54 protein-coding genes, 1 tRNA gene, 1 other RNA gene and 3 pseudogenes (1 of these 59 cut by a window edge) are annotated in these 56197 nt (G+C 66.9%); 29 read left to right on the forward strand and 30 right to left on the reverse strand.

The genetic code is table 11. The features are described from left to right. Positions 1–239: 239 nt before the first annotated feature. The gene (locus B4F19_RS13955; protein WP_228178050.1) at positions 240–866 is read right to left on the reverse strand and encodes a hypothetical protein; all 627 of its coding nucleotides are present in this window, start codon (positions 864–866) and stop codon (positions 240–242) included. A gap of 134 nt (positions 867–1000) precedes the next feature. Between B4F19_RS13955 and B4F19_RS13960 the strand changes: the two genes are divergently transcribed. After that, positions 1001–1180 (forward strand): excisionase family DNA-binding protein, encoded by a 180-nt coding sequence (locus tag B4F19_RS13960; protein WP_228178049.1) that lies wholly within the window; start codon positions 1001–1003, stop codon positions 1178–1180. Between the two features lie 9 nt (positions 1181–1189). Here the strand turns inward: B4F19_RS13960 and rhuM are convergent, their stop codons facing one another. From rhuM to cmtR, 4 genes are all read right to left on the reverse strand, one after another. Then, complete coding sequence (gene rhuM / locus B4F19_RS13965; RefSeq protein WP_228178048.1) at positions 1190–2119, reverse strand: virulence protein RhuM/Fic/DOC family protein; 930 nt, start codon at positions 2117–2119, stop codon at positions 1190–1192. A gap of 112 nt (positions 2120–2231) precedes the next feature. Next, positions 2232–4976: an AAA family ATPase gene (locus tag B4F19_RS13970; RefSeq protein WP_228178047.1), complete on the reverse strand. Its 2745-nt coding sequence runs from the start codon at positions 4974–4976 to the stop codon at positions 2232–2234. A 251-nt stretch (positions 4977–5227) separates the two neighbouring features. After that, on the reverse strand, positions 5228–5983 hold the full coding sequence (locus B4F19_RS13975; protein WP_228178046.1) for a cation transporter: 756 nt from the start codon (positions 5981–5983) through the stop codon (positions 5228–5230). Then, positions 5980–6336, reverse strand: a complete 357-nt coding sequence (gene cmtR, locus B4F19_RS13980) for a Cd(II)/Pb(II)-sensing metalloregulatory transcriptional regulator CmtR (RefSeq protein WP_195691741.1) — start codon at positions 6334–6336, stop codon at positions 5980–5982. The genes B4F19_RS13975 and cmtR overlap by 4 nt, the downstream gene beginning before the upstream one ends. A 109-nt stretch (positions 6337–6445) precedes the next feature. On the opposite strand from cmtR, the gene B4F19_RS13985 reads away from it, so the two are divergent. The 10 genes and pseudogenes from B4F19_RS13985 to B4F19_RS14025 all read left to right on the forward strand — a co-directional run bounded on the left by B4F19_RS13985 (position 6446) and on the right by B4F19_RS14025 (position 15999). Then, positions 6446–6751, forward strand: coding sequence for a transposase (locus B4F19_RS13985; protein ID WP_228178045.1), 306 nt, complete (start codon positions 6446–6448; stop codon positions 6749–6751). A gap of 803 nt (positions 6752–7554) precedes the next feature. After that, positions 7555–7911: an SHOCT domain-containing protein gene (locus tag B4F19_RS13990; protein WP_228178044.1), complete on the forward strand. Its 357-nt coding sequence runs from the start codon at positions 7555–7557 to the stop codon at positions 7909–7911. After that, the gene (locus tag B4F19_RS13995; RefSeq protein WP_228178043.1) at positions 7908–9368 is read left to right on the forward strand and encodes a multicopper oxidase family protein; all 1461 of its coding nucleotides are present in this window, start codon (positions 7908–7910) and stop codon (positions 9366–9368) included. Before B4F19_RS13990 ends, B4F19_RS13995 begins: the two co-directional genes overlap by 4 nt. A 55-nt stretch (positions 9369–9423) precedes the next feature. After that, positions 9424–9909 (forward strand): DUF6153 family protein, encoded by a 486-nt coding sequence (locus B4F19_RS14000; RefSeq protein WP_292727951.1) that lies wholly within the window; start codon positions 9424–9426, stop codon positions 9907–9909. 79 nt (positions 9910–9988) lie between these two features. Next, positions 9989–10825 (forward strand): F510_1955 family glycosylhydrolase, encoded by an 837-nt coding sequence (locus B4F19_RS14005; RefSeq protein WP_228178041.1) that lies wholly within the window; start codon positions 9989–9991, stop codon positions 10823–10825. A gap of 28 nt (positions 10826–10853) precedes the next feature. After that, on the forward strand, positions 10854–12152 hold the full coding sequence (locus B4F19_RS14010; protein WP_228178040.1) for an APC family permease: 1299 nt from the start codon (positions 10854–10856) through the stop codon (positions 12150–12152). Beyond that, a pseudogene (locus tag B4F19_RS15925) lies at positions 12149–12274 on the forward strand (TlpA family protein disulfide reductase); the annotation flags it as partial. The gene B4F19_RS14010 and the pseudogene B4F19_RS15925, both read left to right, overlap by 4 nt. Positions 12275–12313: 39 nt before the next feature. Next, positions 12314–12763: a TlpA family protein disulfide reductase gene (locus tag B4F19_RS14015; protein WP_414683131.1), complete on the forward strand. Its 450-nt coding sequence runs from the start codon at positions 12314–12316 to the stop codon at positions 12761–12763. Positions 12764–12792: 29 nt separating this feature from the next. After that, the gene (locus tag B4F19_RS14020) at positions 12793–13617 is read left to right on the forward strand and encodes a cytochrome c biogenesis CcdA family protein (protein ID WP_228178228.1); all 825 of its coding nucleotides are present in this window, start codon (positions 12793–12795) and stop codon (positions 13615–13617) included. A gap of 137 nt (positions 13618–13754) precedes the next feature. Then, positions 13755–15999 (forward strand): annotated as a pseudogene (locus B4F19_RS14025) (heavy metal translocating P-type ATPase). Between the two features lie 156 nt (positions 16000–16155). Here B4F19_RS14025 and B4F19_RS14030 read toward each other — a convergent pair. Beyond that, positions 16156–16512 carry a heavy-metal-associated domain-containing protein gene (locus B4F19_RS14030; protein WP_195691743.1) on the reverse strand — a complete coding sequence of 119 codons (357 nt, stop codon included), beginning with the start codon at positions 16510–16512 and terminating at the stop codon, positions 16156–16158. Positions 16513–16558: 46 nt separating this feature from the next. Further along, complete coding sequence (locus tag B4F19_RS14035) at positions 16559–16843, reverse strand: metal-sensitive transcriptional regulator (RefSeq protein ID WP_228178038.1); 285 nt, start codon at positions 16841–16843, stop codon at positions 16559–16561. A gap of 183 nt (positions 16844–17026) precedes the next feature. On the opposite strand from B4F19_RS14035, the gene B4F19_RS14040 reads away from it, so the two are divergent. From B4F19_RS14040 to B4F19_RS14055, 4 genes and pseudogenes are all read left to right on the forward strand, one after another. Further along, positions 17027–17353: an ArsR/SmtB family transcription factor gene (locus tag B4F19_RS14040; RefSeq protein ID WP_194385022.1), complete on the forward strand. Its 327-nt coding sequence runs from the start codon at positions 17027–17029 to the stop codon at positions 17351–17353. 53 nt (positions 17354–17406) lie between these two features. Further along, positions 17407–17676: a hypothetical protein gene (locus B4F19_RS14045; RefSeq protein ID WP_194385021.1), complete on the forward strand. Its 270-nt coding sequence runs from the start codon at positions 17407–17409 to the stop codon at positions 17674–17676. Positions 17677–17878: 202 nt separating this feature from the next. Further along, a pseudogene (locus B4F19_RS14050) lies at positions 17879–19160 on the forward strand (MFS transporter). Between the two features lie 232 nt (positions 19161–19392). Further along, a complete protein-coding gene (locus tag B4F19_RS14055; protein WP_194385019.1) occupies positions 19393–20559 on the forward strand; it encodes a tyrosine-type recombinase/integrase in 1167 nt (388 codons plus the stop codon). A 213-nt stretch (positions 20560–20772) separates the two neighbouring features. On the opposite strand, the gene ssrA is transcribed toward B4F19_RS14055, so the two are convergent. Continuing rightward, positions 20773–21144, reverse strand: a transfer-messenger RNA (tmRNA) gene (ssrA, locus tag B4F19_RS14060). A 143-nt stretch (positions 21145–21287) separates the two neighbouring features. Here ssrA and B4F19_RS14065 point away from each other — a divergent pair. Further along, a complete protein-coding gene (locus tag B4F19_RS14065) occupies positions 21288–21953 on the forward strand; it encodes an SIMPL domain-containing protein (RefSeq protein WP_228177169.1) in 666 nt (221 codons plus the stop codon). A gap of 12 nt (positions 21954–21965) precedes the next feature. Here the strand turns inward: B4F19_RS14065 and smpB are convergent, their stop codons facing one another. The 5 genes from smpB to prfB form a co-directional block, all read right to left on the reverse strand. After that, the gene (gene smpB / locus B4F19_RS14070; protein WP_228177168.1) at positions 21966–22442 is read right to left on the reverse strand and encodes an SsrA-binding protein SmpB; all 477 of its coding nucleotides are present in this window, start codon (positions 22440–22442) and stop codon (positions 21966–21968) included. A 64-nt stretch (positions 22443–22506) separates the two neighbouring features. Next, positions 22507–22839: a hypothetical protein gene (locus tag B4F19_RS14075; RefSeq protein WP_228177167.1), complete on the reverse strand. Its 333-nt coding sequence runs from the start codon at positions 22837–22839 to the stop codon at positions 22507–22509. 25 nt (positions 22840–22864) lie between these two features. Next, positions 22865–23779, reverse strand: a complete 915-nt coding sequence (ftsX, locus tag B4F19_RS14080) for a permease-like cell division protein FtsX (protein ID WP_228177166.1) — start codon at positions 23777–23779, stop codon at positions 22865–22867. Further along, on the reverse strand, positions 23776–24993 hold the full coding sequence (gene ftsE / locus B4F19_RS14085) for a cell division ATP-binding protein FtsE (protein WP_292735753.1): 1218 nt from the start codon (positions 24991–24993) through the stop codon (positions 23776–23778). Before ftsE ends, ftsX begins: the two co-directional genes overlap by 4 nt. Before the next feature lie 108 nt (positions 24994–25101). Then, positions 25102–26214 carry a peptide chain release factor 2 gene (gene prfB / locus B4F19_RS14090; RefSeq protein WP_292728420.1) on the reverse strand — a complete coding sequence of 371 codons (1113 nt, stop codon included), beginning with the start codon at positions 26212–26214 and terminating at the stop codon, positions 25102–25104. A 25-nt stretch (positions 26215–26239) separates the two neighbouring features. Here prfB and B4F19_RS14095 point away from each other — a divergent pair, with 25 nt between their 5' ends. Next, entirely contained in the window at positions 26240–27559 is a 1320-nt protein-coding gene (locus B4F19_RS14095; RefSeq protein WP_292735756.1) for an MFS transporter, read from the forward strand. Positions 27560–27564: 5 nt separating this feature from the next. Here the strand turns inward: B4F19_RS14095 and B4F19_RS14100 are convergent, their stop codons facing one another. Next, on the reverse strand, positions 27565–27933 hold the full coding sequence (locus B4F19_RS14100) for a rhodanese-like domain-containing protein (RefSeq protein ID WP_292728424.1): 369 nt from the start codon (positions 27931–27933) through the stop codon (positions 27565–27567). A gap of 92 nt (positions 27934–28025) precedes the next feature. Between B4F19_RS14100 and B4F19_RS14105 the strand changes: the two genes are divergently transcribed. Together B4F19_RS14105 and B4F19_RS14110 are read left to right on the forward strand one after the other, a co-directional pair. Then, entirely contained in the window at positions 28026–28412 is a 387-nt protein-coding gene (locus B4F19_RS14105; protein WP_228177161.1) for a thioredoxin family protein, read from the forward strand. Then, complete coding sequence (locus B4F19_RS14110; RefSeq protein WP_228177160.1) at positions 28409–28672, forward strand: hypothetical protein; 264 nt, start codon at positions 28409–28411, stop codon at positions 28670–28672. The genes B4F19_RS14105 and B4F19_RS14110 overlap by 4 nt, the downstream gene beginning before the upstream one ends. Before the next feature lie 17 nt (positions 28673–28689). On the opposite strand, the gene B4F19_RS14115 is transcribed toward B4F19_RS14110, so the two are convergent. Continuing rightward, positions 28690–29421, reverse strand: coding sequence for an alpha/beta fold hydrolase (locus B4F19_RS14115; RefSeq protein WP_228177159.1), 732 nt, complete (start codon positions 29419–29421; stop codon positions 28690–28692). Positions 29422–29565: 144 nt separating this feature from the next. On the opposite strand from B4F19_RS14115, the gene B4F19_RS14120 reads away from it, so the two are divergent. Further along, positions 29566–32304 carry a cation-translocating P-type ATPase gene (locus B4F19_RS14120; RefSeq protein WP_292735759.1) on the forward strand — a complete coding sequence of 913 codons (2739 nt, stop codon included), beginning with the start codon at positions 29566–29568 and terminating at the stop codon, positions 32302–32304. Between the two features lie 541 nt (positions 32305–32845). On the opposite strand, the gene B4F19_RS14125 is transcribed toward B4F19_RS14120, so the two are convergent. From B4F19_RS14125 to B4F19_RS14160, 8 genes are all read right to left on the reverse strand, one after another. Next, entirely contained in the window at positions 32846–33259 is a 414-nt protein-coding gene (locus B4F19_RS14125; RefSeq protein WP_347424523.1) for a pilus assembly protein TadG-related protein, read from the reverse strand. A 29-nt stretch (positions 33260–33288) separates the two neighbouring features. Continuing rightward, positions 33289–33780, reverse strand: coding sequence for a TadE family protein (locus B4F19_RS14130; protein ID WP_292735765.1), 492 nt, complete (start codon positions 33778–33780; stop codon positions 33289–33291). Further along, on the reverse strand, positions 33752–34150 hold the full coding sequence (locus B4F19_RS14135) for a TadE/TadG family type IV pilus assembly protein (RefSeq protein WP_292735768.1): 399 nt from the start codon (positions 34148–34150) through the stop codon (positions 33752–33754). The genes B4F19_RS14130 and B4F19_RS14135 overlap by 29 nt, the downstream gene beginning before the upstream one ends. Before the next feature lie 11 nt (positions 34151–34161). Continuing rightward, entirely contained in the window at positions 34162–34392 is a 231-nt protein-coding gene (locus tag B4F19_RS14140; RefSeq protein WP_228177149.1) for a hypothetical protein, read from the reverse strand. A gap of 37 nt (positions 34393–34429) precedes the next feature. Then, complete coding sequence (locus B4F19_RS14145; RefSeq protein ID WP_292735771.1) at positions 34430–35302, reverse strand: type II secretion system F family protein; 873 nt, start codon at positions 35300–35302, stop codon at positions 34430–34432. Next, entirely contained in the window at positions 35299–36159 is an 861-nt protein-coding gene (locus B4F19_RS14150) for a type II secretion system F family protein (protein ID WP_292735773.1), read from the reverse strand. Before B4F19_RS14150 ends, B4F19_RS14145 begins: the two co-directional genes overlap by 4 nt. After that, the gene (locus B4F19_RS14155) at positions 36156–37331 is read right to left on the reverse strand and encodes a CpaF family protein (protein ID WP_292735776.1); all 1176 of its coding nucleotides are present in this window, start codon (positions 37329–37331) and stop codon (positions 36156–36158) included. Before B4F19_RS14155 ends, B4F19_RS14150 begins: the two co-directional genes overlap by 4 nt. A gap of 66 nt (positions 37332–37397) precedes the next feature. Then, positions 37398–39272, reverse strand: coding sequence for a heavy metal translocating P-type ATPase (locus tag B4F19_RS14160; RefSeq protein WP_292735779.1), 1875 nt, complete (start codon positions 39270–39272; stop codon positions 37398–37400). A 162-nt stretch (positions 39273–39434) separates the two neighbouring features. Between B4F19_RS14160 and B4F19_RS14165 the strand changes: the two genes are divergently transcribed. Next, positions 39435–39659 carry a PLDc N-terminal domain-containing protein gene (locus tag B4F19_RS14165; protein WP_228177144.1) on the forward strand — a complete coding sequence of 75 codons (225 nt, stop codon included), beginning with the start codon at positions 39435–39437 and terminating at the stop codon, positions 39657–39659. A gap of 13 nt (positions 39660–39672) precedes the next feature. On the opposite strand, the gene B4F19_RS14170 is transcribed toward B4F19_RS14165, so the two are convergent. The 4 genes from B4F19_RS14170 to B4F19_RS14185 form a co-directional block, all read right to left on the reverse strand. After that, on the reverse strand, positions 39673–40683 hold the full coding sequence (locus B4F19_RS14170) for an ABC transporter permease (RefSeq protein WP_292735782.1): 1011 nt from the start codon (positions 40681–40683) through the stop codon (positions 39673–39675). Then, on the reverse strand, positions 40680–42236 hold the full coding sequence (locus tag B4F19_RS14175) for a sugar ABC transporter ATP-binding protein (RefSeq protein ID WP_292735785.1): 1557 nt from the start codon (positions 42234–42236) through the stop codon (positions 40680–40682). The genes B4F19_RS14170 and B4F19_RS14175 overlap by 4 nt, the downstream gene beginning before the upstream one ends. A 3-nt stretch (positions 42237–42239) precedes the next feature. After that, the gene (locus B4F19_RS14180; protein WP_292735788.1) at positions 42240–43292 is read right to left on the reverse strand and encodes a sugar ABC transporter substrate-binding protein; all 1053 of its coding nucleotides are present in this window, start codon (positions 43290–43292) and stop codon (positions 42240–42242) included. Positions 43293–43462: 170 nt separating this feature from the next. Continuing rightward, positions 43463–43858: a nuclear transport factor 2 family protein gene (locus B4F19_RS14185; protein ID WP_292735791.1), complete on the reverse strand. Its 396-nt coding sequence runs from the start codon at positions 43856–43858 to the stop codon at positions 43463–43465. 181 nt (positions 43859–44039) lie between these two features. Between B4F19_RS14185 and B4F19_RS14190 the strand changes: the two genes are divergently transcribed. Then, positions 44040–44121: transfer RNA gene (locus B4F19_RS14190), tRNA-Leu, on the forward strand. A 49-nt stretch (positions 44122–44170) separates the two neighbouring features. Further along, entirely contained in the window at positions 44171–44917 is a 747-nt protein-coding gene (locus tag B4F19_RS14195) for a DedA family protein (protein ID WP_228177189.1), read from the forward strand. Between the two features lie 14 nt (positions 44918–44931). Here the strand turns inward: B4F19_RS14195 and B4F19_RS14200 are convergent, their stop codons facing one another. Continuing rightward, positions 44932–45756, reverse strand: a complete 825-nt coding sequence (locus tag B4F19_RS14200; protein ID WP_292735794.1) for a Ku protein — start codon at positions 45754–45756, stop codon at positions 44932–44934. Positions 45757–45832: 76 nt separating this feature from the next. On the opposite strand from B4F19_RS14200, the gene B4F19_RS14205 reads away from it, so the two are divergent. After that, entirely contained in the window at positions 45833–48271 is a 2439-nt protein-coding gene (locus tag B4F19_RS14205; RefSeq protein ID WP_292735797.1) for an ATP-dependent DNA ligase, read from the forward strand. Here the strand turns inward: B4F19_RS14205 and B4F19_RS14210 are convergent. Further along, on the reverse strand, positions 48268–49182 hold the full coding sequence (locus tag B4F19_RS14210) for a cation diffusion facilitator family transporter (RefSeq protein ID WP_292728824.1): 915 nt from the start codon (positions 49180–49182) through the stop codon (positions 48268–48270). The two genes, B4F19_RS14205 and B4F19_RS14210, sit on opposite strands and share 4 nt — an antisense overlap. 200 nt (positions 49183–49382) lie before the next feature. Here B4F19_RS14210 and B4F19_RS14215 point away from each other — a divergent pair, with 200 nt between their 5' ends. The 5 genes from B4F19_RS14215 (at position 49383) to B4F19_RS14230 (ending at position 54846) form a co-directional block, all read left to right on the forward strand. Then, positions 49383–50465 (forward strand): tyrosine-type recombinase/integrase, encoded by a 1083-nt coding sequence (locus B4F19_RS14215; protein WP_292735800.1) that lies wholly within the window; start codon positions 49383–49385, stop codon positions 50463–50465. A gap of 1492 nt (positions 50466–51957) precedes the next feature. Further along, a complete protein-coding gene (locus B4F19_RS14220) occupies positions 51958–52470 on the forward strand; it encodes a hypothetical protein (RefSeq protein WP_292735803.1) in 513 nt (170 codons plus the stop codon). Next, positions 52467–52997: a hypothetical protein gene (locus tag B4F19_RS14225; protein WP_292735805.1), complete on the forward strand. Its 531-nt coding sequence runs from the start codon at positions 52467–52469 to the stop codon at positions 52995–52997. Before B4F19_RS14220 ends, B4F19_RS14225 begins: the two co-directional genes overlap by 4 nt. Positions 52998–53598: 601 nt before the next feature. Continuing rightward, positions 53599–53856 (forward strand): WhiB family transcriptional regulator, encoded by a 258-nt coding sequence (locus tag B4F19_RS15930; RefSeq protein WP_366767789.1) that lies wholly within the window; start codon positions 53599–53601, stop codon positions 53854–53856. Positions 53857–53910: 54 nt separating this feature from the next. Next, complete coding sequence (locus tag B4F19_RS14230; RefSeq protein WP_292735808.1) at positions 53911–54846, forward strand: tyrosine-type recombinase/integrase; 936 nt, start codon at positions 53911–53913, stop codon at positions 54844–54846. Between the two features lie 3 nt (positions 54847–54849). Here the strand turns inward: B4F19_RS14230 and B4F19_RS14235 are convergent, their stop codons facing one another. Then, a protein-coding gene (locus B4F19_RS14235) for a Fic family protein (RefSeq protein WP_292735810.1) crosses the window boundary here: on the reverse strand, positions 54850–56197 show its 3' portion. 20 nt of this gene lie beyond the right edge of the window; 1348 of the gene's 1368 nt are visible here — the last part of the coding sequence; its start codon lies beyond the right edge, outside the window; it ends in the stop codon at positions 54850–54852.

Raw genomic sequence — 56197 nt, forward strand, 5'->3', positions numbered from 1 at the left:
CGGGGACCTCGACCCCTACCCGCCGAACCTCACCCGGCGAGCCTCACCCCCACCGAATGTCCGAAGAGCCGCAAATGCGGGCGATATGTGGGCGATCCGACGGAGGAGATTCTCAACATCGAATCTGTGGAGATCGGGGAGTCAACCGGGCCGCAAACGCCGCCGCGTGGCTGTTCCTCGCTCAGTCAAGGCTACGCCGCTCACGCTCGTGGATCCAGCAGGTCGCCGCGACGCAGAGGTCACATGCCCATCGAGGGGCCAGAGGAACGCGAGGGACTCGAGCCCGGCACGCGGTGGGGTCCCGTCATCCGTCGCTGCTCGTCCTGCTGCATGCGGTTGTAGGTCTCACGGGTGATCAGATCTGCAGCCAGCCCCTGCTGGCGCGCCCGAGCCATCATCCGGGTCGCAGTGCTGACGCTCACGTTGAGGTAGTCCGAGACGAACTTGAGCGGAGCGAGATTGATGGTGGATGCAATCCGGTAGAGGACGATCGCCTGGTCGCGAGCTTCGGTCGGCGTGCGATCGCTGTGTGCTCTCACGTCTGCGAGATAGGACGACAGCGGTTGGAACTCGCCGCCCTCTCGTGCGACCGTGACAATCCGGAACGCGGATGCCGCGACGAGCCACTGGACCCGCGCTTCGCGCAGCACCTGCGCCGTGACCTCATCGCCCTCGCCGACGCGGTCGACACGAACTGTCGCGGCTACCGCGCGACGCAGGGCGTCGTCATATTCGCCGTGGAGTCGGATGGCGCCAGGCACGCCGGGCTCACCCGTCACGATGACGTCCCAGGCAGTCGGGATGCTGATGCCATCGCCCACCTCGACTCTCTCGGGCGCGATCGACTCGACGACAAGTTCGGTCATGCGGCGAGTCTGCCATGCACAATTCTGGAGGGCAATGCGTGACGTGAAGAATTCATGTCGCGCATTGCTCAGTTTGGGTGTACGGTGTGCGCAAGTGCTGTCACACACTGCGCACAACCATGGGAGATGGAACGATGAACCAGACATCGACGTCGCTCGCGTTGACGATGAAGGCTGCTGCAGAACTCGTCGGCGTGGACTACCCCACGATCAAGCTCGGCATCGACAGCGGGACGATCCCGACTGTCCAGCTGGGTCCCCGACGGATGATCCCGAGAGCCGCGCTGCTGCGGATCTTCGGCGTCGAGCCCTGACTACTTGGGTCAGCCTTCGCCGGCGAGCATACTCACCAGAAGGGCGATCATCAGTTCCTTCTCTTTCGGGTCGCTCATCGCGACCATGAGCGTGATCGCTGCCAGCGCGTTGTTGGAGATCCGCGCCACGCCGCGCGCGTCGTCGAGCACCTGGTTGCGGGCAAGGAAGTGCACGAACAGCGCCGCCGCGCTGCGCTTGTTCCCGTCGGTGAGCGGGTGGTCCTTCACGACGAGGTAGAGCAGATTCGCCGCCTTCTCCTGCACCGTCGGGTATAGGTCCACTCCCCCGAATCCCTGATAGATCGTCGCCACCACACCGCGCAACGCGTCGCCCCGTTCGCCGCCGAACAGCGCGTCGGCCGGAAACTCCGCCCCGACTTCGTCGATCACCGCCCGCGCCTCGTCATAGGTCAGCGTCCAGGTCGGCACATCGCCGTCAACAACGGGTATCTCGCCCTCGTCGTAGTCGCGGAGCGCGCGCAGGCTCGGCAGGTAACGCGCGACGACTTCTGCGACGCCAGCAACAAGCTGGTCCGTCGAGCGTGACAGCACCTTCACAAGCGAGTCGAGCTCCAGGAGCCGGCGCTCGTTGGTCGCGATTCCCTTCAGCATGTACCGCTTGAGCACATCGGTCGACCAGCGACGAAACTCGACAGCTCGCGCCGAGTTCGCCCGGTACCCGACGGCCAGCACCACGTCGAGGCTGTACAGCGTCACGGGACGGTCGGAGGAAGCAATTTGCACTTTCTGCAAATTGCTTTCGGCATCGACCTCGGCATCGCGGATGATGTTGCTGATGTGACGTGAGACGCTCGATCGCGCGATCCCGAACAGCTGCTCGATATCGGCCTGCGAAGCCCACACGGTCTCGCCCTCCGTGCGCAGCTCGAGGGACACCACACCATCCGTGGACTCGAAGATCTCGATCGCCGACCTCATTCGCCTAGTTCACCACGAGCGGCCGACAACGCAGAACGATCGCACCGGGTCTGTCGCTCCGACATCTGACGCCCCGTGGTCGGCGTCAGCGCGACAATCAGGACCAGCACCGTCAGATCGACATCCCGCGCCCCGCGCTCGGCGCAACGTGAGGCCCGCGCGCGAAGGCATCGTGTCGATCTCGAACCTGCGCAGCCCGTTGCATCTCTGCCCGGGCTGCACGCACGGCATCCTGCATCGTCAACTCCGTGCTGCCGCGCAGCATGCAAGTCGCGACGTTCGCGCGCGCGGCGCGGCCGGTGTGTGCGACAGCGACCACCTCGTTGTGCTCGCGTCCACGGGTAAGGCCGACGTAGAGGCCGGCGGCGTCCACGTCAGGGCCGACGATCGAAGCATCCACCGTCTCGCCCTGTATGCCGTGCACGGTCGACGCGTACGCGAGTTGCACGTGCTCGAACGCGTAGTCGCGTGTGACCTTGCGCACATCCCCGCTGTCGTTGACGGATCGCAGCAGCAGCGAGTCTTCGGCGATCTTGCTGACGACCCAGGTGGCGCGATTCTCCACCCCCACACGACGATCGTTGCGGCGCGTCTGAACGGTGTCGCCGACGAGGATGCGCTGCTCCCCCATGCCCCACGCGAGAACGGTCGGGTCCAGTTCCCCGCGATCGACCCGCCGCTGCTGGATCTCGTCGTTGAGTGCGCCGGCGTCGCTATTGGCGCCGGTGACGAGCGCGACACGCTTGCCGCGCGCCTGCCATGCGAAGTAGGCGTCGATCATGTGCCGATGGGCATCCTCCGCATGGTCGACTCGTGTCAGGTGCCCGCGTTCGTCCAGTCGGCTCGCGATACGCGCCGCGTGCTCGGCATCGTCGGGATGCCGCAGCTCGAGCGTGAGGGCCGCGTACTCGGCATCCGCGAATCGGTGCACCGCGTCCAGCTCGACCGCGGCGCAAGCGTGCCGGACGGCGGCAGCCATGGCACCCACGTGTCCGACGGGGAGGGCTTGATAAGGGTCGCCGACCATGGCGACGCCGACACCGCGCTCGTGGGCGAGTTCTGCGAGCGCGTTCGCGACCTGCAGGTCGACCATGCCGGCCTCGTCGACGACAATGCGGTCCCGCGCGCGCAGGACGAAGCTCGTCGGGCCGTCGTAGATCGCTCCGGTAGCAGCATCCACGTCGCCGATCGACAGTCGATGCCAGGTCGTGGCACCCGCGGCATCCGTGCCCCACCGGAATCCGTGATCCGCGAGGAGCGCGTGGATGCTGGTTGCGGCCGCGCCGACCTCGCGCGCTGCAACCGAAGCCGCCTTGCGCGTGGGCGCGACGATGAGCATGCGTCGGCGTTGCGCGCTCAGCGCGCGAAAGACGACCCGCAGCATGGTCGTCTTGCCTGCACCGGCCGGCCCGGTGACGGCGACCAGGCCGTCGCTTCCGGCGATCGCGGCTGCGGCGACGAATTGCGCCGAGTCCAGTTGGCCGCACTCCCCACCGGCCTGCTTTCGCAGTTCGGTGGGGAGGAGGGAGCGTCCGGGCGTTGCGATTCGGTCGAGCCGGTGCGAGAGGAAGATCTTCGACCTCATCGTTTCGGTCGCCATGAAGACCTTGACGTGCGCGGGGGCGTCGGCCCCGCCTCCGAGGTCGACCGACTCGCGCAGCGCTCGTGCGGTGACGTCGTCGATCACCTGATCGAGGTCGGCACGCGCGGCGACGATTCCACTGCGTGAGAGCGCGCGGATGGCGCCGGCGCGCACGTCGAAAGCACTGAATCGCCCACTGGAGCCCACAGAGCGCCCGTCCGCGTCGACGATCGCCATCGCCGCGAGCAGGTCACGATCGAGCACCGCAGGATCGACGTGATCGAGTTCGACCGTGGCGCGCTCCTGGCGCAGGGTCTGATCGATCTCGGCGATCTCGTCGCGCACGACTGCTTCCCACGAGCCTTCATCGAGGCCCTGGGGCTTGTTCGGCCTCGACACCGCCCACGCGCGCCGATCGATCTGCGTCAGCGCGTCCATGCTGGGCGCGGACCCGCCGTGAGCAGACGTCCATTCAGCGATCAGGCGTGCACGGTTGGCTTCGATCTGCGCGGACCGACGAGACAGCGGGCGCACGGTAGCGGCCAGCTCAGCGATCTCGCCGTCGATCCCGATCGTGTAGCCGTGGCGGGCCAGCGCTGCGATCCACTCAGGATCGGTGCGCGCAGCAAGCTCACCTTCGGCATTCACAACGGTGTGCAGCTTCATCGCGACTCGGGAGTCGACGTTCGACCACCTGCCGTCGGCGCCGAGCACCTTCACGTTGAGCCACAGATGACGATGGATGTGCGGGTCAAGCGCGCGCGAACGGCGGTGCTGCAACTCGACAACCTCGAGCCGGGTGCTGTCTTCGCGGATGAGCCCGTTGTGTCCACGTCGGGCATTGAGTTGCCGCTGCCAGGTGAGGAGCACTTGGTCTCTCAGCCGGTCCTGCAGCGCTTCGAACTCTCGTGCGAGCCCAGGATGCAGAAGCGCGGCGATGCTGTAGGACTTCGGGTGATTGATCGTCCCGTCGAGCACCAAGTCAGCGTCGGGACTCAACCGCTGACGGCCTCGTTCCTCCCCCGTGATCGGATCGTGGCCGGTCAGCCATACGCGGAGTCCACCGGCGGTCAACTCGTCGCTCGAGATGGCACCGTTCTCCACGATGAATCTCGATACGGTCGCACCTGAGACATCGCTGTAGTTCTCGAGCGCTTCGACACCGTAAAGGTGCGGGAGGTGAGCATCGCAGGTGCCCTCCATCGCGTACGCGATCGCGTGGCGGACCCCGCGCGAATTAGCACCCCGTTTCCAACGCTCCAGGCCACCTCTCATGGCGCCAGGGTACGACCGGTTTTCTCGATTATCCAGGGATTTTTCCGAAGTGTAGCCAAGTGGCGGCGGATGCAGATTTGTGCATGCGGACCGGCCGCGGTCATCCCGTGATGCCTGCGTGCATCGTCATTCGCCAGGTGATCAGTTCGATGCTCGTCTTCGCCGTTCGGTCACCTCGTCGCGGCACTGCGTCGCGATGTGTCGGAGCCCCCTGTCTCGCAGCGGCGAGTCCGTTCGGAAGCCTAGAGCGATCATCTCGCGGTCGCGTTTCGGTAGCTCGGCAGCGGGGAGGCCCACTCATTGCTCCAGCGAGGTGCCCGCAGTCGCCCGGAGCAGGGCGGGCACTCCATCGGCCGGGCAATAGCAACGCGGCACTGGGACGACGCGGATTCGAACGGTGATTCGATGTCGCCGCGCCAGGCCTCGATTCCCTCGCGCATCGCGAGCGCAGCGATGATCAGTGCGGCGATCGAGTCGGCCCACGTCCAGCCGAAGAGCGAGTTCAGCAGCAGGCCGATCAGCACGGTGCCGGACAGGTAGATGCACAGCAGCAGTTGCTTGGCGTCTGCCTGGACGCTCTTGGACCCGAGTTCGCGGCCGGTCCGGAATTGGAACCACGCGAGTGCGGGCATGACGACAAGGCTCGCGACCGCGATACCGATGCCAAGCGGGCTGTGCTCAACCGGTTCGACGCCGGCGAGGGCGATGATCGCGTCGACGGTGACGTACACGGCAAGCGCGAAGAACGCGATGCCGATCGCCCGGACGGTCGGCTTCTCCCACCGTTCGGGATTCTTCCGGGTGAACTGCCATGCCACCGCCACGGCCGAGAGGACCTCGATGAATGAGTCCAGACCGAACCCGATCAGCGCAGCCGACGACGCGGCCGCACCCGCAGCGACCGCGATAATGCCCTCGAGGATGTTGTAGGTGATCGTGAACGCGACGATCAGTCGCACCCGCCGGTGCAGCGTCACGCGGCGATCAGCCGTGATCGCCGCGCTCATTGGACATCCTGCACACAGCAGCCAGGAACGGTACAGGCCGGGTCGATACACGGTGCGCTCTCGTCCACCGCGAGCGTCACTTCGAGCAACGAGGTCAGCGCGTGGGAAAGATGCGGATCGGCGATCTCGTACCGGGTCTGCCGGCCCTCAGGCTCGGCGACCACGATGCCACAGTCACGCAAACACGCCAGGTGGTTGGACACATTTGACCGGGTCAGCTCAAGCTCCCGCGCAAGCACAGCCGTGTAGCTTGGCCCATTCAGCAGAGTCATCAGGATCCGTGAACGCGTCGGGTCCGCCATGGCCCTGCCGAGCCGGTTCATCACATCCACTCGCGTGGCAATAGTCAGCACGCGATGACTATACAGTTTGTGCTGACCTATCACGTAGTCGCACTTCAGCCGGCTGGCAGAGTGAATCGGCTGCACTTTCGTTCCGTTCTTCAAGCAAGGATGGAACTCGATGAACAGGAAGTACTCGCCGGAGATGCGTGAGCGTGCGTTGCGGGTGTTCGCCGAGGCGCGGCCGGAGCACCCGAACATGATGAGCGCGGTCCGTCATGTCGCCGGTCTGCTCGGGATGAGCCCGGAGACGCTGCGCCTCTGGCGGCGCCGCTACGAGGTCGACGCCTGCACCAAGCCAGGCGTCTCGACCGACGCCGCTCAACGGATCAAGCAGCTGGAGAAGGAAGTCTCGGAGTTGCGGAAGGCGAACGAGATCCTCAAGGCTGCGAGCGTGTTTTTCGCGAAGGAGCTCGACCGCCCCTGACCGAGATGATCCGGTTCATCGACGAGTACCGGGATCGCTTCGGGTCGAGCTCATCTGCCGTGTCCTGCGACCGGCAGTGCAGGGCTTCCTCACCTCCCGCGGCTACCGCGCGGCGCGAAAGACCGCGCCCCGTCGGCCCGACAGCTGAAGGACGAACTGCTGGTGCCGGAGGTCGCGAGGCTGCATGCGGAGAACTACGGCGTCTATGGGCGCCGTTCACCACGCGGTCCGACAAGACGACGCCGCTGCCGAGTGATCTCGTGAACCGAGGGTCCAGACACCTCCGTCTCCAGCTCTTCCCAAACTCTTCCCAAGCGGCCGCTGGAACAGCAAGAACTGCGGAATCTCGCGGGAGAGCTCCCGATTGAGAAGCGCGATCCCTTCGTCTTTGAAATCTCAAACGGCCAGATTAGCGCTAGTTTCCGTCGTCGAGCGTGACCGAGCAATGCTCTGAAATGTCGGAAAGGGCTTTCATGGCGGAGACGGAGGGATTTGAACTCTGAAGGTTCGACATTTCCAACATTTCGACGGCCACAGTCCCGCATGATTCCGCGGAATCACTGCATTCCACGCTGTGCTCAGTGACGGTCGTTTGCGGTCGATTCTTCCCAAACGTTTCCCACGTGCCGGAGCCGTTCGGGCGAGCGATCCCGGGGATGTGCGGCCAGGCTACCACCCGCGTCGATCACGTCTCCGGCCACTCAGTGTTAGCCCGTGCGCGGCCGCAGGTCGGGACGTTCGTCCCGACCTGCGCCGTCCGTATCGGACGTAGGGTGGACGTGTCCTCGATACCCACACAGGGTATGCGCGAGGTCATCGCAGGTCTTGGTGACCTGTCCAGAAGGAGTGGTGTTCTGATGATGTGGGATGACGGCGACGGCGGCTACGACATGGGCTTCGGGATGGGCATGGGCTGGGGCTGGGGTTGGCTGTGGGGCATCCTCATCCTGATCGGGATCGGGCTGCTGGTGTTCGTGGCGATCCGGCTGAGCACGCGCACGAACGCGGCCCCGCCCGCCGCCGCACCTCCCGCGGTCGGCACGCCGGCCCCAGGGGCTGAGGTGTCGTCGGCGCGGCGGATCCTCGAGGAGCGGTACGCGCGCGGTGAGATCGACACGGATGAGTTCAACGAACGTATGCGTACTCTCAACGGCGCATGAGCGGGGGGATCACACGCCGGCAGGCTCTGACGATCGGCGCTCTCGGTGTGGGCGCGCTCGGCATCGGCGCGACCGGGTTGGTGTGGACGACGGTCGGATCGCAGACCTCCGGGAGCGGAACGGCGACCGCGACGTCGGGGGCGGCCGGGTGGGTCGAGCCGTCGGTGCTGGAGTCGGTCGACGGTGTGCTCGATGTCACGTTGCAGGCGGCCGAGCGGGAGGTGGAGGTCGGTGGCGCGTCGGTGCGGATGCTGACCTACAACGGCACCGTTCCCGGACCCACGCTTCACCTCCGTCCCGGTGATCTCCTGCGGGTGCGGCTGCAGAACGACCTCACCGACCCGACGAATCTGCACACGCACGGTCTGCTGGTGTCGGCATCCGACAACAGCGACAACCCGTTCCTGCGCATCGGTGCCGGGGAGAGCTTCGACTACGAGATCCAGCTCCCGGACGATCACCCGGCCGGAGTGTTCTGGTACCACCCGCATCATCACGAGCTGGTCGCCGATCAGGTGTTCGCCGGCCTGTACGGTGCGATCATCGTGGACGAGGAGGACTGGTCCCAGGCGCCGCCGCGGGTCGTGGTCGTCTCGGACGTGACGATCACAGATGGTGCGGTCGCGTCGGTGTCGGGAGTCGAGCGGATGCTGGGACGCACCGGCGAGGTGCTGCTGGTCAACGGCCAGCCCTCCCCGACGCTTCCCGCGCCCGCGGAATCGGAGCAGCGACTCCTGATCGTCAACGCGTGCACGAGCCGCTACCTCGACCTGCGACTGGGCGACCTGGACGCCCGGGTGCGCGGGATCGACTCACACCGCCGCACCCCACAGTCCGCGGATCGGCTGGTCCTCGCCCCGGGGAACCGCGCCGATGTCGTGATCACCACTCCCACAGCGGCGACGGACCTGGTGGCTGCCGCCTACGACCGAGGACAGGCGGGGATGGGGATGATGGGCGGCGGTTCCACGACGTCGCCCGAGGCTGTCGTGCTCACCGTGGTCCCGGATGCCGGAGCGACGCCCCCCGTGGTCGCCGACCCGGTCGTGAGTACCCGCCGCGACCTTCGCGAGACTGCGGTCGACGGCACGCGGACGCTCACGATGAGCATGGGCATGGGCGGCGGCGCGGGCATGCGGTTCCTGATCGACGGGCGCGCGTTCGATGCGGGCCGGACCGATCAGAGTGTGACGATCGGGACCGTCGAGGACTGGACGATCGTGAACGTGTCGCCGATGGACCACCCGTTCCACCTGCACGTCTGGCCGATGCAGGTCCTCCGCGCGGGAAGCGCCGACGTTACCGGTGTGGACGTCCGAGACGTCGTCGACGTGCCCGCGGGGACGTCGGTCACGGTGCGGATCGCGTTCGACCGGTTCCCCGGCCAGACCGTCTACCACTGCCACATCCTCGACCACGAAGACCTCGGCATGATGGGTGTCGTCGACGCCGCGTAACCCCGCGCTCGCCCCGCGGGCTCGCCCGCCGGGCGAGCCCGGCTACGATGGCTGGGTGCCGAAGGGGCAGCGGATGAACGAGTGGTCGAACGCAGCGGGTGGCGGCAGCGCCTCCCGCCGGTGGTTCGCCGTGATCGTGGTGTCGCTGCTGATGGCCGGGCTGGTCGGCATGCACGCATTGTGGACCGGGTCCTCGACAGCACACACCGAAACGACGTCGACGCTGATCGCGGCCGACTCGACAGGGGGAGGCCATGACGCCGCTGCCGTGTCGGCATCCGTGGCCGCGTCGGCACCGTTGTCGGCGCCGGCCGATCTCAGCGCCGACTGCGCGGGGTGTGCGACGGTCGGCAGCCATGATGTCGCGGCGATGTGCGTGACCGCGCTGATCCTCATCGTTCTGCTCGCCGTTCGAGCTCTGCCCAGAGAGGTGCGCATCGGCGTCGCTGCGATGGCCCTCAGCCGACTTGTGGGCGCGATGCGCGCGAGTGCGCGCCCCTCCTCGCCGGATCTGACGGCGCTTTCGATCAGTCGCACGTGAGGGGTGCGCCCGACTTGTCGGGCTCGCCTGGTCTTCGCCGTTTCGGCGCCACCCCTTCACCTTGATCGAGAGAACCCTCATGCACTTCCGCGTTCGCGCGGCGGTGGCCATTGCCGCTGTCGCCACCCTCAGCCTCACCGCCTGCACCGCACAGACCACCACCGCGGGCGACGACCACTCGTCCGCCCTGTCCACCCACGTCCACGCGATCATCACCGACCCGGCAACCGGCACCACGATCCTCGGCACCCACGACGGTCTCCTCCCGGTCGATGCCGACGGCGGCATCGGGGACCCGATCGGCGGGTACGAATTCGACGCGATGGGGCTCGCCGTCACCGGCGACGCCTTCGTCGCGTCCGGCCACCCCGGCGCGAACACCCCCGCAGAGTGGGGATCCCCGCACCTCGGCATCATCCGCAGCGACGACGCCGGCCAGACCTGGTCCCCCATCGCGTACACGAGCGAGAAGGACTTCCACGCCCTGACCGCCGGACCCGACGGCACCCTGTACGGGCTCTCGACCGACGAGCCGGCCGTTCTGACCAGCACAGACGGCGGTTCGACCTGGACAGCAGCGGGCGCGAACATTTCCGCGTACGCGCTCACCGTCGACGACACCGGCACCGTCTACGCCACCACCCCCGGCGGGGTTCTGTTCAGCGTGGACGGCGCAGTCACCTTCGCGCCCGTCCCGGATGCGCCGACACTTTATCTACTGTCGGCATCCCCCGACCACTCGACGCTGGTCGGAGTCGACGTCGAAGGCACGATCTGGACGAGCGCGGACGCCGCCGTATCGTGGGTCGAAGCGGGCAGCGCGGACGGCCAGGCGCAGGCGATCGCTCTCACCTCGTCGGGAGAGATCGCCGTGGCCGACGACAGCGGGCTCCGGCTCCTCGGCGGCGACCAGTGATCCGGGGCCTGCGATTCGGGAGGCGCACGTGAGCGAGCAGGACACGAAGATCAGTCTCGTCGGCTCGGTGGCGCTGGGCACCGGGGTGATGATCGGCGCGGGCATCTTCGCGCTGGTCGGGCAGGTCGCCGGACTCGCCGGCGACTGGTTCCCGGTGGCGTTCATCGCCGGCGCCGCCGTAGCCGGTGTCAGCTCGTACGCCTACGCGCGGTACTCGAGCGTGAACCCGTCGGCGGGCGGCATCGCCATGCTGCTGAAAGACGCCTACGGCCCGGGCGTGGTCGCGGGGTCGTTCTCGCTGTTCATGTACGTGTCGATGGTGGTCGCCGAGAGCCTCCTCGCCCGCACCTTCGGCACCTACCTGCTGCGACCCTTCGGGCTCCAGGACTCCGTCGTGCTGGTGCCGCTGCTGGGGGTCATCGCGATCGCGGCCGCGGCGGTGGTCAACCTCGTCAGCAACCAGCTCGTCGAACGCTCCGCGCTGGTCACCGCTGTCCTGAAGATCGTCGGGATCGCAGTACTCGCGGCGGCCGGGCTCATCGGCGCAGCCGCCACCGGCGCGGGGTTCTTCTCGGACGGCTCGGACAGCGGAGACGGCTTGCTCGGGGTGGTGGCTGCCGTCGCGCTGTGTGTCCTCGCATACAAGGGCTTCACGACGATCACCAATCAGGGCGATGACCTGAAGGACGCCAAACGGAACATCGCCCGGTCCATCATGATCTCGATCGCGATCTGCGCGGTGCTGTACCTGCTGATCACCCTGTCGGTCGGGGCAAGCATCGGAGCATCCGGCGCGATCGATGCCCGCGACTACGCCCTCGCCGAAGCAGCCCACCCGCTGTTCGGCGCGTGGGGCGTCGGCATCACCGTGGCCGTCGCGGTGATCGCGACCCTCTCCGGACTGCTCGCCAGCCTGTTCTCCGTGTCGCGCCTGTACGGGATGCTGCAGGACATGAAGCAGGCACCCGCGCTTCCCGCGCGGGTGCCCCACCAGCCCCTGCTGATCACTGCCGGGGCCGCGATCGTCCTCACCGCGGTGTTCGACCTAGGCCGTATCGCAGCGCTGGGCGTGTTCCTCTACCTCACGATGGACATCGCCGTGCAATGGGGAGTGCTCCGTCGCCTGCGCGACAAGATCATTGCGCACCGCTGGCTGCCCATCGCCACCATCGTGCTGGACGTCGCGATCCTCGCCGCGTTCACGATCAGCAAGGTGCAGTCCGACCTGCTCACCGTCGGCGTCGCGGCGGGCCTCGCCGCGGTGATCTTCGCCGCACAGGCATGGGTCGTCACCCGTCGGCACCGAACCGAGACGAGCGGCCGATGACCCGACGCACAACGACGACACTGCGGCGCCTCACCGCGGCCGGCGCGGCGCTCGCCCTCACAGCTTCGTTGGCATCCTGCTCCGACAACCCCCTCTCCGACCAGTACCGGGCGGGCGACAACAAGGGGTTCATCGCCGCCGACGGCTTCCGGGTCGTCGAGATCCCCACAGCAGACCGCGGTCAACCCGTCACGTTCCAGGGAGTGCTCGACACCGGCGACGCCGTCACCAGCGACGAGTACGCCGGCGATGTCCTCGTCGTGAACTTCTGGTACGCCGCATGCGCGCCGTGCCGTGTCGAGGCGCCGGAGCTCGAAGCCGCGCACGAGGCGTTCGCAGACGAAGACGTGTCCTTCCTCGGCGTGAACATCTACGACGGCGCTGCCGCCGCGACCGCGTTCGCGGACACCTACGGAGTCACCTACCCCAGTGCCCTGGCGACCGTCGACGCGTCCGTGAAACTCGCGTTCGCGGAGAGGACTCCGTTGAACGCCGTGCCGACAACGATTGTGCTGGACCGGCAGGGCAGGGTCGCCGCCCGAGTCATCGGCCAGCTCAGCAGCGCCTCGGTCCTCAAGACGATCATCTCCGAGACTCTGGACGAATCGTGAGCCTCGTCGACGCCGTCGCCGGCGGGTCCCTGCTCGTCGCCATCCCGATCGCCGTGCTCGCCGGGCTGGTATCGTTCCTCTCCCCCTGCGTCCTTCCCCTGGTGCCCGGCTACCTCGGCTACATCGGCGCCGCCGCAGCACCCCGCACGACACACACACCCGCGCCTCGAGCACACCTCGACGAGCCGGACAGCACCAGCGACGCGGAGTGCCACGGCCCGACCGCGGCCGCCCCGGTATCCGCCGCTCCGACTCCGACCGCGGCTCTCACGACCGGTCGGCACCGTGTCGTGATCGGCGTGGTGCTGTTCATCGCCGGATTCACCGTCGTGTTCATCAGCGTGGCTATGCTCGGCGGCACCGCCGGAAGGCTCCTCCTGGAATACGCCGACCCGATCACCCGCGTCCTCGGCGCGTTCATCATCATCATGGGCGTGGTCTTCATCGGCGGCCTCCGGTTCGCGCAACGCACCATGCGGCCACGCGTGCGCGGAAGGATCGGATTGGCGGGAGCCCCCCTGCTGGGCATCGCTCTCGGCATAGGTTGGACACCCTGCATCGGCCCCACCCTCGCCGTCATCCTCGGGATGTCCTTCGATCAGGCATCCGCTGCACGCGGCGCGCTCCTCGGCCTCGCATACTCGCTCGGTCTCGGCATCCCGTTCATCCTCCTCACCTTCGGATTCGGCTGGGCGACCCGATCCGTCGGAGTGATGCGCCGCCACATCCGCCTGATCAACATCATCGGCGGAACACTCCTCATCGCGCTCGGCACGCTCATGGTCACGGGCCTGTGGACCGCGCTGATGTCGAACCTGCAAGGCGTGTTCTTGAGCGTCCCCCTCCCCATCTGACGACACAGCAGTCCCCGCACCCGACGTGGATCCCCTCCCGAGGGAATACCCCTAGGGGGTATCGTGGTTGGGGTGAGCAAGTCTTGTGAGGGACGAGTGGGCATCACCCATCCCACTCCACAGCGAGGGAGCACACCATGATCGACCCACACGCGCACCACCACCACGCGCGCACCACCACCGACCACCCAGACCCGGCGGCCAAGCCGACCGACGCGGCCGTCCACGACGAGCACGCCCGACACGGCGGCCATGAGGCGCACGCCGACCACGGTGCGCACGCCGACCACGACGCGCACGCCGACCACGGTGCACATGACAGCCACGGGGAGCATGCCGGTCATGACAGCCACGCCGACCACGGGGAGCATGCGGGCCATGGCGGGCACGCCGGACATGGCGCACATCATGTCGCCCAGTTCCGGCGGCTGTTCTGGATCAACCTGATCCTCGCCGTCCCGGTCGTGGCGTTCTCCGGCATGTTCGGGATGGTCCTGGGCTACTCGGTTCCCTCGTTCCCCGGAGCACAGCTGATCTCTCCCGTGCTGGGCACCGTGATGTACTTCTGGGGCGGCTGGCCGTTCCTCAGCGGCGCGGTCAGCGAACTCCGAGCCCGCAAACCCGCGATGATGCTCCTCATCGGTCTCGCGATCACCGTCGCATTCTTCGCATCCTGGGGCGCCACCCTCGGACTCCTCCACCGTGAGCTCGAGTTCTGGTGGGAGCTCGCGCTGCTGATCGTGATCATGCTGCTCGGCCACTGGATCGAGATGCGGTCCCTCGCGCAGACCACCTCCGCACTGGACTCCCTCGCCGCGCTCCTGCCCGACGAAGCGGAACGCGTCGAAGGCGACCAGGTCGTCACCGTCTCCCCCGCCGACCTCCGACTCGGCGATGTGGTCGTCGTCCGCCCCGGCGGCAGCGTCCCCGCGGACGGCAGGGTCGTGGAGGGCCGCGCCGACATGGACGAATCCATTGGTCACCGGCGAATCCCGCCCCGTCAGCCGGACCGCGGGCGACACGGTGACCGCCGGAACCGTCGCAACAGATTCAGGCTTGCGGGTCGAGGTCACCGCTACGGGCGATGACACCACCCTCGCCGGCATCCAGCGGTTGGTCGCCGACGCGCAGAACTCGACCTCGAGGGCGCAGCGGATCGCCGACCGCGCCGCCGGCTGGCTGTTCTGGTTCGCGCTGGGTGCCGCCGCACTCACCGCGCTCGTCTGGACGCTCGTCGGAGACCCGGACACCGCGGTGATCCGGACGATCACCGTGCTGGTGATCGCGTGCCCCCACGCGCGGGGTCTGGCCATCCCCCTGGTCGTGTCGATCGCCACCGAGCGCGCGGCCCGCGGCGGTGTTCTCGTCAAGGACCGCCTCGCCCTGGAGAGCATGCGGACCATCGACGCGGTCCTGTTCGACAAGACCGGCACCCTCACCAAGGGCGAGCCGACCGTCACCGGCATCTCCACCGCCGATTCCGACTCCGCCGAGACCGTTCTGGCACTCGCGGCCGCCACCGAAGCCGACAGCGAACACCCCCTCGCCAAGGCCATCGTGCGAGCTGCCCGCGAGAAGGATCTGACCATCCCGTCCGCTGCCGGCTTCACCTCGTCCCCCGCGGTCGGGGTGACCGCGACCGTCGAGAACCATGAAGTCCGCGTCGGCGGCCCCGCTCTCCTCGAAGAGCTCGGCCTCAACGAGATCGAGGATGCCGACGCGTGGCGAGCGGAAGGCGCGATCATCCTCCACGTCGTCCGAGACGGTCGGGCCATCGGCGGCCTCAAGCTCGCCGACGAGGTCCGTCCCGAGTCGCGCGATGCCGTCGACGCGCTCCATGCCCTCGGCATCGAGGTCGTGATGATCACCGGCGACGCCGAAGCCGTCGCCCACGCGGTCGGCGAGGACCTCTGCATCGACCGGGTGTTCGCGCGCGTGCGCCCCGAGGACAAGTCCGCCAAGATCGCCGAGCTGCAGGCCGAAGGCAAGCGCGTCGCGATGGTCGGAGACGGCGTCAACGACGCGCCCGCCCTCGCCCGAGCGGACGTCGGCATCGCGATCGGCGCCGGCACCGACGTCGCCATCGCCTCCGCGGGCGTGATCCTCGCCAGCGACGATCCCCGGTCCGTGCTGTCGGTGATCGAGCTGTCCCGAGCGAGCTACCGGAAGATGAAGCAGAACCTGTGGTGGGCGGCCGGCTACAACCTCATCTCCGTGCCCCTCGCCGCCGGCGTCCTCGCTCCCATCGGATTCGTCCTCCCCGTGTCCGTCGGGGCGATCCTGATGTCGCTGTCCACGGTGGTGGTCGCCCTCAACGCGCAGCTGCTGCGGAGCCTCGACCTCACCCCGGCGAACAGCGCCCGCACGATCCTCGGCCGCTGACGCCACCCGGCGAATCACCACGCAGACGGCAACGGCGCTCCCCTCAGGCAAAGATCCCGGGGGGAGCGCCGTTCGTCGAGTCAGCCCGTGGTCGCCATCACTGAACAGCCCGCGGAGTCACCCCGTTGCTGTGGAGACCGCATCACCGACCCGTGCTCATGACGTGGACGCAAGGCTGTACCCGGCCTCCTCGACCGCATGCCGCACCTGCACCGCATCCACCGGCGCCGTGCTGGTCACGGTCACCGTCGATACGCCGCCCGCCTTCAGATCGACGTCGACACCGGAGACACCATCGATCGCGGACACCTCCTCGGTGACGCTGCGCACGCAGTGCGAGCAGGTCATGCCCTCGACCAGGAACTGAGCCGACACCTCGTCGCCCTCGATCGGCTCCGCAACGAGGGCGGCCGCGTCCTTGGTCGCAGTGCTGTGGGAGGTGGGGCTGCAGCACGCGCAGCCGCCACCGTTGGTCGACCGCAGTCCGAGGTCCCGCAATCCCTGTCCGGCCATGATGTGCTCCCTTCGCGAGCGTTGAGTGAATGTGAAATGCGCGCTTCTATGAGCGCACCAGGCGCGCGATGGCCGCGTTCGCCTCACGCAGCTTCTCCTGCGCGACCGGCCCGCCTTCGCCGACGGCTTCCGCGACGCAATGTCCGAGGTGGTCTTCCAGCAGAGTCAGCGCAACCGACTCCAACGCCTTCGTGACCGCGGAGACCTGGGTGAGGACGTCGATACAGTAGGCCTCCTCGTCGACCATTCGCGCGATCCCGCGCACCTGGCCCTCGGCCCGACGCAACCTCATCAGCAGCGCCTGCTTGTCGCCCGAATATCCGTGTGCCATCCCGCACCTCCGTCGCACCATCCAATATACCCGCTAGGGGTATGGGGTATAAAGAGGCGCGACTGGGCGGATCCGAGTCAGTGCCTGTTGTCGACGGAAACAGCCATTGCCGCATCCCACCCACGATGTGGGTATATCTAGATAGGTAGATATACATATGCCCTTGAGGAGCACACTGTGACGATGAAGACGACGCCCGTTCGCGGGAACGAGCCGATGGCGGCGGGCCAGGCGTCCGCCCTGGCCGAGTTCCTGCGCACCCTGGGCGACGCGACCCGGTTGCGGATCCTGACCGCCTTGGACGGCGTGTGCGTGCCGGTCACCGCGATCGTCGAGGCCACCGGGGAACGCCAGCCGACCGTGTCTCACCACCTGCGCATCCTGCGCGACCGCGGTCTCGTGGTCGGGGAGCGGCGCGGCGGCTACGTCTACTACTGCCTCGCGACCGAGGGCATCCGCGACGCTCTTGACGTCCTCCAAGGTCTGGCCGGCGGCGAGCCAGCCGAGTGATCTCGATCTCCCCCACCGCCGACCCCGAACACCAGCCGAAAGGGAACCATCCGATGACCGCCCAGATCTCGCCGACTGCTCTCACCGTCGACGGAGGCGTCGACCTGCTCCTCCCCCGTGAGACACCGCTGGAGGTACTGGACGCGTTCGTGGCCTCGTGCAACGTCGGCGCGTGCGGGTGCGGCGACACCTTCGTCTCGCGCATCACCAATGTGGAACTGCACGACGAACCCGGACGCCGCAGGGTTCGGATCAGCGGCGACATCACCCCCGACGAGGTCCTCAGCGAGCTTGCCACCACCTCGCTGTCGCAACAGTCCTGACGACCCGACTGCGACTCGAGACCACCCCTCAGAAGCAACCCACGAGGCCCCCCTTGTTCGACTACGCCCAGCCTCCCCGCACAACAGGCGCCTCCCCCGCCGCATCCCGCTCCGCAGCTGACTGCTCGCCCATCATGGCGGACTCCGCGCGCCGAGCACCCAGCGGGAAGCCCGCGGGCAGACGAGTGCCGCGACGAATCGCATGACCGCCGCTACGCCGCCGCCGCGCCTCGGATTGCGGGAGAACGCTCCGCAGTTCGCGCTGCTCGTCGCCGTGAACGCACTCGTCGGGGGCATGGTCGGTCAAGAGCAGACCGTCCTGCCGTTGCTCGCGCGCGACGTGTTCGGGATCACCGGATACACCATGGTGCTCAGCTACGTCGCCGTGTTCGGAGTCACCAAGGCGATCTCGAACTGGTTCGCCGGCACCCTCTCGGACAGATTCGGACGCAAACCGGTGCTCCTGGCCGGGTGGCTCGTCGCAGTGCCCGTCCCGCTGATGCTGATCTGGGCACCCGACTGGGGATGGGTCGTCGCCGCGAACGCGCTCCTCGGGGTGAGCCAGGGCCTGACCTGGTCCACGCGACCGTGGTCATGAAGATCGACCTCGTCGGCCCCCGCCAGCGCGGTCTCGCGATGGGACTGAACGAAGCCGCCGGCTACGGCGCCGTCGCCGTCTCATCCCTCCTGGCCGGGTACCTCGCCACCGAATACGGGCTGCGCCCCGCACCGTTCCTGCTCGGCATCGCCTACACCGCCCTCGCGCTCATCATCACCGGCATCTTCGTACGGGAAACCCACGGACACGCCCACGCCGAGGCCGCACAACTCACACCCGCCACCACCCGGCCCAGCCAGGACGCCGGCCTGACGCACCGGCGGACCTGGTTCCTCGCGAGCATCGGCGAACCCGCGCTCGCCTCGGCCAGCCTCGCCGGGCTCGTGAACAACCTGAACTTCGGCCCCTCATGGGGACTGTTCCCCCTGCTGTTCGCCACCCGCGACCTCCCCACCGCGCAGATCGCGATCCTGTTCGCGCTGTACCCGGGCGTGTGGGGCATCGGGCAGCTGTTCACCGGAGCCCTGTCGGACCGCATCGGCCGCAAGCACCTCGTCACCGGCGGCATGGCCCTCCAGGCCATCGCCCTGGTCATCATCGGCGCCGGCAGCAGCCTCACCGTCTGGGCGACCGGGACGATCCTTCTCGGCCTGGGCACCGCGATGTCTACCCCACCCTCCTCGCCGTCGTCGGAGACGTCGCCCACCCCACCTGGCGTGCACGTGCCGTCGGGGTCTACCGCGTCTGGCGGGACCTCGGCTACGCCGTCGGCGCAATCATCGGCGGAATCGTCGCCGACCTCCTCGGCCTGCAGGCCGCGCTGTGGGTCGCCGCAGCGATCTCCGCGGTCGTCGCCGCGATCGTCGCCGGGAGGATGTACGAGACTCTCTCCACACAACACCGCAACGGAGCATCGGCCACCTGAGCCCTCTGCGGTGCTCCCAACGCGCCCTCTCCGACGCCGATCCGAGCGCGCACGACGGAGCCTCAATCGTGCACCATCCTGGCCGTACCCCACCCACCTCTTCCGGGCACTACCCGAGGTCACCGGTCGCCCATCATGCAAATACCGACAGTTGTCCGCAAGACACGCTGGTGCAGCTCGAGCGCACCCGCCAGCGTCCGCGGTCGGCGCTACCCTGACCCCGAGGTCACCCATGGGAAGCATCACGGCGTACGAGATCGCGGCGGGCAAGCGCTACCGCGTGCGCTGGCGCGATGACCAGCAGAAGCAGGTCGAGAAGAAGGGCTTCCGCACCAAGAAGGACGCCGAGCTCTACCTCGCGCACACCGAGGTCTCGCGCTCGAACGGCTCCTATACCGACCCCGGTGAGGCGCGTATCACTGTCGGAGCGCTGGGCGTCGAGTGGCTGCGCAACAAGAAGCACGCACTCAAGGCTTCCTCGTTCAGCTCCTTGAACACGTCGTGGCGGGTGTATGTCCTCCCCCGCTGGGGCGACGTTCGGATCGGAGACATTCGCGCGTCGCACGTGGAGCAATGGATCCGAGAGCTGTCGGAGGGCACCGCGACGACGACGCGGACGAAGAGCGCGAAGGCCGGCGCAAGCCCCCGGTCTGCAAGCGTCGTCTATCGCGCGCTCGGCGTGCTCGCCGGCATCCTTGACACAGCTGTGCGCGACGGACGCATCCCTCGAAACGTCGCTCGCGGCGCTCAGAATCTGCCCCCGAAACAGTCCCAGAAGCCGCGTCGCTACCTGACCCACAGCGAGGTCGTTCGCCTCGCCGAGGCGACCAACAACGACACGCATAGGACGCTGATCCTTCTGCTCTCGTACTGCGGCCTCCGGTGGAGCGAAGCGATCGGCATGCACGTGAGCGACATCATCTTCCCGAGACACCGAATTCAGGTGCAGCGAGCGGCGGTCGAGGTCGAAGGCAAGATCGTGCTCGGCACACCGAAGAACTGGGAGCGCCGGCTGGTGCCATTCCCGGCCTTCCTGGAAGAGCCGCTGGAGCAGCTGTGTCGCGGCAAGCGCGCCGACGATCTGGTCTTCACCGATCTGCAGGGCAAGCATCTGCGCCGCGCGAAGACGCAGCACGGCGTGAACTCGTGGTTCACCACGGCGCTCGACCTCGCCGACATCGAGCGGCTGACTCCGCACGACCTGCGTCACACCGCCGCGAGCCTCGCGATCTCGTCGGGTGCGAACGTCAAGGCCGTGCAGCGGATGCTGGGACACAAGTCGGCGGCGATGACGCTCGACACCTACGCCGACCTCTTCGACGACGACCTCGCCGACGTGGCCGAACGGATGAATCAGGGTGGGCTCAACGCGAACGTCGCGCGGCTCTGGGAGACCTGACGGGGCGTTTCGTCTCGCTGCGCTCGCTCAACGACCGACGGCGCATGAACTGCAACTAGCGGCTTTCGGACACGCTTTTCGACCTATATGCGCCAGAAGCTTGTGGGCGATTTGTGGGCGACTCGGTATCGCGCCGCTCATCCACGGGCGAAGAAAAGCCCCGCGATCCCTACTCTCGTAAGGGATCGCGGGGCTTCAACTCCGTGACAGCGGCAGTGGAGATGGGGGGAATCGAACCCCCGTCCATCGCTGGGTCATCGCGCCTTCTCCGGGCGCATTCTGTGAAAGCGTTCTGCTCGGCTCCGACCTTTGTCACAGACACCTAAGTCGACAAGCCCAGCCTGGGAGAAGTCCCGCGTGACGTCCAGGCGCCGTCACGCAGCAAGATCCCTTAGATGACGCTAGGAACCGTAGCGGGATCGCCTACGGGCTAACGGACTCGGGCTCGCTGCTCAGGCAGCGAGGGCGAAGTCAGACTGCTTCTTATTGGCAGTTATTTGTTTGCAGGGGGCGTTTACGAGATAACCCCGCATCCTCGGCCCGCTTCTCGCGAATTCGCAGACGATGTCGAAACCGATCATCCCCGTGAGTCCTTCTTGCGAAGGGCCGCTGTCACACTGTGGAGTTTCGAAGGTTCAGGATGCAAAGCACCCGAGCGTTACAGGATACAACGGATGCCGCATCCCGCGCATTCCCGGTGCTCAGCCACACGACGTAGAGTCGCACTCATGCGCGATGTCATCATCACCGTCCGCGGCGAACACGAGACCCGGGTCGCTCCCGAAGAGGCTGTGGCACGGCTCACGATCAGGACCGAGGGCGGCGAACGAACCGACGTCATGGGCAGAGCGACGGATGCCGCAAGCATGCTGCGCGCCGCGCTGACCGCCCGACAGGATGCGGGCGAGATCCGCGAGTGGTCCACCGGTCGGCTGGCCGTCCGCTCCGAGCGCCCGTGGAACTCCGAAGGCAAGCCGCTGCCGCTCGTTCACCATGCTTCGCTCGACGTGTCGGCCACATTCGCCGATCTCGATGCGCTCTCGGGATGGCTCGGTGAGATCGCCGAGCTCGACACGATCCAGATCGATGGGGTGCAGTGGATGCTCACCGACGCGACCCGCAAGGCCGTCGAGGCTGATGTCGCCGCCCAGGCTGTCCGTGTCGCGATGACCCGAGCGACCGCCTATGCCGCCGCCCTCGGACTTGCCGAGGTCACTGCCGTCGAAGTGGCAGACGTGGGCCTGCTCGGTGGCGGATCGCCGGCTGCGGCATCCGGCCCGTCGCCCCGGATGATGATGGCGGCGAGCCCGATGGACTCCGCGAGCGCCCTGGAACTGCAGCCCGCCGACATCGTGGTCAGCGCAGCCGTCGAAGCACGCTTCAGCGCCCGCTGACCGGGCGCGCGGCTACTCCCCCAGGCGGTTGCGGGTGCGCATGGCGCGTTCGGCCTCGCGCTTGTCTTGGCGCTCCCGCAGCGTCTGGCGCTTGTCGTACTCGGCCTTACCCTTGGCCACCGCGATCTCGACCTTGGCGCGCCCGTCCGAGAAGTAGAGCTTCATGGGGATGAGCGTGTATCCGCCCGCCGAGACAGCGTGACTGAGCTTGATGATCTCGTCTTTGTGCAGCAGCAGCTTGCGCACCCGCTTGGCAGCGTGATTGGTCCAGTGGCCCTGCGAGTACTCCGGGATGTGGACCGCGTCCAGGAACGCCTGACCGCCGTCGATGTACGCATAACCGTCGGTGAGGTTGGCGCGTCCCTGACGCAGGGACTTCACCTCGGTGCCGGTGAGCACGAGGCCCGCTTCGTATGTCTTCTCGATGGAGTAGTCGTGGCGCGCACGACGATTGGTCGCGATGACCTTCTCTCCGCGTTCGCGTGGCATGACTCCTCCTTTCGACGGCAGCCCACCAGTGTATCAAGCGCTGGCCGCGCGGCAGTCAGCGGGGTCAGGCCGGCCCGTTGCCGAACTGGATCGCCAGCAGTGCGAGGAAGAACCAGAGGACGTATCCGATAACACCGGCAAAGATCGTGACCGCAGCCACCGTGTAGCCCCACCCGATCTCTCGCGCGCGCAACAGGCGACGGATGACGAGCACGGCGAACACGGTGGTTACAACCACGGGCAGCCCGAACACGGCTACCGAAATGAGGGGGCCACCGAGGTTCGCGGCAGCGGCCACACCGAAAAGCAGCAGCGGGCCGAGCCCGAGGATGATGCCCGCAATGCCCCACGCCGGCGCGGAACCTACCGGCTGCGGTGCTCGGGGATCCTGCGCCATCGCTGTTCTCCTCGCTCCCGCCGGCTCAGGCTCGGAGCCAACGCCGGATCGCGAAGCCCGCCGAGAACGCGGCGAGCACGATTCCGATTCCGATGAGGACGGGGATGACGATCAGTATGTCGGCGGTATCGACCCAGGTCGCGATGAATGGAATACGCGAGCGCAGATAGTCCTGCACGCCGAACTGCACTCCCGCAACGACGGCCACGCTTGCCAGCACCGATCCGATGAGGGCTGCGAACACGCCCTCGAGAATGAACGGCGTCTGGATGAACCGGTTGGATGCTCCGACCAGCCGCATGATGCCGAGCTCGCGTCTTCGGGCGTATGCCGAGAGGCGGATCGTCGTCGAGATGAGCAGGACTGCGGCGATGAGCATGAGCCCCGCGATCCCGACTGCGACATATGTTGCAACAGTCAGCGCAGAAAACAGCGGCTCAAGGTACTGCAGTTGGTCTTTGACCTCTTCCACCCCGTCGGTTCCCCCGAAAGCTTCGGAGATCACGGCTGACTTCGTCGGGTCCGCGAGTGTGATGCGGAATTGCGCACCGATCTGGTCGGCGGTGAGGATGCCGTCGTACTCGTCACCGAGCAGATCGATCGCCTCCTGGTAGGCCTGCTCTGCGCTGTCGAACTGAAGGTCACTGATCAGGGGAGCAAGCGAATCCGAATCCAGTTCGGCCTGGACACCGTCGATCTGCTCCTGCGTGGCAACGCCGTTCGCACAGGTGGGCACCTGCGACAACGAGCTGCACATATAGATCTGCACTTGGGCGCGATCGGCCCAGAAGGTGCGCATCGTGCCGATCTGTAGCTGCATGAGCATGGCGGCGCCCACGAAGGTCAGCGAGACGAAGGTGACGAGCACGACCGAGATCACCATCGACGCATTGCGGCGCAGCCCGCTGAACGCCTCACCGAGAACGAGTCCGACCCTCATGAGGTGGGCCCGACTTCATCATCGCGACGCTCGGCATCCAGCCCCAGCCGCTCCGCCAGTCCCAGCTCCTCGACCTCGACCTCGGGGATGTCGATGACCGGTACCGGCTGTGTCGTGGGGCGCGGAGCGGGTGCGGGCTGCGCTGCAGGCACCTGCCACTCGGGCGGAACTGACGGTGCACTGGGCGCGGGTTGCTCTGCGGGAGCAGGTCGATCCGCGGGCGCGAGTCGCTCCGCCGGAGCGGGTCGCTGGGCCGGAGCGTGTGCTGGCGCCTCGTCCGTCGGCGCCTCGGCGACCGCCGGGGCCGGAACATCGGGCGAAACCGGGGCCGGACGCACCTCAGCGAGAGCAGAGACCAATGATGCTGTCGACGGATCGTCGGCGACATCGACTGCAGCGGCGACCGCGATTTCGGCATCCGTCACCGTCGGCTCGATGCCGACCTCACGCTGCAGTTCGAGGACCGCGGTGAGCGCAGCTGCAGCAGCGGCACCGCGCACTTGCTCGGGCTGAAGCCGGGGCAGACCCGACGTGTCGCCGTAGCCACCGTGACGCTCATCACGCATCATCTGGCCGCCGCGCAGCTCGATCACGCGCCGCTTCATCTGATCGACGAAGCCCGCCTCGTGGGTTGCCATGACGATCGTGGTGCCGCCGGCGTTGATCCGCGCGAGCAGCTGCATGATGTCGATGGATGTCGCAGGGTCGAGGTTTCCGGTGGGCTCGTCGGCCAGCAGCACCTGGGGGCGGTTCACCAACGCGCGGGCGATCGCAACCCGCTGCTGCTCACCACCCGAGAGCTCGTGCGGCATCCGCTTCTGCTTGTCGGCGAGTCCGACGAGGGCGAGCGCCTCGGGAACCGCCTGCTTGATGAACCCTCGTGAGGAGCCGATGACCTGCAGCGTGAAGGCGACGTTCTGAAAGACCGTCTTGTTCGGCAGCAGCCGGAAGTCTTGGAAGACGGCGCCGACGTGGCGGCGGAAGTAGGGCACCTTGCGGTTGGCGAGGGTGCGCAGGTCGCGCCCGAGCACGAGGACGTTGCCGGAGGTGGCGATGTCCTCTCGCAGAATGAGGCGCAGACAGGATGACTTACCCGATCCCGACGCACCCACGAGGAACACGAACTCGCCGCGGAGCACTTCGAAGCTCACCTGGTCGAGGGCGGGTTTCGCGGTGCCCCGGTATCGCTTGGTGACGTTCTCGAACCGGATCATGGCCATCTGAGCCTAAGCGCGAGGGCGATCACTGCCCGGTGCGACACCCGAAGCGGGCTCAGTCTTCATCGAGAACGTTCAGGCTCCCCTCGAGGCGGGGACAGAGCGTCAGTCGTCGTCATCCTTGCGCTTGCGCCACCGGATGCCCGCGGCAATGAACCCGTCGAGGTCTCCGTCGAATACGACCGCGGGGTTCCCGACCTCGTGACCGGTGCGTAGGTCTTTCACGAGCTGCTGGCCGTAGAGGAAGTAGGAGCGCATCTGGTCGCCCCAGCTGGCCGTGATCGTGCCGGCGAGTTCCTTCTTCTTTGCCGCCTCTTCTTCGCGCTTGAGCAGCAGCAGGCGGGTCTGCAGAACGCGCATGGCAGCGGCGCGGTTCTGGATCTGGCTCTTCTCGTTCTGCATCGAGACCACGATCCCGGTCGGGATGTGGGTGATGCGAACCGCCGAGTCCGTGGTGTTGACCGACTGACCGCCGGGACCCGAGGATCGGAAGACGTCGACACGGATGTCGCCCTCGGGGATGTCAACCTCGACGGCCTCTTCCATGACAGGAATGACCTCGACAGCCGCGAACGAGGTCTGACGCTTGTCGGCGGCGCCGAAGGGGCTGATCCGGGCGAGACGGTGGGTTCCGGCTTCGACCGAGAGCGTGCCGTAGGCGTAGGGCGCGTCGATCTCGAACGTCGCCGATTTGATCCCCGCACCCTCGGCGTAGGAGGTGTCCATGACCTTCACGGGGTACTTGTGGCGCTCGGCCCACCGCAGGTACATGCGCATGAGCATCTCAGCGAAGTCGGTGGCATCGTCGCCACCGGCGCCCGAGCGGATCGTCACGACGGCAGACCGATCGTCGTATTCGCCGTCGAGCAGCGTCTGCACCTCGAGATCGCCGATGACCTTCTCGAGCTCGGCGAGCTCGCGGCGCGCTTCGGCTGCCGACTCCTCGTCATCCATCTCGTTGGCAAGCTCGACGAGCACTTCGAGGTCATCGAGGCGCTGTGCGACTGCCGTGATGCGAGACATCTCCGACTGCCGGTGGCTCAGGGCGCTCGTGACCTTCTGCGCCTGCTCGGGGTCGTCCCAGAGGTCGGGCGCGCCGGCCTCGTCGCTCAGTCGCGCAATCTCTGCGGCGAGCGCGTCGACGTCGACAACGGACTGGATGTCGTTGAATGTGGAGCGCAGGGCCTGGATGTCGGCGGACAGATCGAGTTCGAGCATGACAGTCCAGACTAACGTGGAACCGATGTCCGATCCCCCCGCCCCGATCCGCGCGCGGGACGTGCTGTGGAGATTCGGACCGATGGTCTACGTGCCGACGGTGCTGTTCGCGCTTGGCGAGGGCGCCGTCATCCCCCTCATTCCGGTGATCGCAGCCCAGTTGGGCGCGGACGTCGCAGGAGCAGCCCTCGTCGCGTCGGCCCTCGTGGTAGGCCAACTGGCGGGAAATCTGCCGGCGGGCTGGGCTGTCGCCCGTTTCGGTGAGCGGGTCACGATGGGAGTTGCCGGCGCGTTGGCCATGGTGGGAGTGGCAGGCATGATCGTCGCGCCCGTGCTCGGCGTTTTCGCGGCGGCAGTCCTGCTCATCGGGCTGTGCGCGGCAGCGTTCGGTCTCGCCCGCCACTCGTTCATGACCACCCGAGTCCCACTGTCGTTCCGCTCGCGCGCCATGTCGCTGCTGGGTGGCACGTTCCGGCTGGGGATGTTCGTGGGCCCGTTCATCGCTGCAGCGCTGCTGGCGATCTTCGGCGACGAACACGCGGCGATCTGGTTCTTCGGCGTGTGCCTTCTCGCCACCGTCCTGCTGGTGGTCTTCGGGCCCGACCCCGAGCAACAGTTCGCTCCGATCACGGCACGCGCAGGATCTGATGCGACCGCAAAGAAGACCGCAGACGAGCTCGATGAAGAGGACACTGGCGAGGCGATCACGGGCAGCATCCGGGTTCCGGGGAGCCGCCAGAGCGTCTTCGTCGTCGCCTGGCGGTATCGCGCGGTGCTGTCTCGGCTCGGCATTGCTGCGGCATCCCTCGCTGCCGTGAGATCGGCCCGACAGGTGGTTCTACCTCTGTGGGGCGTGTCGATCGGGCTGGACGCGCAGACGATCGCGCTAGTCGTCGGAATCTCGGGGGCGATCGATTTTGCCCTGTTCTATGCGAGCGGACAGGTCATGGACCGCTTCGGACGGCTGTGGGCAGCCCTGCCAGCGATGCTGCTCATGGGCCTCGGGTTCCTCGCGCTCGCGTTCACGCACGACCTCGACTCATCAGCGATGTGGTTCGCCATGTTCGCGGCAGTCCTCGGCGTCGGCAACGGACTATCCAGCGGCATCCTGCTCACCCTCGGCGCCGACGTCGCTCCGCGCACGGACCCGGCCCCGTTCCTCGGGTCCTGGCGCATGTTCACCGACGCCGGCGGGGCTGCGGCGCCGCTGCTCGTCTCGGGCATCGCAGCACTCTCGACCCTGTCGGTGGCAACCGGCGCGGTCGGCGTGCTCGGGCTCCTGGGCGCGGTGGCCTTCGTGCGCTGGGTCCCCCGGTTCGTTCCGCGGTCGGGTCGCGCCGACTGAGCCGGTCAGTCCGTGACGATCGGGATGCCGGTCGCCGCGGATGCGTCGCTGACGCCGCCGGCATCCGTGACATCGCCAAAGCCGAGCTCGGTCATGATCGCCACAGCCTGCGCTGAGCGGTTGCCAGTGCGGCAGTAGACGATGTAGGTGCCATCGAGGGGCTGCTCGGCGATCTCCTGCTCGAACGAGCCCGACTGCAGGTTGACGTTGATCGCACCTTCGAGGTGACCCTCGGCATACTCCTCAGGCGTGCGCACGTCGATGATCACGGCACCGTCGGGAACCTCGACCGACGGCGTCGCCGAGCACGCGGCGAGACTCGTGGCGAGAACGGCGGCGGCCAGTGCGGCCAGGATCAGACGGATGCGTCGCATGAGGTGTCCTTTCTGAGCGGCGCGGGCGGCATCCCGATGTGAGCGCACGGGAGAAGCCCTCGGGGTATACCCCCTAGGGTATGATACAGATCATGGCAACACGAGAGATCACCCTCGAAACGATAGAGACGACCATCAACGACTCCGGCATCGTGCTGCTCGACTTCTGGGCGGCGTGGTGCGGACCGTGCCGCATGTTCGGCCCCGTCTTCGAGAAGTCCTCAGAGGCTCACCCCGACATCGTCTTCGGGAAGATCGACACCGAAGCCCAGCAGCAGCTCGCGGCGGGCTTCCGCATCACCTCGATCCCGACGCTCATGGCCTTCCGCGACGGTATCCTCGTCTTCTCACAACCCGGCGCGCTGGCCGCTCCCCAGCTCGAGCAGGTGATAACCGCGGTCGAAGGACTCGACATGGATGACGTGCGACGCCAGATCGCGGAGCAGAACGCGGCCCAGGACGCCCCGAGCGCACCGTGAGCCTGCTCCGGGTTTGCACGATTACGCGCGGCGAGCGCATCGCGCGATGGGCGGCTGCCGTCTTCGTCGCAGCCATCGCCGGGAGCGCGGCGACCACGGGTGTGTGGGCTCTGGCTATTCCCGCGTTGCTTGGCGCGCTCTTGCTCGCGGCGATGGCGATCACCGGCTGGTGCCCCGGGGGTGCGGCTACCGAGTCAGCGGATGACGGCCCGAACGCATGGGATATTCCCGAGGCGCGTCAACGCATCGACCTCGATTGAGGCCTGGCAGCGAAGACTCAGACCGCGCTCAGCGCTCGCGTCGGCGCGCGCAGTACGTCTTCGAGGGCGTCGAGCAACGCCTCGGGCTTGAGAAGCTGCATTTCGTGGCGGCTGAGGAATTCCCGCACATCCCAGCCGTAGGCCTTGAGTCGCTCGAGGTAGCGCCCGCGAAGAAGCCGGGACTTCGTCGCCTTCACGATCGTCGACGGCACCGGCGGCGCAGCGGGTTCAACCCGGTGTGCATCCAGCTCCTGCACGACCGACAGCGCCATGAACCTGTCCCAGCGGCGGGTGCTGGCCCGAAGGCGTCGACGCAGGGGCGCCGGTACAGCGGGGTCGACGACCGACAGCATCCGCGCCACGACCGGACCGGCCATCCGGTAAGTCAGCAGGCGACGACCGGCAACTCCCGCGTCGACGTCGAGTGCCGGGTCGAGGTAGATCGCACGGTGCGGCTGCAGCCGCTCGGCGGCGTCGGCAAGGGCCCGCCCGCCCAGGGAGTGCCCGATAGCGAGGTCGAGGTCTGTCGGCAGCGTCTCGACGAGATCGTCGGTGAAATCCCGGAGGCGGTAGTGCTCAGAACGGGGGCTGGATCCGTGACCACGCAGATCAACGGCGAGCACTCGCATGCCGTGTCGCCGCGAGAGTCGCTCGGCGAAGTCCTGCCACAGCAAACCCGATCCGCTGATGCCGTGGACGATCGCTGCGGTACGGTCGCCGCTGCCGAACTCGTGTACTGCCAAACGCACACTTCGACGGTACGACTGCCAGTTATGAGGAGGCTCGGAGACCACCCGTGAGAATCCTGGGCATTCGACCCGCGATGAGGGACCGACGGCACCGTCCGCGACGGCGCTCGCCTCGATAGGATCAGGCCCGGCGAAGGGACCGGCATGACCGAGCAGACCAGAGCACAATCCACCCAGGCCACGCCCGTGCGGGCATCCGATACCACCGCGTGGTGGACCCTCGATACGGATGCTGTCGTCCGCAGTCTCGGGACGGATGCCGCGAACGGCCTGACCTCGGCCGATGCAGCGCGTCGCCTCGCAACCGGCGGCCCGAACACGATCGCCGCTCCCCCGGCTCCGAGCGCCTGGACGATCGCGCTGCGGATGCTCGCCGACCCCATGAACCTCATGCTGGTCGCGGTGGTCGTGGTGAGCCTCATCATCGCCCAGTTCGCCGTGGCGTTCATCGTCGCGGCCCTCATCGTGCTGAACGTCGTGCTCGGCACGCGGCAGGAACTCGCCGCCCGCGCGAGTGTCGACGGCCTCTCAAAGCTGCAGATCCCGCACGTGAAGGTCGTGCGCGACGGGTCGCTGCGCGAGGTTCCGGCTCCCGAGATCGTGCCCGGCGACCTCGTGCAGCTTGAGGCCGGCGATCTCGTGCCGGCCGATGGCCGCATCCTGCGCTCGGCGAACCTGCAGACCCAAGAAGCAGCGCTGACCGGTGAAAGCGCGCCGGTCGATAAGGATGTCGCGACGATCGATGGACACGATGTCGCGCTCGGCGATCGCGCGAACATGCTGTGGCAGAACACCACTGTCACCCGCGGAACCGCCGCGATGGTCATCACCGGAACCGGGATGTCGACCCAGATGGGGCAGATCGCGGCGATGCTCACCGCCGTCGCGCCCTCGAAGTCGCCCCTGCAGCGAGAACTCGACGGACTCACCAAGGTGCTCGGGTTCGTCGCATGGGGCGCCGTGGCGATCATGATCATCCTCGGGCTCTTGCGCGGCGAGACGATGGCGACAGTACTGCTCGTCGGAATCGCGATGGCTGTCTCGGCGATCCCATCTGCGCTCCCCACCTTCGTGCAGGGGATGCTCGCGTACGGCGCCCGGCAGCTAGCCGAACACCGGGCTGTCGTGAAGAACCTCAGCGACGTCGAGACGCTGGGCGCGACATCCGCCATCAACTCCGACAAGACCGGAACGCTGACCCTCAACCAGATGACCGCCACCAAGCTCTACGCGCTCGGGCAGTGGTTCACCGTCGAGGGCGAGGGCTACCGCAAGACCGGTGCCCTTCGTCACGCCGCCGGCAAGGAGGTTCCTGACTTCACGCCGCTCGCCTACGGCCTATGCCTGAACTCCGATGCGACGGTCTCGGATGCCGGTGTTGTCGTCGGCGACCCCACCGAGGCTGCGCTCGTGGTCTTGGCCGCGAAGCTTGGCGTGGATGCCGAAGAGAGCCGCCGCGCCTACCCTCGCGAAGCCGAGGTGCCGTTCGACTCTGCATACAAGTTCATGGTGACCTTCCACCACGCGCCGCTCCAGGGAGCCGAAACGTTCCTGGCGACGATGAAGGGCGGCCCGGATGTCGTGATCGACCGCTGCTCGCACGTTGTCACCGCCGACGGCGTCGTCCCGATCGCGGACGCGAAAGACAGCATCCTGGAGGCGAACGCCGAGCTCAGTCGCAACGGGCTGCGGGTCCTCGCGATCGCCGTGCGAGACCTCGCCGGGCAGGAGGCTGCGGCGCAGGCCGACCCGATGTCCCTTGCCGAAGACTTCACGTTCGTGGCTCTGGTCGGCATCATCGATCCGCTGCGCCCCGAAGCCATCGAGGCGGTGCGCATTGCGGGCGAGGCGGGCATCGAGGTGCGGATGATCACCGGTGACCACGCCGTGACGGCAGCCGCAATCGGGCGAGAGCTGGGCCTCGGCCCGGGCGCGATCAGCGGCCCTGAACTGCGAGCGCTCAGCGACGAAGAGCTCACCGCGCGCCTGCCCGAACTCCACGTGTTCGGCCGCGTCACTCCCGAAGACAAGCTGCGGATCGCCCGCCTCATGCAGGAGCGCGGCGATGTCGTCGCGATGACCGGGGATGCCGTCAACGACGCCGCTGCCCTCAAGCAGGCCGACATCGGCGTCGCGATGGGATCGGGAAGCGAGGTGACCAAGCAGGCCGGCAAGATGATACTCACCGACGACAACTTCGGCACGCTCGTCGAGGCGATCCGGCTCGGCCGCACGATCTACGACAAGATCGTCAGCTACGTCCGCTACCAGATGGCAACGCTGTTCTCGCTTGTGCTGTTGTTCCTCGTCTCCAGCATCCTCGACATCAACAACGGCACGCCGATCACGCCGCTCATGGTGCTGTTCCTGAGCTTCTTCATCACGTTCTTCCCCGTGATCGTCATTACCCTGGACCCGAGCCCCGCGGGACTCATGAGCCAGCCGCCGCGAGACACGAAGGTGCCGCTCGCGAACGCCCGGTCGATCGGCCAGTGGCTGCTCTACGGCGTCGCCATCTTCGGGGTGGCCCTGGCGGCGATGCTCCTCTCCCCCGGCACACCGAGCCAGACCGAGCCGTCGGTCCCCGTCACGATGACGTTCGTCGTCCTGAGCCTCGGGTCGGTGCTCGCTGGCTTCGCGATGCGTCGCGACCCCGGGTCGGGCCTTGCCGCACCGATCAGCAACGCCCTGAAGTGGATGTGGATCCCGATCGTGCTCACAGTGCTTTCAGTCGAGCTGGACTTCATGAACGCGCTGCTCATGACCACGCCGCTGGATGCCGCGCAATGGTGGCTCGCGATCGGCCTTGCCCTCATCCCTCCGATCGTGGTCGAAGTCGACAAGCTGATCCGCCGGTCCCTCGCGAGCAGGGCTGCGGCATGAGCGGCCTGGTCCCCTCCCTCCACTTCGACGGCATGGTCCGCGACCGTTTCGGCATCCGCTGACCCATCGGCTTCCAGGGCTGAACGCGATCCGCAGCTACGAATGAGGAATCCAGCCTCACAACTCCGTAGCCCGCAATGATGAGAATCCGTTCCGGCGCCGCCGAATAGGTCGCCTGACTGAATTCTCGGCGCCGGAACGGATTTTCACTCCACGATCAGCCGATCACGTCGGCGAACAAGACGGATCGTGGTGCTGCTCGCAGGCGGCTGCTGCCCCACCAACCTGCCAACCGATGAGTGACTCTGCCGGCACGGCCCGGGTCGCTCATAGCTTCCGCGTGCGCCATGCGACATCAAGCGCCGCGCTCGCACCGCTCGGTTCGATCCGTTCGACGAAGAAGCCCTCGCGCTCACAAGATCATCCCTGCGCCCGCGCCGACTCCCGACAAGGGACCCGGAGTCATCGGAACCGACGGGCGAATCGTCCTCGAGGTGAACGATTCGCAGTGAGCCGCTTCTCTTGCCCTCGCCAGACTCCTTCAGTGCAGTGCATTGCGGCTGGTCGCGGTGGCTTGGAGCGAGACCCCGGCGGGCACGAAGAGACTGAAGACCGGGGGATGCCACTGCCCCGCAACCGTCACCCGAGCCGACACCCCGTCGGGCGTGGATGCCGAGACCAGACTCGCGTCGGCATCCGACTGCGCCAGCATCGCACTCGCCTGCGCGTACACATCGCCCGACGAGAGCTCAGCGCGCGGCGCCCCACCGGCGATCGTGAGCGTGAATCCGTCAGCGCCGGCAAGGGCAGCAGCATCGGCGACGCTATCGAGCCGCTTCTGCGCAAGGTACAGACTCGTCGCGTCGACGGTCACGAGGATGAGCACGAGCGCGAGCATCGCGTACCCCAGCACGAGCGGCAGAATGCTGCCGTCCTCGTCACCCGCGGCAGGCACCGAATCACGAAGCCGCCTCCCTACCGCCCTCATCCTCCGCTCCAGAACCGGGACATCCGCTGCACCGCACTCGCCTCGACGGGAACGCTCGCGATCTGATCGAGACCGAGAACCGGCGGCGCGAACGGCAGCGGGACGCGCGTCGCAACCGAAACCCGCACCGTCGCCCCCGCCGTCGGACACGTCGCCGACGCAGGAACGCACGAGATAGAGAGCGACGTGGCGGAGGCATCCAGGTCGTACTCCGCCATCACTGCCGACAGCACCTGGGATGCGCTGGAGCCGGCGGATGCCGCATCCGACGACAGCGAAATCGCGCGGGCGACGTGGCGGGCTGCGGCTTCGGCACCGAGCGCCTGATGCTGAATCTGACCGAGCGCGACGACGACGTAAATGAGCGGAACGAGCATCAGGAGTCCGACGGTGAGGAACTCGAGGGAAGCAGAGCCGCCGTCCTCGCGGAGAATCCGAGCCAGTAGCGAACGCAACCGGTCAGCGATCGAACGACTCCAGCGGAGCATGAGCTGTCACCTCCGTCTGCAGTCCGCTCGGCCACAGGCCGACGAGCGGGATCCCAGTACGCACCGTGACTTCAACGACAGTCTGACCGTCGATCATGATCTCGCGTGTGCCGACATCCGAGCCGTACTCAGCTCCGATCGCCCGCGTAATCACCTCGCGTGTGCGATCGACGGCTGAGCCGGTCGATATATCGGCGAGCGCACCGTAGTACGCCCCTTCGACTGCAGCGTCATGCACGACGTTTCTCACGTAGGTCGCGATGCCGAGCTGAATCACACCGAGGGTGAGGGCCGTGAGTAGCGCGGCAACCATGATGAACTCGACGGGAGCCGAGCCCCGGTCGTCGTCCCAGAAGCCACGATTACGCACAGCCAACCGCCTCAGAAGCCCGACACGCGCGAGATCGCCTGCTCGAACAGACCCGACAGTGCGGGCCCTGCGAGCGCCCAAATCAACACGACCAGCCCCGCGGTCATGAGCGTGATCAGCACCCAGCCGGGTACGTCACCACGGTCTTCACGCAGCGCGGCTGCCACGCCGACATCCTCCACGTCGGTCCCCGCGCGCGGCGCGAGCGCTTCACGCAGGCGGTCCAGCATCCGTCTCATCATCATCTCCTTCGGTTCGGTCTTCTCTGTTGGTGGGCACTCATCCGAGGTCGAGCATCACGACGCCGGGGAAGATCGCGAACAGCACACTCACCGGCAGGATCAAGAAGACGAGCGGCACGAGCATCGCGATCTCTTTGCGACCCGCCTGCTCGATGAGTTCGCGCTGTTCGTCCGCGCGAGCGTCGGCAGCGTGGGCGTGTAGCACGTCCGCGAGTGGTGTGCCGCGGTCGATCGCGGCGACAAGCTGATCGACCGCGCGCGACAAGGCTGGGCTGTCTTCCCGTCGAGCGAACGCGAGGAGGGCGTCCGTTAAAACCGCCCCCGTTCCGACCTCGACAACAACTTCACGGATGCCGACGGCAAGCTCTCCGGTCCCCCGGCTGCCGACGCGCCGCAGCGCATCGAGCAGGCCCTCACCCGCAGACAGGCAGAGCGCGAGGAACTCGAGGACGACGGGAAGCTCCTCGTGCAGGCGCCGGGAGCGGGCGCGCTCGGTGGCGCGGCGCGCCGACTGCTCCGCCACCACCGCGGCCGCCCCACCGGCCAGAGGCACCGCCAGCAGAGCCGGCTGTGGGCCGTGCGTCAGGGCGACGATTGTCGCCAGGGCGGCTCCCGTACCGGCTCCGAGCAGGGCCCAGACAAGCGCGCGCGAGCGCCGCCAGGAAGAACTGATGTCCGAGAGTCGGTTCACCGCAGCACCCCACGCCGGGGCTGCGGTGTTCAGGACAGGCACGGTGATCGCGCTGAACGCGACGCCGGGGTCACCGTCGGTGACATCGCGCAGGTACGGCGCGAGACGAGCGGTCAGCCCGCGGGCGCGCCAGCGCGGCGACGCCGAGAAGACGAGCAGCATTCCTCCGGCGAGGCCGCCGCCAAGAATCACGGCAAGCGCGATGTCGGTGGGATTCACGCGAACCACCTCCGCGGCTCCGCGAGCCTTCCCACACGAAGCATGAGCCGAAACGCGACAACCGTGACGACAGCGCCGCCCAGAATCAGCCCGATCCCCTGGGGCGATCCGTACGCGGCAGCAGCCTCGGGGCGAAGCGCGAGAAGTCCGAGAATCACCCACGGAGCAACGGCTCCGAGAACCGCCGCGGCGCGAATCCACGACTGGCGCGCCTCGACCTCGGCGCGCAGTGTCGCATCCGCGCGAACCGACGCACCAAGTGCGCGCAGGGTCGGCACGAGCTCGGTACCGCCGACCTCGCGCGCCATGCGCAAGGTTTCGACGATCCGGTCAGCGATCGGATCGGCAAGCCGAGCCTTCAGACCGGCGAGCGCGGCATCCAGATGCCCGGAGGCCGAGACATCACGGGCGAACCTGACGAAGTCGGGTCGAAGCCGCTCTGGGCCCGACACCGCGAGGCTCGCGACAGCGTCAGCGAGCGACATCCCGGCTCGAACCGATGACACGAGCAGGTCGCACACGTCAGGCCACAGACCGCGACGCTCTTTGGCTCGTCGACGCGCCCGGGACTGCAACCAGGCGACGGGGGCGTATGCGCCGACGACACCCGCGAGAAGCCACAGAGGCAGCGTGGGAAAGACCAGCCACACGAGTGCGGCGGCAATCGCCCCAACCAGGACAGCAGAGGCCAGTACCGTGCGAGGTCTCGCCCGCTCCGCGAAGCCCGCCTCACCGATCAATCGGGCCAGCGCCGAGGGCTCGGCGGGTGCGGTGGCGGCGGGCCGGGCTGGCCACAGCCACGGCGAAAGGACCAGCAACACCCCCGCGCCGAGCATTGCGCCCACCAGCAGGATCATCGGTCCCTGCTCCGCATCAGGGGTTGCCGTTCCGGTCGGGGCGCGGGGCGGGTACGGATGACGCCATCCTCAAGCCCTGTGGGTTCGACGATCTCGGTCACGCGCCGCCGTCCGGTCGCGTCCCGCTGACAGTGGACGACGAGGTCGACGGATGCCGCGACCGCCGGCACCACGAAGCCGCTGTCGATGTTGCGACCAGCCAGGAGCGGGAGGGAGCAGAGCTTCCGGAGTGCATCAGCTGCCGAGTTCGCATGGATTGTCGCGGCACCCGGAACTCCGGTGTTGAGGGCCAGGACGAGATCGAGCGCCTCGGCGTCTCGAACCTCCCCGATGACCAGCCGATCTGGCCGCATCCGGAGTGCCTCCTTCACCAGGCGGCGCAGCGTCACCTCCCCTCCCCCTTCGAGGCTCGGCTGACGCCCCTGGAGTGCGACGAGGTCCGGCGCGTCGACGGCAAGTTCGAACGTCTCCTCCACCGTGACGATGCGCTGCGAGGGCGCGCACGCAGCGATCAGCGCCGCGAGCAAGGTCGTCTTACCGGCATGGGTGGCACCCGAGACCAGGATGCTGCGCCCCTCCCGCATCGCGATCGCCAGCAGGTCGGCATCCGCCGCCGTCACGCTGCCCGCCACAACGAGGTCGTCGAGCGTCCGGTAGCGCGGCAGGAACTTGCGGATGTTCACGACCCAGTGCCGCCGTGTGATGTCGGGGATCACGACGTGCAAGCGACTCCCGTCGGGAAGAGAGGCGTCGACGAAAGGCTGGCTGAGATCGACGCGGCGGCCGGTCGCGTGCAGCATCCGTTCGACGAGGTCTCGTACCGCCGTGTCGGTCAGCGCGAGCGGGACCCGGGACGCGACTCCGGCACGCGCCACGAAGATCCGGTCCGGAGCATTGATCCAGAGTTCCTCGACCTCGGGGTCGTCGAGGTACGCCTGCAGCGGACCGAATCCCGAGAGCTGGGCCAGGATGTCGCGCACGTGGTGCGCTTCGTCATCGAGGGTCCGCTCGCCGCGGGCCAGCGCGAAATCGTTGTGCCGACGCACTTCGGACCTGGCGATCTGGCTCGCCCGATCCGGATCGCGCTGCGGGTCGATCTGTGCCGCCCGCAGCGACTCGCGTACACGCGCGACCACCGAAACTGTCGGGTCGGCGGGCGAGGTGAGGGTCACCCGTGCATCCTGACAAGGCCGCGCGCCGCGCCGCGGGAGTTATCCACAGCGGTGCGGCGAGCTCTGTCATCCCGCTGGCGAAACCACGGGTCGCTGGGCGCTGCGGGGCGCCCCGAGCGCCCGTAGCGCGTACAGGATCGTCGCGACGTCGACGAGCTCCTGAATGAGGGCGCCCGCGACGGCGGGGATGACGCCCGTCATAGCCACGACCATCAGGGCAATGCTCAGCCCAATCCCCACGCCGATCGCGGTCAGCGCGACGCGCAGGGTGTGGCGGGCGATCGCGACGGCGTCGGCAACCGGAGCAAGGGCATCCACCAGGATGACGACATCCGCCGCATCCCCCGCGGCCGTCGCCCCGCGCGCACCCATCGCGACACCGATGTCGGATGCCGCCAGCACCGGGGCATCATTCACCCCGTCGCCGACCATCATCATCGGCCGAGGTTGCAGACCGGCGGCAAGCTCCACCTTGTCGCCCGGCAGCAGCTCGGCGTGCACCTCGTCAATCCCCACCGCCGTCGCAACCGACTGCGCGGTAGCGCCGACATCGCCGGTGAACATCGCAACCCGGCTCACGCCGGTCTCTCGGAGCCAGGCAACAACCGCAGGCGCATCCGGCCGAGGATCATCGGCCAGGACGATGGTTCCCGCGAACCGTCGATCTATCGCAACGTAGGCCGCGGCCTGACCGGCATCCAGGGTCTCTCGGGGCGCCGTTCCCGTGAGCGCTGCGACATACGCGGGCTTGCCGACGGTGACGGGCCGACCCCCTACCGATGCGGTGACACCGTTGGTGGCCTCCTCCGAGGCGTCAGACGCAGGGAGCAGATCGAGCCCGCGGTCGAGGGCGGCGCGGCGCACGCTCTCTGCCAGCACGTGCGTGGAGTACTGCTCAGCAGAGGCCGCGAACTGCAACACCTCGTCGGCGGTGAATCCGTCCGCGGGACGGACGGCGACGAGAGCGGGACGACCCCACGTCAGTGTTCCGGTCTTGTCGAAGGCCGCCGAACTCACGCGCGCGAGCTGCTCGATGACCGCGCCGCTCTTGATGATGACCCCCGCCTTCGCCGCTCGCGACAGGCCTGCGAGGAACGCCACGGGTGCCGCGATCAGCAGCGGACAGGGGGTCGCCAGCACCAGCACTTCAGCAAAGCGGACCGGGTCTCCTGAGATCGCCCAGGCGGTTCCCGCGAGCACGAGCGAGACGGCGGTGAACGGCACGGCAAACCGGTCGGCCAAGCGAACGACCGGCGCCCGAGAACTCTCGGCAGCATGCACCAGCGCGACGATCTGCTGGTACTGGCTGTCGGCGCTGCGTCGTGTCGCTCGTACCCGCACGGCGCGAGATCCGTTGATGGCCCCCGAGAACACCTCGTCGCCTTCGGTGCGCTGCACGGGAAGACTCTCACCCGTCAGCGACGATTCGTCGAACTCCGCGTCGGCGCTCAGCAGCACGGCATCCACCGGCACGATCTCGGCCGGCCGCACCAGCAGGATGTCGCCCACAGCGACCTCATCGATGGGGACGTCCTTCACACTCTCGACAGCGCCCGATTCGCCACCGGTCACGACGTGCGCGGTGCGCGGCGATCTGTCCAGCAGCGCGCGAAGGTCCCGCCGCGCACGCCGGCCGGCGATATCCTCGAGCGCCGCACCACCGGCGAGCATCAGAACGATCACGAGCCCCGCCAGATACTCCCCGACCGCGAGGGTCGCGACCATCGCGGTGACAGCGAGAACATCGAGCCCGACGTGGCCACGCAGGACGTCGCGCACCATGCCCACGAGGGTCCAGACGATGATCCCCGCAACCCAAATCGTCGCGACCCACCGCGCAACGTCAGGCATTCCGGATGCCGCGAGCACACCGACGGCGAGGAGCACCAGCGCGGTAGCCGTGACCAGCGGGTACGCCCAGATCCAGCGCAGATACCTCATCCGGACCTCCCGCGCCGCACCCAGGGCGACACCCCGAGCGTAGGCAGGCGCCACCGCGCACACTAGGGCATCTAGTCCCACGACCGAGGCCCTGTCGGTGCCCGGCGTCGGCGTTGCACAATGGCACGAGAGCATTCGGATGCGGCCCGAAAGGCGGAAGCCATGACCATGAAGACACCAAGCCACGCGGCGCGGAAGACCGGCACGGGAGTCGTCGGCGGACTGGTCGGTGGCGTCATCCGGGCCGCCTGGGCGGGACTGGCTTTCTGGGACCTCTATATCCGTCCCGAGAACAAGATCAACGGCAAGAAGCCCCTGTGGGCCTTCGTGATTCTTCTCGGCGGTATCGGCCCCTTGATCTACTTCTTCTTCGCCCCCAAACGCTGACGCTGCCGCGGCCTCATCGCCGCCGCAGCCGAGACCACGCGTCGAACCCAACCGCGAGCAGGATGATGGCGCCCAGCGCGATGCCCTGGAACAGCGGATCGATCTTCAGCAGCGTGAACCCGTTGTAGAGCATTGCGATGAACAGGATGCCGAGCACCGTCCGCCACACCGCGCCCTCACCGCCGAGGATCGAGGTGCCACCGACGACGATGCCGGCCAGCACCGTGAAGGTCAACGTCGTCGCTATCGCGTCGTTCTCGGGCACCGAAGGTGTGCGCGCGAGGTCGATGACACCGGCAAGGCCTGCACCCAGTCCTGTCAGCGCGAAGGTCGCGATGCGGACGACGTTGACCCGGATGCCGGCAAGTCTCGCCGCCTCGGCATTGCCGCCTGCCGCGTAGACGTAGCGCCCGAAGGTTGTGCGCCACAGCACGATCCCGAGGGCTACGACCACCACCAGAGCGATCCAGATCGGCAGCGACATCCCGAGCGGTTCGGTCTTCGCGATCCAGGTGAACTCGGGCACGTCCACGCGGATCTGCCCGATGCCGTCTTTGCCCGCCTGCGAGACGAGCTTCGTCGCGCCGAGGATGATGAAACTCATTGCCAGGGTCGCGATCAGCGGGTTGATCCGCAGGTACGTGCTGATGACGCCGTTGATGATGCCGACGGCAAGGCCCGAGAGCACGCCCGCCAGGATGCCGAACACAGCCCCCTCGGTGCCGCCGACCTTGATGATCACGGTGCCGCAGACGACGGCGGTGAACATATAGGTGGCACCGACCGAGAGGTCGATTCCACCGGCGATCAGCACCAGGGTGCTCGCTGCCGCGATGATCAGGATGCCTGCCTGCCGGTCGAGCACGTTTCCGATGTTCTGGAACGACAAGAACGCGGGGCTCCCGATCGATAGCGCGATGAAAACGGCAAGGAAGGGAACGACGATCGCGACCGATCGCCACGGTATGCGCGAGAGCACGCTCTGCTGCGCTTGGGTGGGCACGGTGCCGGTGGTCAGGGTCATGATTTCCCACTCATGATCGGATCCGCGAAGGCCGCGGTAAGGACGTTTTCTTCGGTTCTGTCATCGCCCGAGAGCTCCGCGACGATGCGTCCGCTGCGGATGACGAGAATGCGGTGCGCGAGCCCGAGCACCTCTTCCACATCCGATGAGACGACGATTACCCCGATTCCTCGCGAGGCTTCGGCCACGATGAGGTCATAGATCGCGCGGCGCGACCCGACATCCACGCCGCGAGTCGGCTCGTCGGCGATGAGCACGGTGCGGGGGCGCTGCAGGGCACGCGCGAACAGCACCTTCTGCTGGTTGCCGCCCGAGAGGCTCGAGACGTTGCGGCGATCGTCTCCGGCCACGGTGACGCGGTCGAGCATCGCCTTCGCGTCGGCGCGTTCGGCGCGGGTGCGCACCCAGCCCGCGCGGGCGAAGGCAGCGAGGTTCGACAGGGTGACGTTGTCGCGGATCGAGCGGCCGAGCACGAGACCCTGATCCTTGCGCGATTCGGGGATAAGGAACAGGCCCGCGTTGAGCGCCGCGGGCACCGACGCACCCACAGGGGTGCGCTTCTCGCCGTCACCATTCCCGGGCTCCAGCAGTTCGACCGAGCCGCCGTGGCGACCTGCGGCACCGAAGATGGCGTGCACGATCTCGCTGCGACCGGCACCGACGAGCCCGGCGAGACCTACAATCTCGCCGGGTCTCACCGAGAACGACACTCCACGAACCCCGGGTGCGACCAGATCTGTCACGGTCAAGACCGGATCGCCGACGGTGGGGGCGGGAGGCTGTTCGGGGAACACGGCACCGAGCGTCCGACCGAGCATCGCCTCGATGAGGCTCGCCTCGGTCTCGTCGGCTGCGGGGCCGGTGCGGATGAGACGACCGTCGCGCAGCACGGTGATGTCGTCGGCGAGCTCGAGCACCTCGCTGAGGAAGTGCGAGATGAGAACCACAGTGTGGCCGGATGCCGCGAACTGGCGCACGACGGCGTGCAGCAGGTCGGCATCCGCCCCCGACAGCGCTGCCGTCGGCTCGTCCATGATGATGACCGACGCGCCCCGCGCCAGCGCACGCATGATCTCGACCTTCTGCTGGTCGGCCGTTCGCAACGCACCGACCGGTGTGTCCGCGCGAAGGTCGAATCCCGTGCGCTCGCTCAAGGTCCGATACTGAGCCGACAGGCGTTTGCGACCGATGAAGCCGACGCGCCGCGGCTCGCGACCGAGGAAGACGTTCTCGGCGACCGAGAGGGCCGGAACCAGCGCCAGCTCCTGGGCAATCGTCGCGACGCCGTGATCGAGCGCCTCCCGCGGCGATCCGAAGCTCACGCGCTCGCCGTTGACGAGCACCTCGCCCTCGTCGGCGCTGTAGAGGCCGGCGATGATCTTCGCGAGCGTCGACTTGCCCGCGCCGTTCTCGCCGACGAGGGCGTGGACAGTTCCGGGCCGGATCGTCAGGTCGATGTGCCGGAGTACGGGCAGACCGCCGAAGGACTTACCGACGTCCCGCAGCTCGACGGTGAGCTGCGGGACGCCGGCGTCAGCCGGTTGGTGCGGCATGGATCAACCGGGCCACTCGCCGGTGAACTGGTCAACCGTGTCGGGGGTCATGACCCCGTTGTTGGGGAAGTCGGCGAACGGGTCGACATCTCCCATGTCAGTGCCGTCCCGTAGGGCCGCGATCATCGCTTCCATCCCGAGGCGGCCGGTCGTGGCAGGCGCCATGATGACGTCGGAGTAGACGATGCCTTCGGAAATCGCGTCGAGGGCCCACTGCGAGCCGCCGTACCCGACGAGCAGGTAATCGCCGACAGCAGCGCCCGAGTCGCCGATCGCCAGAACTGCACCCTGCAGGCCCTGGTCCGACGTGACGATCGCGTCGATGTCGGGGTTTGCGGTCAGGATGTCGGCTACCGCCGTCTGCGCGGCTGCCGGGTTCCAGAACGTCTCTCCCTCGGCGACGACAGTCACAGGGGTTCCCGCGGTCGCCTCACTGAATGCATCCCACAGCGCGATGCTGACGCTCGAGGTCTTCAGGTCGTGTAGATACGCGACGTTGCAGGGGTCGAGGTTCATCGACGCGCAGGCCTCGACCGTCTGCTCGCCGAGCTTCTGGCCGAGAATCGTCGGAACGAACACGATGTTCGATGCGAGGCCCGGCAACTGGGTGGCACCAGATGTGAAGTCCTCGCCCAGGATCTGGTCGATGTTGACCACGGTGAGCCCGGCATCCATCGCCTCGGCCACGACATCCATGATCGCGGGGCCATAGACGGGCTGCACGATCATGCCGTCGTAGTCGCCCGATGCGATGACGTCCTCGATGAGCGTGGCCTGGGTAGCGGGGTCGAGGTTTCCGTCGAACACCGTGATCTCGGCGTTGTTCGCCGCGGCGACCTCCTGCGCGGCAGCCAGCATCGGCTCGTCGTAGGTGTTCGCTACCGCAAACGAGATGTAGGCGATCTGCAACGGCTCGTCACTGGGGGCCGAGGTCTCTCCCGAGCCCGAGGCGTCGGTGGTCCCCGACGAGCACGCGGCGAGGGCCAGTGCGGCGACGGCGATCCCCGCGCCGGCGAAAATCCCCCTTCGCCGTGGGACAGCTGTGCTGAGTGGCATGACTTCTCCTGTGAAATCGGTACACGGTGGGCAGCCGCGCGACCTTCTTGCGAAAGCCGGCCTGGACAGTGTTCAGTGCTGGCGTACACTCTGCCGTGTTGCCACACTTAACGCAAGGGTTCTGATCGGCAGGTCCGCGACCGTGACCAATCCGTTGCCGGCGAGGTGAGTCACAGCCCCCAGCCTGTGGGCGGCTCGAGGAGTCCGGGCGCAAAGTGCCAATACTCGCGCAGGTGATGAACGAGCCCAGCGTCGTCGAACTCCAAGAAGAACTCCCCCGCGAGCGTCACCTCCGCACCCTCGTTGCGAAGCGTGACCCACCATTCTGCGGCCGCGTGAGTGCCGGTCACCACGGCTTTCCCCACCCGGAAGCGAATGTCGGATTGCGTCGCCGTCACACTCGACCAATAGCGATGCACCCCCTCGCGGCCGCGATACGGCTCCTCGTAGGGCTGCTCTCGGTATGTCGCATCTTCCGTGAACAGCGCAGCCGCGGCATCCGCGTCTCGCGTCTCCCACGCCTTCCGGTAGTCATCCAGCCACCTCTGGACCTGCTCGGTCGTCACGATCTTCCCCTTTCGCCACTCCATACCTCACGGTGCAGTATCACTGCACACCCTGTCGCGCTGGAACGGTCGGCGCAAGTGCAGGAGGTCGCCGGGCCACGCGACAGCCTCGGCGCGGAAGCTCCGCACCGGAATCGTGCGTCGAGATCGCCAAACCTGCGTCAGTAGACTGATCGCACCAGCGGGAGTGGTGAAATTGGCAGACACGCAGGATTTAGGTTCCTGTGCCTTCGGGCGTGTGGGTTCAAGTCCCACCTTCCGCACGCGAGGCATCCTGCCGCGCCCTTGACCGCCGACACCGACGGAACGCACGTGCACCCACTGGCTCTCATCCCCTGGCTCGACCCCGAGACGATCATTTCCGCGGCCGGCCCGTGGGCCCTGCTGGTGGTCTGCCTGATCATCTTCGCCGAAACGGGGCTGCTCGTCGGGTTCCTCTTCCCCGGCGACACTCTGCTCATCATCTCGGGATTGCTGACCCACACCAACGACGTGTTCGGCGTCAACATCTGGGTCGTGTGCTCGCTGATCGCCCTCGCCGCGTTCATCGGTGGGGAGGTCGGCTACTACATCGGACACAAGGGCGGACCTGCGGTCTTCGAACGCAAGGAATCCGGGATCTTCAGTAAGCGCAACGTCGAGCGAACCAATGCGTTCTTCGAACGTTTCGGCGGGATCACCGTGATCCTCGCCCGTTTCGTCCCGATCGTGCGCACCTTCGCTCCCGTCGCCGCAGGGGTAGGACACATGCCGTGGCGCAGATACACGCTCTACAACCTCATCGGCGCGCTGCTGTGGGGCTTCGGACTCACCATGGTGGGCTACCTCATCGCGTACATCCCGTGGGTGCGTGACCTCGTCACGGAATACATCGACATCATCTTGCTGGTCGCCGTCGGTGGTACCGCCCTGGTGGTGGCGTACCACTACTTCAGCGAGAAGTGGAAGTCTCGCAAAGAAGCCGCGTCAGGCGAGAAGCTCGAGACGGATGCCGCCGAAGCGCGCGAACTGGCTCTGGAGCCCGAGGTGTTCGACAACCGCCCCGAGGACTCCCAGTAAGACTCGGCCTCCGCTCAGCCGGACTTCTTCTGCTTGCCCGAGCCACTCTCGCGGGCGGCGCGTGAGCGCTCGACGCTCGCGCGCAGCGCCTCCATGAGGTCGATGACCTCGCCGCCCTGCTCCTCCGGCTGCTCGCCGAACGTTTCGGCAGTGTCGATCGCGTCGCCCTTCTCGAGCTTGGCGTCGATGAGGGTCCGCAACTCGTGCTGGTATTCGTCGACGAAGTCGGCGGGGTCGAAGTCGCCCGAGAAGCTCTCGACGAGGGATGCCGACAGCTCGAGTTCCTTGTCGGAGATCTTCACTGACTCGCTGAGCGACGGGAAGGCAGCCTCCCGCACCTCGTCTGCCCACAACAGTGTCTGCAGCACGAGGACATCGCCGCGCACCCGCAGCGCCGCCAGGCGCGTCTTCTGACGCAACGAGAACCGCACGATCGCGGTGCGATCCGTCTGCTCCAGCGTCTTGCGCAACAGCACATACGCTTTCGGCGACTCGGAGTCGGGTTCGAGGTAGTACGCCTTGTCGAGCGTCAAGACATCCACCTGCTCGGTCGGCACGAACTCGACGACCTCGATCTCGCGGCTGCGCTCGGAAGGAAGCGCCGCGAAATCCTCTTTCGTGAGGATGACGGTCTTCTCGCCGTCGTCGTAGGCCCGGTCGATCTCGCTGTACGGCACGACTTCGCCGTCGAGTTCGCACACGCGCTGATAGCGGATGCGGCCCCCGTCGGCGGCATGGACCTGATGCAGCGACACATCGTGGTCCTCGGTCGCGGCATAGACCTTCACCGGGACGTTGACCAGTCCGAATGTCAACGCGCCTTTCCAGATGGACCTCATCACACCAGTACACACGTTCGCGGCGCCCGGTGCCAGCATCCGACCCGTCTCAGGCACCGCGGGCTAGCCTGGGCCCATGGCGGGTCGGGAGCAGACTGTGCAGGTGCAGGGGCACCGGCTGCGCCTGACCAATCTCGACAAGGTGCTGTATCCGGCAACCGGTACGACCAAGGGCGAGGTCATCGATTACTACAGCCGCATCGCCCCCGCGATCCTGCCGCTTCTCGCGGGACGACCCGTAACCAGAAAGCGCTGGCCCGACGGTGTGGGCGATGCGGAGCATCCGGGCATGTCGTTCTTCACGAAAGACCTCGAGCGCGGCGCGCCCGAGTGGCTCCCCCGGATGCCGATCGAGCACTCCTCGGGCACGAAGACCTACCCGCTCATCGATTCGCAGGCGGCGCTCGTGTGGCTCGGGCAGGTTGCGAGCCTCGAACTCCACGTTCCACAATGGCGTTTTGGGCCGGACGGCTCCCCTGCGAACCCGGATCGGCTGGTCCTGGACCTCGATCCGGGACCCGGTATCGGGCTGGCCGAGTGCGCCGAGGTTGCGCGGCTCGTGCGAGAGATCCTGCGCGGGATGTCGCTCGAGAGCATCCCTGTCACCAGCGGCAGCAAGGGGATCCATCTCTATGCGCCGCTTCCCGGGACGCTCACGAGCGAAGCCGCCTCGAACCTGGCGCGGGAGTTGGCGCGGGCGCTCGAGGCTGATCATCCGGATCTCGTCGTGAGTTCGATGTCCAAGGCGGTGCGTGCGGGAAAAGTCTTCTTGGACTGGAGTCAGAACAACGGCAAGAAGACCACGATCAGCCCGTACTCGCTGCGAGGACGTGAGCATCCGACCGTCGCGGCTCCCCGAACCTGGGACGAACTGGAAGATCCGCAACTGCGCCACCTGCTGTTCTCGGAGGTTCTCGAGCGCGCAGCCGCGGGGATCGCACCCTTCTTCGGCACCTCGACGCCGGCCGCCTTGGACCGCTACCGCGAGAAGCGCGATGCTGCGAGAACGCCGGAGCCGGTTCCGGATGCCGGATCCCGGCCGGCCGCCCGCGGCGACGGTGATCCGCCGCGCTTCGTCGTGCAGGAACATCACGCCTCGCGGCTGCACTTCGACCTGCGTCTGGAGCGGGACGGAGTGTTGGTCAGTTGGGCGGTCCCGCGCGGGATCCCCGAGTCACCCGACCGCAACAACCTCGCGGTGATGACCGAGGATCACCCGATCGAATACCTGACTTTTCACGGCACGATCCCCCAGGGCGAGTACGGCGCCGGAACCATGACGGTGTGGGACACGGGCACGTATGAGACCGAGAAATGGCGCGCCGACGAGGTCATCTTCCGCGCCCACGGCGCCCCGGGTGGGGCGATGGATGACGTGCGGTTCGCGCTCATCCGCACCGCGGGCGACGGCGAGAAGTCGCAGTGGCTCCTCCACCGGATGAAGGACGCAGCCGCCGGTCAGGCAGGTTCGCGGCGCTCGGTCGGATCCACTGGCCGGTCCCGCGCTCAGGCGCGTCCGGCGCGAGAAGACGCCGGCAACGCCGCGGGCACCGCCCCGATGCTGGCCACCATGTCGACGCCGGGGCTTGCCGCCGGCGCAATCAGCCGCTGGGGCGGGGAGCCCTGGGTGGAGATGAAATGGGACGGCATCCGCGCAGTCGGGATCTGGGACGGGACCACCCTCACGCTCCGCGCCCGCAGCGGCAACGACATGACGGCGACCTATCCGGACCTGCAGGATGCCGCGCTGGGCGAGGCGCCGTGCGTGGTCGACGGCGAAATCGTCGCTCTGGACGAGAACGGTAGGCCGAGCTTTGCGCTGCTGCAGAAGCGAATGAACCTCGCGAATTCTGCCGAGATCGTGCGCGAGGCCGCGCGCACGCCGGTGAAGTACTACCTGTTCGACCTGCTCCAGATCGACGGGCAGGATGCCACGGCGCTGTCGTTGCGCGATCGACGCGCCCTGCTGGAGCGTCTTGCCGACGGCGCGGGCGAGCGCGTCACGGTCCCACCGGTGTTCGACGATCTGGATGCGACGCTCGACGCCGCGCGCGGGGCAGACCTCGAGGGCGTCGTCGTCAAGAACCCCGGCTCGCGCTACCGGCCCGGCGAGCGCTCGCCCGACTGGCTCAAGATCAAGCTCACCCGCACCCAGGATGTCGTCATCGGCGGCATCCGTCCCGGGCAGGGGGGCAGGTCCGGTGCCATCGGATCGCTTCTGGTGGGCATCCCGGGTGAAAGCGGTCTGCAGTATGCGGGGCGCGTAGGAACAGGCTTCACGGATGCCGCGCTTGCGACTCTGGCGCGCCTGCTCGCCCCTCTCGGAATTGACGAGAACCCTTTCGCCGACGTACCGGCGGCCGACGCGCGCGATGCGATCTGGGTGAAGCCGGAGCTGGTCGGCGAGGTCGAGTTCGCCGAGTTCACGCCCGGCGGCATCTTGCGTCACGCTCGCTGGCGCGGGCTGCGGCCCGACCGCTCCCCCGACACCGTCGTCCGGGAGGGCACGTCCTAGGCGTGAGTGGCGTCGCCCGAATCGACGTGGCCGGCGGGCTCGAGCTGGAAGGTTGAGTGCTCGACGTCGAAGTGTGAGGCAAGGCATGTCTGCAGGCGCGAGAGGATTTCGCCCGAGCGTCCAGCGGCGATGGCATGGGGATCGATGACGACGTGAGCGGTGAAGACGGGAGCTCCGCGGGTGAGCTGCCACACGTGGATGTCATGCACGGCCACGACGTCATCTGTCGAGAGGATGTGTTCCCGAATGTCGGCAACGTGCGTTCCTTTCGGCGCCGACTCCGACAGGACGTGGAACACTTCGCGGAGCAACCCGACTGCGCGCGGCACGATGAGAGCCGCGATCAGCAGCGACGCAACGGCATCCGCTGCCTGCCACCCCGTCAGCAGCACGACGATCGCTGCGACGATGACCAGCGCCGAACCCAGCAGATCGCCGAGGACCTCGAGGTAGGCGCCGCGGACATTGATGCTCGTACGTTGCGCGGCAGAAAGCAGCCACATCGCCGCGGCGTTGGCAAGAAGTCCGACGATCGCGACGATCAGCATGATGCCGCCGCGCACCTCGGCCTCACCCGGGTCGAGCAGGCGCTGGATCGCCTCGACGACGATCCACGCTGACAGGCCGATCAGCAGGACGGCGTTGATCAAGGCGCCGAAAACCTCGGCCCGTTGGTAGCCGTAGGTCTGCCGGTCGGTAGCCGGCCGAGCCGCGACGATGCTCGCGATGAGCGCGATCACGAGGGCCGCGGTGTCCGTGAGCATGTGGACGGAATCGGCCAGCAAAGCGAGCGAGCCGCTCAGGAACGCACCGACAACCTGGACGACCAGAACGACGGAGGTGATCGTGAGCGAGGCAGTCAGGAGGCGACGGTTGCTCGCGCCACGGATGCCGGGAGCGTGATCATGCACGGCACCCAGCGTAGGGGCGAGAGAAGCCCGCGGCGGCGCTCTGCGCCCAATCGGGAACGAGTCTGAGATTCATGGTCGCTAGGCGGGAGTAGGGCACAGTCGGCGCGATGGACACGCGTGTCCAAACTTACGGCCAAAACGAAACTTGTTCGGGCGGCTTCTTCAAGGCGTAACACACCTTGAAAGAAGGAGAACGAGACATGGAGAAGCCCACCCAGCTGCCCAGTGGACAGTGGCGGCAGCGCTACACCGGCCCGGACGGCAAGCGTCACAGCACCACCGACACGAGCGCCCGGAAGGTGCAGAAGAAGGCCGCTCTAGAGCTGGCCGCGATGATCGAGAAGGCCTTCGCCAAAGAGCCCGAGAAGACGGAGACCCGCTTCGACCTGTTCGCAGAGCAACATCTGCAGACCCGCCGACCTGGGGAGCCTGGTGGATACGCGGTGAGCGTGTACCCCAAGAGGCTCAACCACCTGCGAACCCTCAATCGCACTTTCGGCGCTCACAACGTTGAGGACATCACGCCCGCGCAGATCCGCGCTTGGTGGAACTCCCTGTCCGCTACCCCGGCCCAGCGTCATACCCTCTACTGGTTCATGCATCAGATCTTCGAGATCGCCCTGGATGACGAGCTGATCCAGCGGAACCCGTGTCGCGTGAAGAAAGCGCATGAGAACGGCTCGAAGGGCCGCCCGACCTTCGAGGACGACGCCGTGGAGAAGATCTACAAGGCCACCGAGGAGAAGCAGATGCGCGCCGCCGTCGCGGTCCTCCGAGGTACCGCCTTGCGCGTGGGTGAGTTGGTCGCACTCGACTGGGAGGACCTGGACTTCTTGGAGCACACGATCCCGGTGACGAAGCACTGGACGCCGTGGGGCATCCAGCCCGGGACGAAGACAGGCCCCGAGCACGCCCGCACCATCGCGATGCCCGCCTGGGTGCAGGACGTGCTCGAAGACCTCTTCCGCGGGTCGGATGGGGAGGGTCCGATCTTCCGCAACATGCGCGGGGGGCGGCTGTCTGTGGATGGCATCGAGAAGCGCTTCCGGGAGATTCGGAAGAAGGCCGAGCTGCCCACGATGCACCTCCATGACATCCGCCACACGGCGCTCACGGCGTACGCCCGACAGCCTGGCGTGACGCTGAAGGACCTCATGGAGTTTGGGGGCCATCGCTCCGAGCGTGTCGCGATGAAGTACCAGCACGCCTCGCACGAGCGTGCCGTCCAACATGCCGCCACCTCCATGGTCCCTCGCTGGGTGAAGGCCAAGCAGGACAGCTAACCGGGATGCAGTGCAGCTAACGCCGCTGAGCCCGATGTGCTAACCAACCTCGGCCCAGGGCGAGACTCCTCGATCTACTACGACTGAGATCGTGCGGGGACTGGATGCAGTCCTCTGAGAATTCGTGACCTGAGCGCGACTCCGGTGGGCACCTATGTGCTAACCGGAGTCGCGCTCATCATTCGCACAGACGCCCGAAGCTTCATTCTCGACTCAAAGGTTGCCCAAGCATCGCGAGGTTCCTGGCCGATATCACGTCGAAAGACGACCCAGAGGGGCTCACAAAGGGTGACGCCCCCGGTGTAGGAGCCGAGGGCGTCAGAAGGTTGGTTGACCTATGTCAAGTATACGCGTCCCCCATGAAGGACCAGAGACCCACACTGTTGACTCGTCTTGTGAGTCTCCAGCAGGTGTGACACCCCCCTCAGTTAGTCATTTCCTCGCGATCTACAGCGTTAGGAAGAGACTTCGTGAATGCATCATCGGTTGGGCTTGTAACCTGCCTGACTGTCATCTGTGCGGCAAGCGCATAGCGCGCAGAGCACGGGCGGACATGCTGGCGAAGTTCGAGAATCATCCCGAGTGCATCTCTCTTAGGTTCTCCGTCGAGCTAACACGTGATCTCGATCAGGGCTATGAGGACCTCAGCCGAGCACGCACCCAGTTCATGAAACTGGCCTGCCTCAGTCGCACATCTCTTGGCTATCTCCGCTCGACCGAGGTGACCCGAGTCCATGCCCGCTGGAATTGGCACGACCACGTTGTGGTGATTCCTCGTGAGAATGCTCGCGCAGAGGCTCGCCGACTTCTTGATCTGTGGGATGACGCCTGCCGTCAGATCGGCCTGGAGCCCTCCTCTCACGACCGTGGAGAGAGCGAGACACCCGACGCCATCAAGTACGTGCTCAAACGGCGTCTGGGGCGCGGTGGTGGCTCTCTTCGTGACCTCCTAGAGCGAGCAGCCCGAGGGGATGCCGACGCGGCTGAGGACTACCTGGCGTGGGACGCCTGGAGACAGCGGAATCCCCACGCTCGGTTCCGTCACTCGTGGATCGCCTCAGGGAGCCAGCGGCAGAGTGAACCGCGCGATCAGACCCAGACGGAAGTGCCAGATTCGGATCTGGCCCAGATGGCCCTTCTCGACAGTCTGGGCGCCGGAACGAACGCGCAGCAGATGTTCATGCTGGGGCTTTCGCGCCGGTCGATTCAGCGGCGACGGTCTTACTTCCCGCCTGCACGCCCTGGCCTCATCCCCTACCGAGTCACTCATGCGGACTAATCCGTCCCGGAACGTGGCCAATACCTGATCGAGGTTGTGCTAACCAAGAGCCCCGAGATCCACGCCTGAAAGCGGACGCATTGACGAAAGTTCGACTTTTGCGTCACATTTGGCGCCTTGAGGCCGAGATAACTAGATATGGGAACGATTCAGCGTCAGCGCACCGGCACACCGACGTGCTCAGTCTGCGGTCACGATGAGGCAGACGCCCTCATGAGGGAACTGACAAACGGCGAGCGCGTAGCCGACGTGGCAGCGCGGTACGAAGTCAGCGCCGCTGCGATCTACCGGCACCAGCGCAACCACGCGGTAGTCCTGGCGGCCTTTGATATCGAGTCCGACTCCAGCTTGTCGTTGGTGGATCGCCTCGTCGGCATCATGGACAGGGCTCGCGCAGCCTCCAAGGTGGCCTACGAGCGAGGGGACCTCAGAACCGGAGCCCTAATCGGGGACGCAGCTGTTCGCGCAGCCAACAGCCTCCAGAACTTCGGAGTGGACAGCGAGAAGATCGCCACCGATATCCGCAAGGCCAACGACATCCGGCGACAAGCACTCGACCTCTCACGAAGCATCGAGCACTTCGTAGCGACCTACCCACAACAGGCTGAACCTTTGGCTATCGCCGCTGAGGCTGTCGGGGCACATGATCTCGCAGCCGCATTCCGCGAAGAAGATTCTGACCACGCACCCGACACCGACGAGAAGATTCTGGAGAAGCACCAATGAACGAGCCGACCACCTCTGAAGAAGATGTCGAGATCCTCGCAGACGACGCCGAACCCTGGCACGTCGGAGACGAGGTGACCGTCACCCATGCCGGGCTGAGCCTTCCCTGGGGCATCCCAGGCTTCGGGAACACCGTGTGCCGGAGAGGCGACGTACTCAAGGTCACCCAGGACACGATCAAGCACCGGCAGGACATCCTGCACCTGATCAACAGCCCCGATGCGCAGATCGAGAGATTCGGTGAGATTCGCATCCTCCGAGGTCGGCACGACATCCCCGCCTGGACCAAGCAAGGTGACGCTGAGTGGATTCTTGCCCGCAACGCCGCCCGCGACCTCGCTCACCAGATCATCGACCCGACCGAGCGCGCCGAGGCCTTGCGTGAGGTGAGCCGGAAGTTCGGCCCCGGCCCGACCACCTCGACCTCGACCGAGATCCGCAACGTCTCGCAGCAGCGCCGCCTGGCCGACGACGCGCACAACCGTGCCCTGCACGGGCGCTACGTGATCCAGAGCCTCGCGGAGTGAGCCATGGCCGTGCAGCACGTCACCGTCGCCGGAAACACCTACGCAGCCCCCGGTGACGCCCCCGCGATCTTGAGGCGCCACCTCGGACATCACGGCATCCGACAGGTGGCAGCAGCATGACCACTTCCGCCGGACATGGAGCCCCCGTGAGCCCTACTCTCGACAGGGCTTCCGACTGTCAGAAGCTAGCAGCTGGGCACCCCCGCCTCCTCCCTGAGCCGACGATCTCCGGGCCTCAGCGCATCACCGTGGGAGGCACTGAGTACAACATCCCAAAGAACGCCGGGGTCGCGTACACCTGCGGCAGTCAGATCGCATACGTCCTCCATCAGGCACGTTTGCACTGCTTCGTCTCGACCGGCGAGCTGAGCATCCCCGCGAGCCTCAGGTCGCGCATCGCCTCGATGCACTTCGGCGCCAACCGTCCACCAGCCCAGACCTAGCTACCCCCGCGCCGGGACGTCTGTCTCCTGCTTTCCTCTTCAGGGCATCCCGGCGCGGGTCCCCGCCGTCGATCTCCCTTCATCGTCGGCACCGGGCCGCTCCCGGCCCCAGATAAGCCAGGAGCGGTCCTCCCTCCCCCGCGACCCCGGACGACGAGATGAATGCCGAGACCGCCTGGAGTCATCTCCAGAGGGCGCTCGCGTCTTCCGAGCCAGCATGCCGAGGTGACGACCGTTTCATCGGGGACGGTCGAGGCGGCGCACAGACAGCCGATCTCGTGACCATCTGCACAGACTGTCCGATCCGGCCTCAGTGTCAGGACTACGCCGTATCGCTTGGGTTCCGCATCGCCGGATTCTGGGCTGGCAGATGGCGCGGCAAGTACCTCACTGAAGCCGAGGATCTCGCCGTCTGAGTCACCTTCGACGGGCTGTTTCATACACACGATAATGTCAGTTATCATGTGCTTATGAGCGACCTCGCGACCTATCCCACATCCAACGCCGAGCGTCACGGGGACCTGGGCGGTTCGTGGCTCATGTCCCTCCCCTCGACCAACACGCAGCGGGCCTATCGCCGTGACCTCGTGGAGTGGTTCGCGTTCCTCGACGCCCGCGACCTCGACGCCCTCACCGTGGAGCGCCGACACCTCGACTGGTGGCGCAACTGGCTGACCGACACCGGGAGCGCTCTGAGCACGGTCGCGCGCAAGCTCGCCGCGATCTCGTCGTTCTACCGTTACGCCCTGGCCGAGAACGTGATCGTCGCGAACCCCGCGCAGCTCGTCACCCGGCCCAAGGTGGACCCCGACCACTCCGCTACCAACGGCATGACGCAGCAGCAGGCGCACGACCTCCTCGACGCAGCTCGCGAGGACGACCCCCGCTCTCTCGCGCTCGTGTCGCTCCTCCTCGTGACCGGCGCACGCCTGGCTGAGGTGCTGAACGCCCGCGTCGATGATCTCCAGCACGACACTGGGCACCGCGTGCTCGTCATCCGTCGCAAGGGCGGCATGGTGGCCAAGCTCGCCCTTCCGCCGCTCGTCGTGGACGCCCTGGGCACCTACCTGGGCCAGTCCGCAGCAGAGGGGACGCAGCTCGTCACGACCGACGCGGCGAGCGCGAACCCGCTCATCTTCACGACCCGCACCGGCAAGGCCTGGGCGGCATCCGAGGCCTTCCGCACCGTGCAGCGACTCGCTCGTCGCGCGGGCATTGAGGGCTCGATCTCGCCCCACTCGCTCCGCCACACGCACGGCACGCTCGCCCTGGACAACGGCGTCACCCTGCACGACCTCCAGGACTCGATGGGCCACGCCGACCCCCGCACGACGCGCCGCTATGACCGCGCTCGTCGCCGCCTGGAGAAGTCCTCCGCCTACACCCTGGCCAACGTACTGAGCTGAGGCCTAACTGACTTTCGACTCCACCTCCGCCAGCAGTAGGCCTGCTTGATACTCCACCCACGGTTCGAGCTTCAAGCGCAGCGTCTCACTGACCGTCGGGGCAAGCTCCCGATGCCAGACTTCCAATGCCTCGCCGCCCCGCGAAGGCACGCATACGAAGTCCGGCCCAGTATGCCCAGGATCACGGACGAAGATCTGCATCCCGCGGTAGATCTGGAACTTCATGGGCCACGACGCGGACGCGTGAAGGGCGAACTCCCCGTTCTTGCCGATAGACCTGTATCCCTCGGGCGCACTGGGCCGAGGACCAGGATGAACACTCGACACGACGCCGCGCACCAGCTGTGCTGGAAGGTCGAGACTCGCCAAGAATGAGTTGGTGCCGTCGGCAATGGCCTTACGCAGGCGGGCAGCAGCGGCCAGAGTCTCCTCCGAGATACCCGTTCCTCCGAAGAAAGCGGATATGCGCCGCACGGACGAGTCCATGGTTATGCCCGCGCGCTGCAAGTGACTCCGAACTATCCCGACCGCGTCGAGCACACGGGCTTCGATGAAAGTTACGAAGTCGGCAGGGTCGCCATCGTCCGCCTTCTCCAAAGCATCAAGGTAGGCATTTCGCTGGTCAGCAAAGACGACAAGCGGCACTCCCGGCTGGCGATAGAGGTAGACGCTCGCAAGCGCTCGTGCGACGCGTCCGTTGCCGTCGGGAAAGGGGTGGATGCACACGTATGCGTAGTGTGCATACGCGGCCTGCAAGACCGGGTGGGCGGCTAGGAAGCTCTCCGAGCGAAGCTGTTCCACCAGCCTGTGCATCTCGGGGGCTGTTTCGAGAACTGGTGCATATTGATGAATCTCGCCCGTCGCGCGATTAGTCGGACTGTTCGGCATGCTTTTGTACTCGCCAAGGGGCAGGGGCCGTTCTTGCGCACCGATCTCCGTGTAGACGGTGTATGTGTCCTGAGACTTGCAGATGATCGAGTGTAGTTCGCGAATCCAGACCTCTGAGATCTCAACCGCTCGCGTCGATGCGTCGAGCACATACTCGTACGCCCCTAGTGCGTCGTTGATGGCTCCCACGGCCCGGGCGCCCTTTTGTTCGAGCGTTGCCTCCCATGCTGCCGCTTGCGTCGCGATAGTTCGGGTGAATCCTCTATCTACGGTGTACAGACCCTCGATAGCGCCAGTATCAACTGCCGCGTATCGCGTGGCGACATCGAGCGCCGCCGAGAGTTGCTGTTCTGTGGCGCCGGACCTCGAAGCGGCCAGCAGGTCTGCGTACCGATCCGCGACACTGGAGTCGAAGATGCCGTCGAACCAGTCAATGAAGTCTGGTATCGGCCTATAAAAGTTG

This window comes from Microbacterium sp. UBA1097, from assembly GCF_002313585.1.
In the GTDB taxonomy this organism is placed as follows: domain Bacteria; phylum Actinomycetota; class Actinomycetes; order Actinomycetales; family Microbacteriaceae; genus Microbacterium.

Excerpts from the sequence above, each read along its gene's own strand:
- B4F19_RS13995 (WP_228178043.1), top strand. The coding sequence starts at position 7,908 with ATGAGCGGGGGGATCACACGCCGGCAGGCTCTGACGATCGGCGCTCTC.
- B4F19_RS14055 (WP_194385019.1), top strand. The coding sequence starts at position 19,393 with ATGGGAAGCATCACGGCGTACGAGATCGCGGCGGGCAAGCGCTACCGC.
- B4F19_RS14205 (WP_292735797.1), top strand. The coding sequence starts at position 45,833 with ATGGCGGGTCGGGAGCAGACTGTGCAGGTGCAGGGGCACCGGCTGCGC.
- B4F19_RS14230 (WP_292735808.1), top strand. The coding sequence starts at position 53,911 with ATGAGCGACCTCGCGACCTATCCCACATCCAACGCCGAGCGTCACGGG.
- B4F19_RS14040 (WP_194385022.1), top strand. The coding sequence starts at position 17,027 with ATGAAGACGACGCCCGTTCGCGGGAACGAGCCGATGGCGGCGGGCCAG.
- B4F19_RS14220 (WP_292735803.1), top strand. The coding sequence starts at position 51,958 with ATGAGGGAACTGACAAACGGCGAGCGCGTAGCCGACGTGGCAGCGCGG.
- B4F19_RS14160 (WP_292735779.1), bottom strand. The coding sequence starts at position 39,272 with ATGAGGTATCTGCGCTGGATCTGGGCGTACCCGCTGGTCACGGCTACC.
- ftsE (WP_292735753.1), bottom strand. The coding sequence starts at position 24,993 with ATGATCCGGTTCGAGAACGTCACCAAGCGATACCGGGGCACCGCGAAA.
- B4F19_RS14175 (WP_292735785.1), bottom strand. The coding sequence starts at position 42,236 with ATGCCGCACCAACCGGCTGACGCCGGCGTCCCGCAGCTCACCGTCGAG.
- B4F19_RS14140 (WP_228177149.1), bottom strand. The coding sequence starts at position 34,392 with ATGATGAGACGGATGCTGGACCGCCTGCGTGAAGCGCTCGCGCCGCGC.
- B4F19_RS14065 (WP_228177169.1), top strand. The coding sequence starts at position 21,288 with ATGCGCGATGTCATCATCACCGTCCGCGGCGAACACGAGACCCGGGTC.
- B4F19_RS14170 (WP_292735782.1), bottom strand. The coding sequence starts at position 40,683 with ATGACCCTGACCACCGGCACCGTGCCCACCCAAGCGCAGCAGAGCGTG.
- B4F19_RS14030 (WP_195691743.1), bottom strand. The coding sequence starts at position 16,512 with ATGGCCGGACAGGGATTGCGGGACCTCGGACTGCGGTCGACCAACGGT.
- B4F19_RS13970 (WP_228178047.1), bottom strand. The coding sequence starts at position 4,976 with ATGAGAGGTGGCCTGGAGCGTTGGAAACGGGGTGCTAATTCGCGCGGG.
- B4F19_RS13975 (WP_228178046.1), bottom strand. The coding sequence starts at position 5,983 with ATGAGCGCGGCGATCACGGCTGATCGCCGCGTGACGCTGCACCGGCGG.
- smpB (WP_228177168.1), bottom strand. The coding sequence starts at position 22,442 with ATGCCACGCGAACGCGGAGAGAAGGTCATCGCGACCAATCGTCGTGCG.
- B4F19_RS14100 (WP_292728424.1), bottom strand. The coding sequence starts at position 27,933 with ATGCGACGCATCCGTCTGATCCTGGCCGCACTGGCCGCCGCCGTTCTC.
- rhuM (WP_228178048.1), bottom strand. The coding sequence starts at position 2,119 with ATGAGGTCGGCGATCGAGATCTTCGAGTCCACGGATGGTGTGGTGTCC.
- B4F19_RS14165 (WP_228177144.1), top strand. The coding sequence starts at position 39,435 with ATGACCATGAAGACACCAAGCCACGCGGCGCGGAAGACCGGCACGGGA.
- B4F19_RS14120 (WP_292735759.1), top strand. The coding sequence starts at position 29,566 with ATGACCGAGCAGACCAGAGCACAATCCACCCAGGCCACGCCCGTGCGG.
- B4F19_RS14005 (WP_228178041.1), top strand. The coding sequence starts at position 9,989 with ATGCACTTCCGCGTTCGCGCGGCGGTGGCCATTGCCGCTGTCGCCACC.
- B4F19_RS13990 (WP_228178044.1), top strand. The coding sequence starts at position 7,555 with ATGCGCGAGGTCATCGCAGGTCTTGGTGACCTGTCCAGAAGGAGTGGT.
- B4F19_RS14105 (WP_228177161.1), top strand. The coding sequence starts at position 28,026 with ATGGCAACACGAGAGATCACCCTCGAAACGATAGAGACGACCATCAAC.
- B4F19_RS14200 (WP_292735794.1), bottom strand. The coding sequence starts at position 45,756 with ATGAGGTCCATCTGGAAAGGCGCGTTGACATTCGGACTGGTCAACGTC.
- B4F19_RS14180 (WP_292735788.1), bottom strand. The coding sequence starts at position 43,292 with ATGCCACTCAGCACAGCTGTCCCACGGCGAAGGGGGATTTTCGCCGGC.
- B4F19_RS14215 (WP_292735800.1), top strand. The coding sequence starts at position 49,383 with ATGGAGAAGCCCACCCAGCTGCCCAGTGGACAGTGGCGGCAGCGCTAC.
- B4F19_RS14130 (WP_292735765.1), bottom strand. The coding sequence starts at position 33,780 with ATGCTCCGCTGGAGTCGTTCGATCGCTGACCGGTTGCGTTCGCTACTG.
- B4F19_RS14035 (WP_228178038.1), bottom strand. The coding sequence starts at position 16,843 with ATGGCACACGGATATTCGGGCGACAAGCAGGCGCTGCTGATGAGGTTG.
- prfB (WP_292728420.1), bottom strand. The coding sequence starts at position 26,214 with ATGCTCGAACTCGATCTGTCCGCCGACATCCAGGCCCTGCGCTCCACA.
- B4F19_RS14225 (WP_292735805.1), top strand. The coding sequence starts at position 52,467 with ATGAACGAGCCGACCACCTCTGAAGAAGATGTCGAGATCCTCGCAGAC.
- B4F19_RS14095 (WP_292735756.1), top strand. The coding sequence starts at position 26,240 with ATGTCCGATCCCCCCGCCCCGATCCGCGCGCGGGACGTGCTGTGGAGA.
- B4F19_RS14150 (WP_292735773.1), bottom strand. The coding sequence starts at position 36,159 with ATGATCCTGCTGGTGGGCGCAATGCTCGGCGCGGGGGTGTTGCTGGTC.
- B4F19_RS13985 (WP_228178045.1), top strand. The coding sequence starts at position 6,446 with ATGAACAGGAAGTACTCGCCGGAGATGCGTGAGCGTGCGTTGCGGGTG.
- B4F19_RS13955 (WP_228178050.1), bottom strand. The coding sequence starts at position 866 with ATGACCGAACTTGTCGTCGAGTCGATCGCGCCCGAGAGAGTCGAGGTG.
- B4F19_RS15930 (WP_366767789.1), top strand. The coding sequence starts at position 53,599 with ATGAATGCCGAGACCGCCTGGAGTCATCTCCAGAGGGCGCTCGCGTCT.
- B4F19_RS14045 (WP_194385021.1), top strand. The coding sequence starts at position 17,407 with ATGACCGCCCAGATCTCGCCGACTGCTCTCACCGTCGACGGAGGCGTC.
- ftsX (WP_228177166.1), bottom strand. The coding sequence starts at position 23,779 with ATGAGGGTCGGACTCGTTCTCGGTGAGGCGTTCAGCGGGCTGCGCCGC.
- B4F19_RS14075 (WP_228177167.1), bottom strand. The coding sequence starts at position 22,839 with ATGGCGCAGGATCCCCGAGCACCGCAGCCGGTAGGTTCCGCGCCGGCG.
- B4F19_RS13960 (WP_228178049.1), top strand. The coding sequence starts at position 1,001 with ATGAACCAGACATCGACGTCGCTCGCGTTGACGATGAAGGCTGCTGCA.